A 57,671-nucleotide genomic window follows, 5' to 3' on the forward strand; every position below is an offset into this window, starting at 1 on the left:
GCAAGTAAACGCATCTTCATCTGAATGGTTTTTTGCTGGCTCGCAAGCTTTTTGAAGTCAGTGTTATTAAGGCTATCCATGGCTAAATTTCACAATAATTCATCAATCTTAATTAGATCACATTTTTACTTTAATTGGTATAATTCACTAGCTACCACCAAAAACTTAAGTACGATATGCACCTAATCCTAAATGGCGACTAATATAATGAGTAAGCGTCAGTAATTTGGGATTATTATGAGGTTCTTTTTTGCACTGGTTGTATTCTTTTGTTCATTTTCTCTATCAGCAACTTCGTGGGAAAAAGAGAGTCACCCTACTAAAAATTCACCCTCATCAATTGGAAGCTATGCCAATGGCTGCCTAGACGGCGCGCAGGCTTTGCCTATTAATGGGTTGGGGTATCAGATCATTCGCCCTCAAAGAGAGCGCTACTATGGCCATACAGAAGCTATAAAGTTTATTGAGAGGTTAGGAGTCACGACCAGCGAGAAGCTCAATACTAATTTATTGATCGGTGATATTTCTCTTCCCAGAGGAGGGCGCTTTTCTTCAGGTCATTCAAGTCATCAAACAGGGTTAGATATTGATATATGGCTAAGGTTAACCAGTAAGAGGTTGTCAGAGAACGAATTAGCTGTGCCTAAACCTGTGAGCGTTGTGGATCTTACCAACTACAAATTGCGTGAATCGAATTGGACCGATGATCATTTTCAAGTTATTCGTTATGCGGCGAAAGATGAAAAAGTGGTGCGTATTTTTGTTCATCCAGTGATCAAGCAAACCCTTTGTGAACAAGAAAACTCTGACGCTAATGATAGAGCTTGGTTAGGCAAAATAAGACCTTGGTGGGGACACCACTCCCACTTCCACGTTCGTTTAAAGTGTCCTGAAGGCAGTTCAAACTGCATAGCTCAAGCGAGCCCTCCTAAAGGTGACGGTTGTGGAGATGAACTTGCAAGTTGGGCTCCAAAGACTGTTCCAGTTCCACCTCCTAAAAAAGTAGCGAAAACTAAGAAAAAGAAAAAAGTTAAAGTGATGCCAAGTCAGTGTTTGGCCTTGATATCGAATAAGTAATCCTGTTCATCGAGGCTTTTTACAGTGGTACTGCCACTGGTTTTTTCGACTCTAAAACTGGAGAAATATCACACTTTTGTCTAGAGTTTATAAACACGAGATTAAGAACATCGTTTGATATTAATAAAAGCAATAACGGTATCAGCAAGGGCGATGGCGAATTTGACAAGGTTTGGTCAGGGATTGAGTGTTTTGGGGTGAAAGATGCGGCTTATATGCAGTATGCGAAATCAGAGTCTGATACCCGTCGATAGATAATTCAAGGATAAGACTATGACTATGATTTGTGCGAAGGAATTTTCAGAATGGTTAAGACATAGGTTCAACGCTGAAAGCTCGGGTATTTCAATTTCAAGAGATGACATCAATCAGCTAACAGGCAGACAACGTTTAGACCCTAGTTTCGTAAATGATGTTCACTATGAATTGATGCAGTATGGAATGGCATTTGTGACCGATACCAGCAGGGAAAACTTTTATCTTGTTCCTATAGCTCAATCAATAAACTGGCGAGAACGACTCGAATATCAATTTGAAAAAGAGCTCTTCTGCAATATTTATCCAATCGGAAAATCAGGATGAAAAAAAAGGTTCAACTTATGGTTAAGTTGAACCTTTCTTCTTTTAGGTCAAGCCTTGAATGATAACAAACTTCTCAAGTAGCTCGTCATCAGTTTCAATATGGTTTGGGTCAGTGATGATGCATTTTGTAATCGGACACACTGACTGGCATGTTGGCTTTTCATAGTGACCTTTACACTCTGTACATAAATCAGGATCGATCTCGAAGATGCTGTCGCCCATAGTGATTGCACCATTTGGGCATTCAGGATCACACATATCGCAGTTTATGCACTTGTCAGTAATTAACAGAGCCATTATTTTCTTCTCAAGTAAGTCGCTTAAGTAAAAATTATTTGCCTGATGCGTTACGTGTATCTTGGCCTTCGCTCAAGTTACGCATCAGCAAGCCGTACTCTAGATCTAGATCTGCTGGTACAGGAATAAATACAAAGTGACCGTTACCTTTCGCATCGTCGACCGCTTCAGATTTGCGGTTTTCCATAACTTCTAGTTTGAAAACAACGTTACCTTTCGGTGTCATCATTTCTAAGCTGTCGCCTACTAGGAACTTGTTCTTCACTTCTACTTCCGCTAGGTCACCACGGCGCTTACCTGTGAACTCACCAACAAACTGTTGAGTGTCAGAGATAGAGTAACCGTACTCGTAGTTTTGGTATGTATCGTGTGTATGGCGACGTAAGAAGCCTTCAGTGTAACCACGGTGAGCTAGGCTCTCTAGTGTACCCATTAGGCTTTCATCGAATGGTTTGCCTGCCACTGCATCGTCAATAGCTTTACGGTAAACCTGAGCAGTACGTGCACAGTAGTAGAAAGACTTAGTACGACCTTCAATCTTCAGAGAGTGAACACCCATCTTCGTTAGGCGCTCAACGTGTTGGATTGCACGAAGGTCTTTTGAGTTCATGATGTAAGTACCATGCTCATCTTCAAACGCTGCCATTTTCTCTTCTGGCTTGTGTGATTCAGAAAGCAGAACCACTTCGTCTGTTGGTTTACCAAGGCCTAGTGTGTTGTCTGGACGCTCATCTTGAACTTCAATGTCTTGCGTTTCTACTTCTTGAATAGCAACACCAGTAGGGTTTGCTTCAACGATCTGACCGTTTTCGTCTTCTTTCGCTGCTTCTGTTTTGTATTCCCAGCGGCAAGCGTTGGTGCAAGTACCTTGGTTTGGATCGCGCTTGTTCATGTAACCAGAAAGCAGACAACGGCCTGAGTAAGCCATGCAAAGAGCTCCGTGAACAAAGATCTCTAGCTCTGTTTCTGGGCAGTGTTCGCGAATCTCTTCGATCTCTTCAAGCGATAGCTCACGAGATAAGATCACACGCTCAACGCCTTGAGTTGACCAGAACTTAACGGTCGCCCAGTTTACTGCGTTTGCTTGAACAGAAAGATGGATTGGCATTTCAGGGAATGCTTCACGAACCATCATGATAAGACCAGGATCTGACATGATAAGCGCGTCAGGGCCCATGTCTACAACTGGTTTGAGGTCGCGAATGAATGTTTTTAATTTAGAGTTGTGCGGCTGAATGTTACATACAACATATAACTTTTTGCCTTGAGCATGAGCTTCATCGATACCGATTTGTAGGTTTTCGTGATTGAACTCGTTGTTACGAACACGAAGGCTGTAACGTGGCTGGCCTGCGTATACTGCATCTGCGCCGTAGGCGAATGCGTAACGCATGTTTTTGAGGCTTCCTGCCGGTGATAATAGTTCAGGTACAAATGGTTTTTGTGTAGTCATTGCTTCGTTCTCTAATCTGATCTCAAGTCAGGTTGATACCACCAAGTGATATCAAAGGGGCGCAAATTTTACGCTAAAATGAGTTTGGTTGATAGCCCTAAAGATAGCAATGACATTAACAAGAGGGTCTAGAGGCAGATATAAGTGAGAACTTAGTGAGAAATAAGCTCAGATACCGTTAGCACCTGAGCCTATAGTTTGACTGATTAAGCGTTAGGTTGAGTTAACCCGCCTAATGATTCAAATAGGTTTGGAAGGAAAACACTGAACTCACCACAAAGTAGAGAGAAGTCCGCATCAAAACGCGCAGCTTGATCTTCACGAGGAATATCGTCGTTTTCGTCTTTGAGCTCATCACTGAATTTTAGGCGTTTGATGCTGCCATCTTCTGCAAGAATGAATTCAATACGGTCTTGCCAGTTGATAAGAAGTTTCGTCACCATCTTATTGGCTTCGATGTGGTTTTTAATCTCATCAGCTTCTAGTTCTTGTTTCTTAACTCGAACAATACCGCCGTCTTCTTGAATAGATTTTAGTTCTGCTTCATCAAGCATAGTGATGCCTTGTGGCGTATCACCTGATTTCACCCATTCTGTAAGAGTCGTTTCGATCGCTTGCTCTGGGATAGCTGGCACTACTGGCAGGCTACCCATTGTCTTACGTAGCAATGCTAATACATCTTCTGCTTTTTTGTAGCTGCTCGCATCAACCACAATGAAACCTTCTTTTGGCATGATCAGCGCGTAAGTGAAGTTGCTGCGGCTGAATGCTCGAGGAAGTAGATCAATGATGATGTCTTCTTTTAGGCTGTCTTTCTCTTTCTTTTTCAGAGGGGTACCAGACTCTGCCTCAAGCGTTTCTACTTTTGCGTTCAATGATTCTTTGATCACAGAAGCGGGTAGCATTTTCTCTTCTTTCTTTGCACAGATAAGAATGCGGTTTTCTGATACGTGCGTCATCATATCGCCATGTCTACCCATTGCGTGTACCCAACCAAACTTCTGTTTGTCTTGGCTACCACAAGGAGTAAAGCGGAATTCTTCAAGTTGTTTCTCTAGCTGATCTGCGTTGAAATCAATATCACGGTTGAAGCGATAGACTAGGCAATTTTTAAACCACATAAATTTTTCTCATACCTTTTTAAAAGTGCTTCATGATATGAGATCTAATTCGATTTGTCCCTAGCTCTGTATCAAAAGTTATAAAGTGAAATGTTTGAGACAGTTATATGAAAATTTGTTTTCAAAGGTCACAAAAGTGTCATAATTAACTCAGATAATGCAATGCGTTGATTAAATACAAAGGCTATTCAATTATGTCGAGAAGGATTCTGGTCGTTGAAGATGAAGCACCTATTCGTGAGATGCTGTGCTTCGTGCTTGAACAAAAAGGCTACCAAGCAGTAGAGGCTGAAGATTACGATACAGCGGTAAACAAGCTATGTGAACCTTTCCCAGATCTAGTATTACTAGATTGGATGCTACCTGGTGGTAGCGGGATAAACTTTATCAAGCACATGAAGCGTGAAGAGTTAACTCGCAACATCCCAGTGGTGATGCTAACGGCTCGTGGAGAAGAAGAAGATAAGGTGCGTGGTTTAGAAGTGGGTGCTGATGATTACATCACCAAGCCATTTTCACCCAAAGAGCTCGTTGCTCGCCTGAAAGCGGTTATCCGCCGTGTAACGCCTACTGCACTAGAAGATGTGATTGATGTACAAGGTCTTAAGCTAGACCCAGTATCTCATCGTGTTACCGCAAGCGAAGGTCCAGTTGATATGGGACCAACAGAGTTCAAAATGCTGCATTTCTTTATGACTCACCAAGAGCGTGTGTACAGCCGAGAGCAGCTGCTTAACAACGTTTGGGGTACCAATGTTTACGTTGAAGACCGAACGGTTGATGTACATATTCGACGCCTGCGTAAAGCGCTTGAGTCTGCAGGTCACGATAAGCTAATCCAAACGGTTCGTGGCGCTGGCTACCGTTTTTCTACAAAGGCTTAATGTGGCTTCGCTGCCCAGTTTACGGAGTCCTGAATGGTTGAAAAGTTAACCTGGAAAAAGCTGGCTTGGGAGCTGGCTTTTTTTTACGCACCATGGGTTTTAGTCGGATGGATATTCGGTTACCTACCTTGGTTGCTGCTGGCTGCTACGGTATTGCAGCTCGGCTGGCATCTACACAACCAAATGCGTTTGTCCGCATGGCTGTGGGATGAGAAGCGTCTAACTCCACCTTCAGGCTCTGGGAACTGGGAATCTCTGTTTAACGGTATTTATCGTATGCAGCAGAGACAGCGTCGCAAACGCAAAGAACTGACTAACCTTATCCGCCGTTTCCGTAACGGTGCAGAATCGCTTCCCGATGCCGTTGTGGTATTTCGCGGTGAAGGCAATATCGTTTGGTGTAACAAGCTAGCTCAGTATTTGCTGGGCTTTCGTTGGCCAGATGATTCAGGTCAACCGATCTCTAATTTGATTCGTACTCCAGATTTTATTAAGTACCTTAATAAGCAAGATTTCTCTGAGCCATTAGAGATGCCTTCTCCATTGAATGTGGAGCGTATGCTCGAGCTGCGTATTGTGCCGTATACCGAGGGTGAACACCTGATGGTGGTACGTGATGTGACCCAGCTTAAGCAGTTAGAAGGCATGCGCCGTAACTTCTTCGCTAACGTTTCTCATGAATTGCGTACGCCGATGACCGTCCTTCAAGGTTACCTTGAAATGACCGAAGATCCAGACATGATCGTTGGCCCAATGTGGACCAAGGCGCATGGCGTAATGACTGAGCAGCTCAATCGAATGAACAGTTTGGTTAATCAACTACTCACGCTTTCGAAAATTGAAGCGGCGCCAATGCATGAGTTGGATGAAGTGGTGAACGTTCCGGCGATGCTTGAGGTTCTTGAGAAAGAAGCGGCAAGCCTAAGTGGTGATCGAGAGCATAAGCTTGAGTTTGATATCGATAAGAGCCTACGCGTTCTTGCTGATGAAGATCAATTGAGAAGTGCTATATCGAATCTGGTTTACAACGCAGTGAAATACACACCACCGGGCGCGACGGTTAAGGTACGTTGGTACCAGACCAGTCAAGGTGCTTGTTTGGATGTATCAGACACCGGAGACGGTATCGAGCCACAACACTTACATCGACTCACAGAGCGTTTCTATCGTGTAGATAAAGCACGCTCACGTGATACAGGTGGTAGTGGTCTTGGATTGGCGATTGTGAAACATGCGCTTAGTCATCATGACTCACATTTAGAAATTCAAAGTGAAGTAGGTGTCGGTAGTCGATTCCATTTTACATTGCCAAATCGACTGACAGTGTCATGAGTTGTGTGACACGCAGGATGCGTTTACCCGTAAGCTTATTGTTAACATTTGCTTTGGTTAACCCAGTTCATGCCGATCAGGGTGTCGACTCACTTCCTGATTACGTTAAGGTGCCGGGTATTTCAGGGAGCCTATTGTCTGTTGGTTCGGATACCTTGGCGGGTATGACGACATTATGGATGGAAGAGTTCAAGTCTTACTACCCGAATGTGAACGCTCAAGTTCAAGCTTCTGGTTCTTCTACTGCCCCTCCTGCTTTAACGGAAGGCACTGCTCACCTTGGACCAATGAGTCGTCCAATGCGCCTACGAGAAGTCGAAGCGTTTGAAAGAGAGCATGGCTATAAGCCGACAGCACTGAGAGTCGCTATCGATGCGATTGGACTTTTTGTGCATCGTGATAACCCTATTGAAGGGCTCAACTTTCACCAGATTGACAGTATATTCTCAGAGACATTGCGTTGCGGAGCGACTAAGCCGCTAAATAATTGGCAAGATTTGGGCATTGACCAACCGTGGGCAAAACATCGATTCCAACTGTTTGGTCGTAATTCTGTATCGGGGACTTATGGATACTTCAAACAGAATGCACTGTGCGGCGGTGACTTTAAAAACCGAGTCAATGAGCAACCTGGTTCGGCTTCAGTCGTTCAGTCGGTCGCTTCATCCATCAGTGGGATTGGCTACTCGGGCATTGGCTACCGCGTAGCAGGTGTTAAGCTGATTCCTATTGCAGAGCACGGCTCTAATTATGTTGAGCCTACGCGTGAGAATATCTTGAGTGGTGATTACCCTCTATCTCGTTTTCTCTATGTGTATGTGAATAAGCATCCGGATAAACCACTTTCTCCGGTTGAGAGAGAGTTCCTTACTTTTGTATTCTCAAAGCAGGGACAAGAACTTGTAGAGAAAGATGGCTATTTAGCAATACCGTCTGAGTTCGCAGAGCAAGAGTTGGCAAAAGTCGGGCTCTAATTCAGGCTGCGATAAACTTAGATAAGAAACGTATGAACAGCTTGCGCGTCGCAGGCTGTTTTAATTTTGACTGTTCGTTATTTTAGCTTTAACGACCATCCTGCATTTTGCCAACGTTGTTGCTCTTCTCTGAGCTCATAATCAAGCAGTTGGTTTTGGGCCAACCAATCGCTGTTAGTTCCTTTCAATTCCCAGTTATCCTGTTGTTCAATCGTTAGAGTCACGTCTGGGGCCAGTGCTTGATTTCGCTGACGGTTGAGTAAGATAGCGAGTCTCAATATACGAATCAGCAGGGTGACTTGTTGCTGAGTAAACAGAGAAAGTTCCGGCAAATCTTGTAGTTTGAGCGCTTTTCTTTGATAGCGAACCAATGCTGATATAAGGCGTTGTTGCTCAGTATTAAAGCCTGGCATTGTCGTATGCTTAAGCAGATAAGCCGAATGGCGGTGATAGCCTTGGAATGCAATGCTTTGTCCTACCTCATGAAGTACTGCAGCCCAACCAAGCAGATCATACAGCTCATTAGTGACCGCAGTTGTCACTTGAGGCTGTACTTGTTTCAGCAATGAAAGAGCGAGCACTTTCACTTTCTCGCCATGAGTTACGTCTACATGGTATCGAGAGACGAGCGTTTCGGCAGTTCTTGTTCGAATATCAATATCTTTAAACCTATCCTCCATGTCATAAAGAACGCCTTCTCTCAGGGCACCATCAGAAAAATGTAACTCCTTGATGTCTAGCGTATCCATTGCTGCTGAAAGAATGGTGACGCCTGCAGCAAACACAGGCTTTCTCTCATCACTTAAGCCTGAAAGATTTACGGTGTTGGATGATGAAAACTCACATAAGTGATTCTTTAAATAGGACAGGCGTTGGGGCGTAATGAGACCATCGGTGAACCCTAAGCCAATGAGTACTTCTTTTATTGATTTCGTGGTACCAGATGAGCCAAAAGCGATTTCCCAAGGGGCTTTTGTGTATTCTTCAATCAATGGCATCAATAGACGAGTAGCTGCGGTATAAGCATCTGAGAAGTGTCGTGAAGTTAGCCCTTCGTCAGCAAAGAAACGTTGAGTGAAGTTGACGCATCCCATCGGTAAACTGCGCATAATTAGAGGAGTAAAGCCTTGTCCGGCGACGAGTTCCGTACTCCCTCCACCGATATCAATAACCAACTTAGATTCAGAAGCGGTTTGAGTGTGTTCTGCTCCGTTATAGATTATTCGAGCTTCTTCTTGACCGGAAATGATCTCTATTGGAAAAGGAAACAGTGGCTTGGCTTGCTCTAAGAAGTCTTTAGCGTTTTTGGCTTTTCTTAGGGTATGAGTCGCAACAACTCTGACATCATCAAGCTCAAAATCCGCCAGTCGTTCTGCGAACACCTTGAGGCATTCTAGGCCTCGCTCGATAGCGCTTTCAGATAGGACGTTACGTTCATCCAATCCATCACCTAATCTCACTTTCTGTTTGTGTCTGCTGACTAATTGCAGGTGTTGATCGAATACTCGGGCAACCACCATGTGAAAGCTGTTCGAACCCAAGTCGATAGCGGCAATACATCGAGAATGTTTGTTATCAATTAGCGGCATGATTTCTTCTCTTGTTTGTACTTCTTGCGAGCAAGTTTCTCCATACGTTTAATATAGTGGTAAGTGGAGAGTTGTGACGTCGGGTAATCAAGTAGGTTTGCTGGTGGTTGTGTGTAAGAGTTGCTCATCGCTTGGTCTAGCACTCGAGCTTTGTTGCTGTCATCGAAATGAAACTCGGTGATATCGATAATGGTTTGCTTGATCTTTGGATCTAAAATTGGAGCTGCAACTTCGATGCGGTGATCAAAATTTCGTGTCATCCAGTCAGCGGAAGATATATAGACCTTCGGCTTTCCAGCGTTACCAAATATCATCACTCTCGGATGTTCGAGGAAACGATCGACCACACTGACTATCTCAATATGATCACTGATGTTGGGTATGCCAGGGACAAGAGAGCACATGCCGCGAATGACCATTCTCACTTTTACATTGGCTTGGCTAGCCTGATAGAGCTTTTCAATGATCTCTCGATCGACCAAGTTGTTGAGTTTTAGAGTGATGCTTGCAGGTTTACCTTCTATCGCGTTTTGTATTTCATTATCTATCAATTGGTACAGACGTTTTCTAGTATTCTTTGGTGACACAATCAGTTGCTTGAACTGGGACTTTTGATAAGGGTTTTCAATATACTTAAAGACTTGTCTCACCTCTTGAGTCAAATCTTCATTCGCAGTGAGCAGAGAGAAATCGGTATACACGCGCGCTGTAACTTCATGGAAGTTGCCAGTGCCAATATGGGCATAATGCTCGGTATGCTTGCCTTCTTTTCGTTTGATGAGCAGCAACTTGGAATGGATCTTCAAACTTGGGATGCCATGGATGACTTTTACACCCGCTTCTTGAAGTTTCTTGGTCCATTGAATGTTGGCTTGCTCATCAAAGCGTGCTTGCAGCTCGACAACCACAGTGACCTTTTTGCCATTGTGCGCCGCATCGATGATCGAGCTGAGGAGTTTTGAGCCTTCCGCAACACGGTAAACGTTTATTTTGATGGAGGTTACCTTCGGGTCAAAGGAAGCCTGCCTAACCAGTTCAGTGATGTGACTAAAGGTGTGATAAGGATAATGCAGTAAGATGTCGCGAGCTTTGATCGCTTCGAAATAGTTTGGGTAATGGCTGAAATGCGCGCACTTAATCGCGGGTAGAGGACGATTAACTAAATCACGTCGGTTAAGGCTTGGGAACTCAGAGAAATGTTTGAAGTTATGATAGCGACCACCTGCGATGACACTGTCATAGTCAGACAGTTTAAGTCTGACTTGTAAGAAGTTGAGCATTTCAGTTGGCATTTCAGATTCATAGATCAGACGTATCGGCAGTGCCGTTAAGCGCTGTTCTAAACCTAAAGACATCGATTCTAATAGGTTATTTTCATTGTCCTCTTGCAGATCATAATCGGCATCACGTGTCATTTTTATCGCAAAACAACGCAATGAGTCATACTCAAAGAATCCTTTAAGTAAGTCATCCAAACAAAATCGAACTATATTATCTAACAAGATCAAAGTTGTACGCTGCGAACCCGAAGTTTCCGGTAACTTAACAAATCGAGGGAGTGCTTCTGATGGGATTTCGAGTAAGACATATTGAGATGATGCATCACGCTCGATGTCGATGGCTAAGTAACTTTGTTCATCTTTGAGAATATTAAGTAACTGGCTATCTTCGTTCAAGAGAATCGGAGTTAAGTGTGGCAGCACTTTTTTCTTAAAGTACTTTTTTATCCAGCCACTTTGTTCTTCGCTGATTTGTTGTTCGTTGACCAGAAAAATACGATTGCGTACCAATTCCAATAGCAAGTCGTTATACAGTTCATGGAATTGAGCATCGAGCTTGCTTGCTTTGCTCTGCATTTTAGTCAGTAGGCTTTTCGGCGAGTTGGAGGTTAGCTGTGGATCTTGAAGTAAGATCTTTCGCTTCACATCAGCAAATCGGACTTTGTAAAACTCATCGAGGTTTTTCGAGTAAATACCTAAAAAACGAACTCTTTCGATTAAGGGGACTGACTTATCTGCCGCTTCTTGGAGCACTCTTTCGTTGAAGGATAACCAGCTAAGTTCTTTTGTGACATAGTCTTTTTCCATCGAGATGAGAATCCTTGAGTACTGGCTATAGAGCTGATTACTTTAAATTAGAATGGCAAAATTCACAAAATCTATGATCTTACTTTAAGAAATATGGCTAACAAACTTGTTATTAGTTTCAGTTGTTTAACGTAACTTGTAATATAATTGTCATCTAACGTACATATTATGTCAGTAGCTAAAAAAAGGTAGATAAACAGATGGCTTCAGCCCAATTTTCATTGAAAGAGCGCGACAAAAAAAGATGGTTGAAAGATCGTCTCGTCCGTTTTTCGGTGACATGTGGCGCGGTCAGTGTTCTAGCTGCCCTAGTATTGATCTTTGTTTACTTGGCAATGGTCATTTTACCGGTATTTTCAGATACTGGTTTAGAGACAGACCAAGCCGTAAAGACCGTTGCCGCAGAAGAGCCTATCGTCTTATCGGTTGATGAATATGGTCAACATGCATTTACTATCGAAAAATCCGGTTTGGTACAGTTTTGGGATTTAGAGTCTCAAAATACACACTCTTACTTTGAGCGTGATGTTGTAGCCAACCCCATCGCCTTTTCTCGAAATACCCCATCTGAAAACTGGTTTGCCTTTGCCGACAGCGCAAGCAATCTTACTTTTTTCTATCCTGAGTATAGTGCGCCTGTGCTGAAAAAGGGCAGCGAAGCCGAACCTAAAATTGAGCAAATCACTCTCCCTGAACCGTTTTTAAATGATGAACCCTCAAATGGGGCGACGATCGACAAATTCGCATTCTCTAAAAATGGACGTGGGATTACGGTTGCCGCGCAGTTAAGTGACCAACGAGTCTTGGTTAAGTGGTATCAGAGTGACCTTACTGGTCAGTATGTTTTTCAGAAGAGCCAATGGCTATCGGATAAGTTGGGCTTGCAGCAGCAACTGCTTGTCACACCTGATGGGCAAACCTTATACCTACGAGCACAATCGGATTTGGTTGTTTTGAAACTATCAGATAACGGTTTTGATGTTCGTGAAGTGATTGATCTTAGCTTAAATGATGCGAAGCATTCCGTGAAAAGCATCGATTTATTGTCTGGCGCATACTCGTTGTTGGTTACGCATGAGGACGGACAGGTTTCTCAATGGTTCGATGTACTCAAAGATGAAAAGCGTAGCCTGACCCATATTCGAGACTTCCAACTTGCTGAACAAGTGCAATTTATTCTTCCTGATACTTATAGAAAGGGTTTTTATAGCTTCTATAAGAACGGCACATTACAAAGCCACTATACGACCAGTGAAAAGCTGTCGTTGTTTGAACGCGCATTTGATAAATCACCACAACTAGCCGCTATGTCTGCCAATGAACTGCATCTGGCAACGTTGATTGATGGCATCATCAGTGTGGCTAAAGTCGACAATGAATACCCACAAATCTCATTCTCCTCGCTTTGGCAAAAGGTCTGGTATGAAAGTTACCCTGAGCCGCAATACGTTTGGCAATCAACATCGGCGAATGATGACTTTGAAGAGAAATTCAGTTTAGTACCTATCACATTCGGTACTATCAAAGCCGCTCTGTTTGCGATGATGTTTGCCGTGCCGGTTGCTGTGCTCGGAGCTATTTACACCGCTTATTTTATGTCTCCACGCATGCGAAGAGTGGTGAAGCCTTCGATAGAGCTGATGGAAGCTCTTCCAACCGTGATCATCGGATTTTTGGCTGGGCTTTGGTTTGCTCCAATCGTTGAAACACATTTAACGGCTGTCTTCTCATTAATGATGCTATTACCACTGAGCACACTGTTGACTGGACTTGTTTGGTTCTGTTTACCGAAAAGGGTAACGGGTCGCTTCTCTAACGGTTGGCATGCTCTGATATTGATTCCGGTATTGGTGATTACAGTGGTTGCGGTGTTTGCTGGTGGAAACAACATTGAAGCCTTGTTATTTGGTGGTGATATTCGTACCTTCTTGGCTAGCTATGGTATCGACTTTGACCAACGCAATGCGCTAGTGGTTGGTTTTGCTATGGGCTTTGCGGTCATCCCAACGATTTTCACTATTGCTGAAGATGCTATTTTCTCTGTACCTAAACATTTATCTGATGGCTCATTAGCGTTGGGTGCGACGGCGTGGCAGACGCTTATTTATGTGGTGTTATTGACGGCGAGTCCAGGTATCTTTTCAGCGGTTATGATGGGCCTAGGTCGAGCGGTTGGCGAAACCATGATCGTCTTGATGGCGACAGGTAACACTCCAATTCTTGACTGGAATATTTTGGAAGGGATGAGAACCTTATCGGCAACGATTGCTGTTGAGCTACCAGAATCAGAAGTAGGCGGTTCTCATTTCCGCTTGCTGTTCTTGGCTGCACTCTTGCTGTTTATCTTTACATTCGCGGTGAACTCAGTTGCTGAGTGGGTTAGACAAAGACTGAGAGATAAATATCGTGCGCTGTAGTTTTAAAGGTTTGCCTCAATGTGTATCAATGGCTTTTAGTGGCTTGACTAGCGTGTCTCTTGATCTTTGCAGCTCCTTGATTTCAGCACGCCAAGAGCAAGGTCGATCATGATGAATAAACTGAAGTCATTATTATCTTGGGTTAAATCGGGCTCTCCGTGGATCTGGCTTACGGGCGGGGCGGTGAGCATCAGTATGCTTTCTGTTCTTGGCCTAATGCTGCTGATTGGTTGGAAGGGCTTAACCTATTTTTGGCCCGCACCTTTGTATCAATGGCAAGTTGACTCCAAAGACTTATCGCTAGTGGTCGATCTTGACGAAACCGTATCAAAACAAGATGTATTGGTTGGTCAGTTATATGAACGAAAATACATCCCGATAGAGCAAGTTCCACAAGTCCATGACCTTTTGTCTCCTCAAAATTTGTCGACTGGGCTGATACAGCGCTTAAGCATCAAAGTTGCTAACAGAGAACTGTACCCTGCGGACTTTGTTTCTATTCTGGATGTTAACTTACGTGAACCCACTACCCCGCTTGATTGGGTTGTGATTGAACGAAGTCGAGGTGGTTATTTCTTTGGTAAGCCGGTGGGTTTTAAAACCGCTTCTGGCACCTTTGATTCGAACATAGACCAAAAGCTCGAACAAGGCTTGGCGTTCGCTGATGCGCTACGTAAAGAAACGTCGCGTGTCGTGAACCAAGAAATTCGTAATATCAGCTGGCAATTGGAAAACCTGCGCTTAGAAAAGCGTAAGCTTGAACTCAATGAGTCAGTGAGTGATGAATACCTTACAACCTATACTCAAACTAAACTGGAATTAAACCGCCAGTTAGGTGAAGCCGAAGTTAAGCTTGAGCACCTTAGAACGCAACTTAATGTCGAAAGCTTGCTGGTTGAGGATATGACAGGCGAGCTGGTCGAGATCTCGCTCAGCCACATTCTGGATTATTGGTACCCAAATAATATGTCTTACCTAGAAAAGGTTGGGCACTGGGGCAAACAAGTTTGGAAATTCTTATCAGAGAACCCACGAGACTCAAACTCTGAAGGCGGTGTATTCCCTGCCATTTTCGGTACAGTACTGTTGGTTATTCTCATGTCGATCGTCGTGATGCCTCTTGGCGTGGTCGCTGCGATATATCTTCATGAATACGCAAAAAACAACGCACTAACACGTTTAATTCGTATCGCCGTGATTAACTTGGCGGGTGTACCGTCGATTGTGTATGGCGTTTTTGGTTTAGGCTTTTTCGTCTATACCATTGGTGGCTCGATTGATACGTTGTTCTATGCAGAGCGATTGCCAGCACCGACATTTGGTACGCCGGGTCTACTTTGGTCAGCACTAACCTTAGCGGTCTTGACGCTTCCAGTCGTTATCGTAACCACGGAAGAGGGCTTAACGCGTATTCCTAGTGCAGTGAGGCACGGTTCATTAGCGCTTGGTGCGACTCAATTTGAGACGCTTTGGCGCATTGTTTTACCGATGGCAAGCCCAGCGATTATCACTGGTTTAATTTTGGCAATCGCGAGAGCCGCGGGGGAAGTTGCACCACTTATGCTGGTGGGTGTTGTTAAATTGGCATCTAGCTTGCCAGTCGATGGTCAGTTTCCGTATTTACACTTAGATAGAAAGTTCATGCATTTAGGCTTTCATATCTATGATGTTGGTTTTCAAACCTCTAATATCGAAGCGGCACGACCTTTAGTGTATGCGACTTCATTTTTATTGGTTACGGTGATTGTTGGGTTGAACTTAACAGCCATCAATATCCGTAATAACTTGCGTGAAAAATACCGAACCTTAGGACAAGATTAGATGTTCTCGATTAATGAAACCTTGGGTTACCAAGCACCACTTGATGTTCACAATCTGAAGGATGAGCAAATTGCTATCTCGATCGAAGGGCTAAATCTTTACTATAAAGAGAGCCAAGCACTTGATGATATCTCGATGCAGATCCCGAAGGGGCAGGTGACGGCGTTTATCGGCCCTTCTGGGTGTGGTAAGTCGACTCTGCTGCGCTGCATTAATCGCATGAACGATCTTGTTGAAGGCTGTAAGGTTTCCGGGAAAGTGAAGCTTCATGGCAAGAACGTCTATCACCCTAAGGTGGATGTTGCGACCTTACGACGCCGTGTTGGTATGGTATTCCAGCGTCCAAACCCTTTTCCTAAATCTATCTATGAGAATGTGGTTTATGGCTTGAGGCTACAAGGCGTTAGCAACAGCCGAGACCTTGATGATGCGGTTGAACGCTCTCTGCGCGCTGCTGCGTTATGGGATGAAGTGAAAGATCGGTTGCATGAGAATGCTTTTGGTTTATCTGGCGGTCAACAGCAGCGTTTGGTTATCGCTCGTGCGGTTGCGATTGAGCCTGAAGTGCTGTTGTTAGATGAGCCGACATCGGCACTCGATCCGATTTCTACTTTGACGATTGAAGAGTTGATCAACGATCTCAAAACGCAATACACAGTGGTGATTGTTACCCACAACATGCAACAAGCCGCGCGTGTAAGTGACCATACTGCCTTTATTCATATGGGAAAATTGATCGAGTACTCAGATACGGACTCAATTTTTACGTCTCCATTGAAAAACCAGACGGAAGACTACATTACTGGTAGATATGGCTAACCTCTCCAAAGGTGTCATCTAGAGCTAAGTCACTCTACAAAAATGGCTTTCTTCATTTCTTTCAAGGAGCAAGTATGCATTTCGGTCGCCACATTTCAGGGCAATTCAATGTCGAGTTAGAATCGATCCGTACTCATGTATTGACCATGGGCGGGTTAGTGGAGCAGCAACTCTCGTTTGCAATGCAGGCGCTTCATAAAGACGATGTTGAATTGGCCAAAAAAGTGATTCGTGATGACCACAAAGTGAATGCGATGGAAGTGTCGATTGATGAGGCTTGTACTCGAATCATTGCAAAGCGTCAGCCGACAGCGAAGGATCTGCGTTTGATTATGGCGATCATCAAAACGATTACCGATCTGGAACGTATTGGCGATGTTGCTTCTAAAATTGCGCAAGGTGCTATTGAGATCCCTTCAACCAAAGAGCAGAAATTCCACGTATCTTTAGAGCCCCTTTGCCGTCAGGCTATCACCATGCTTCACCAAGTATTAGATGCTTTTGCTCGTATGGATGTTGATGCGGCAGCTGAAGTTCACAAGCTTGATGATAAGTTGGATGCGGAGTACGAGGCCGTTATTCGTCAGTTAATGACCTATATGATGGAAGACCCTAAGAACATTCCTAATATTTTGCAGGTGATGTGGTCAGCGCGTGCGATTGAGCGAGTGGGAGACCGCTGCCAAAATATCTGCGAATACATTATTTACTTTGTGAAGGGTAAAGATGTACGTCACCTAGGCGATCAAAGCCTTGATGACGCACTCAAATAGAGCTTATCTTTAGAAGCTAATAATGGCACCAAGATTGAAATTGACCGTTGTGTCGTAAGGCACAAAGGTTTTGTTGTGATCAAAAATATTCATATCAACACCAGCACGTAATCCAAGCATTGGTGTCGCTTGGTAAACGTAGGCCCCGCCTAGGCTTATACCATGTGTTGTTTTCTCTTCTACTTCGCCTGAGCGCGTTTTCGTACCGTCATAACTTGCCACGCCAATTTCAGCCTGAAAGCCGTGGATTTGGTTTCTTCCAAACATGTTTTGCTTCGTAACAGGTTTAAATCAAGAGAGCTGAATAAGTCTTTAGCCATATCTATCCATGAAAATTTTCTGCGCTATTAAATCTAATATACGTCAGTCAGTTAGATTAGTCAGCGAGGTTCTCTGGATTTATGCTGGCGACTATTGCCCTAAGCGGTGAGGGCGGCTCTCACATCAGATATCTTACTCGCATCTGTCACTGGGATCTGATAATCATCAATATTATCACTGCCCATTTGAGCACTTGAGTTGTTTTCCATTAGACTCGGCCTTGTCGATTTACCTGAAAGGTGAAGAGCAGGTACTTGGGTAGCGCTTTGAATCATTTTGGCATTCGCAGCGTTAACGCCAGCCCCCGCCATGATATCAATTCGTCCATCGGCTTGTTTGACCATTGCAGCCAATACATCGATACCTTGCTCAGCATTAGCAGCAAGCCCTGATGTCAGGACTCTTTCGCATCCAAGTGTAATGATTTGTTCTAATGCTGCTTGGAAATCAGAGCTTTGATCGATGGCTCTGTGGAAGGTAATCCCAAGCTTTAACGAGTGCGCTTTGTCAGCCAGTTGTTGCATCTTTGGCATATCAATACTTCCGTTCGGCGCTAACACACCAAGTACGACCCCATCCAATCCTGCATTTGCGCAAGCTTCAATATCTTCAAGCATACAGAGCATATCGTCGTTATCGAAAATGAAGTCGCCTTGTCTTGGGCGTATCATAGCGTAGACCGGAACCGACGAAACTATTGCCGCTTGTTTCATCATTCCGAAGCTTGGAGTTAATCCGCCAAGTGCTAATGAAGAGCAAAGCTCAATTCGATTCGCGCCACCAGATAGTGCGGTATGAAGAGATTCTAAGTTATCGATACAGACTTCAATTTCGGTGTTCATCGTGTTTATCCGTTCAAAAAGATACTGATGAAATAATAGCAATCTAGGTGTGATTCTGAATAGATGGGGATAAGGGAAAATAGAGGTAAAGTTTAGGTTTATCGCTACCTCAATTATCTATTACAAGAGTCAGTCTAGGGGAGCGAGGAGGGGGAAAACAAAAAGCCCGAAGCGTTAACTTCGGGCTTTTAATAGGACTTTACTTCTTAACTGATTGGCGGTGCGCTTTGCGCTATTAGCTTATGCTTTATGTCTCTTTAAAGAGAATCTTCCAACCATTAACCCGCGTTGAGTTCGGGCTTAAGAGGTAATTACTTGCTTAGGTCGTCAGCGTGCTCAGATAGGAATGCTGCAACACCTTTTGGAGATGCGTCCATACCTGATTTGCCTTCTTCCCATTGTGCAGGACAAACTTCACCGTTCTTCTCGTGGAAGTTTAGTGCGTCTACCATGCGTAGCATTTCGTCGATGTTACGACCTAGTGGAAGATCGTTAACTACTTGGTGACGTACAAGGCCGTCAGCGTCGATTAGGAAAGAACCACGGAAAGCAACGCCTGCTTCTGGGTGCTCAACATCGTATGCTTTGCAGATCTCGTGCTTAACGTCAGCAACTAGAGGGTATTTAACTTGACCGATACCGCCATCAGCGATAGCAGTGTTACGCCATGCGTTGTGAGAGAATTGAGAATCGATAGAAACACCGATTACTTCAACGCCTTTAGCTTGGAAATCTTCAAGACGGTTGTCGAAAGCGATTAGCTCTGAAGGACAAACGAAAGTGAAGTCTAGTGGGTAGAAGAAAACTACAGCTTTCTTACCTTTAGTGAATTCTGCGAAGTTGAAGTTATCAACGATCTCACCGTTACCTAGAACAGCTGCTGCAGTAAAGTCAGGGGCTTGACGACCTACTAGTACCATTTTGGAATCTCCTAAAAAATTAGTTGGCCCAACACATCTTTGTTTGGGCTCCGTTTCTACGGGACAAACTATAGTACAATCGGTACTATAGAAAAAAGCGAATTAAATAGATTAAGTTAATCGAAAAAAGCGATAAGCTTATTCTTTGTCCTGTCCTTAGGTCGAATGACCTTTACCTAACTTATCCTACTCATATTACAAAGTAATTTCATGAATAAATGGCCAAGTCTTAAGCAACTTCACTATCTTGTTACTCTTCACGAAACTCGTCATTTCAGTGATGCCGCAGATCGCTGTTTCGTCAGTCAATCTACGCTAAGTAAAGGCATTCAAAACCTAGAAGAGCTGATTGGTTGCCCGCTTTATGAGAAGAAAGATAAAAAGAGCCCGCTAGTTTTCACGCAAGCAGGTGAGCTGGTGGTCAAGCACGGTCGAGAGCTACTAGCGAAAGGACAAGATCTCGTAGAGCTTGGAAATCTATGTAACGGGGATGCGATGCAAGGGCAGCTGCGAGTCGGGTGTATTCCTACTATAGCGCCGTTCCTTTTGTGCGATTTGGTACAGGAAGCCAACCAGCGCTTTCCACAATTAAATTTGCTGTTACGTGAAGACACAACGACCAACCTATTGGCTGCGCTGCGTCATGGAGACTTAGATGTGCTGATTCTGGCTTTGCCTGTCGATATCGACAATATGGAAAGCCAAGTTGTTGGGCAAGACCCTTTCCGGATGGTGATCAGTCGCAATCAAGCTGATGGTATTCGCGTTCCGATTAAATACGATGACCTGCCAGACGAATCTGTATTTTTGTTGGAGAACGAGCATTGCTTAACCGAGCATGCTGTGTCGGCTTGTAAGTTAACGGATAAAGAGAAGATCAACCCGTTCACTGCGACGAGCCTTCACACATTGGTGCAAATGGTGGCCAATGGTTTAGGAACCACCTTTATTCCGCAAATGGCGATCGACCACGGTTTATTGGAAAACCAGAATCTCGTTGTGATCGATCCTCCTGGTCAGCAGGCCTACCGAGATATTGGCCTTGTCTGGCGACCAAGCTCTTCGCGTCGTGAGACATTCCATCAATTAGCGGATGTGGTATCTGAGCTTCTATAATAATCCGCTGCGACAACAATCCCTCTGAGCGGCTGAATTGGCCGCTCTTCTTTATATCAATTCCGAGCGTTACTCTACTTCTGCTTCTTCTGGCTCTACTTCTTCTTGCAGCTCCAGTAAATTGATCGCTATCGTGACAAAATCGCTGTCTGTAATAATGCCTACTAGTTCGTGGTTTTCTACGACAGGTAAACAGCCCACTTTATGTTTCTGCATGTAGATAGCCGATTCTTTTAATCCTGCACGCGGCTCTACCGACATAACACTTTTGTGCATGATGTCGTTGAGGGGAGTAGCAAGAGTAAAAGATTGAGCTTGTGGGATGTTTTGTAGGCTGGATTCTTGAGCGGCGAGAACGTCTCGTTGTGTGACGACACCTAGTAGTTGCCTGTCGGAATCGACGACCGGAATATGGCGGATATCAAGTGCTTCCATCATGTGCTTAGCATCGGCCAGTGAGTGTGAGCGCAATAGGGTATGAGGGTTGCGAGTCATCATATCTTCAACCTTGATCATACGAACCTCCTTCTTTTTTATTTGTTGCTATTACTATAGTTTTTTATCCAAAAAATAACTGAGATCTGACGCATTCTTGGGTGAGTTTTATGCAACTAATTCTTTAGCTTGAGGAGGTGAATCAGTCGCATTATTTTACGCCTCTTTACAATAATCCAGTGCTGTAAACCTTGCTATTGCGGCTCGTGTGCCTATACTAGCCCACTGCGAAATTTTTAGTCGTGTTTGCGATGTGTTTCTGGTAACGATTGACTTACCGTAACGATTATCCAGCAACTACGATTTATGATTCGTCAACGGCACAAATCTCATCAACTAAGACAAGACTAGACACATGCAAGTTTCAGATTTTCACTTTGACCTACCAGATGAACTCATTGCTCGCTACCCTCAAGAGGAGCGTACAGCAAGCCGCCTGCTTAAATTAGATGGCAACAGCGGTAACCTAGCTGATGGTTCGTTTAAAGACGTTTTAGACTTGGTTGAGCCAGGCGATCTTGTTGTTTTCAATAACACTCGAGTGATTCCAGCTCGTGTATTTGGTCGCAAGGCATCAGGCGGTAAGCTTGAAGTGCTGGTTGAACGTATGCTTGATGAGAAAAGCATTCTTGCGCATGTTCGTTGTTCTAAATCACCGAAGCCGGGTACCAAGTTGTTCCTTGGTGAGAACGATGAATATGAAGCTGAAATGGTGGCGCGTCACGATGCGTTATTCGAAATCCATTTCACATCTGATCAAAGCGTTTTAGAGATTCTTAACAGTGTTGGTCACATGCCACTGCCTCCTTACATCGATCGTCCTGATGAAGATGCAGATAAAGAGCGCTACCAGACTGTCTATAATGAAAAGCCGGGTGCGGTTGCAGCGCCAACAGCAGGCCTTCACTTTGATGACAAGCTAATGGCTGACATGAAAGAAAAAGGTGTTGAGTTTGCTTACGTGACGCTTCATGTTGGTGCTGGTACGTTCCAGCCAGTAAAAGTTGATAATATTAACGATCACCACATGCATGCTGAGTACGTTGAAGTGCCGCAAGAAGTGGTTGACGCCGTAGCTGCAGCAAAAGCCCGTGGCGGCCGTATTATTGCTGTTGGTACAACATCAGTACGCTCACTAGAAAGTGCAGCTCAAGATGCATTGAAGAAAGGCACTGAGCTCGTTCCTTTCTTTGGTGATACAGAAATCTTCATCTTCCCTGGCTATGAATACCAGTTGGTGGATTGCTTGATTACCAACTTCCACTTGCCAGAATCAACACTGATTATGTTGGTGAGTGCATTTGCAGGTTACGACAACGTGATGGGCGCATACGATCACGCAGTGAAGAGCGAATATCGTTTCTTCAGCTACGGTGATGCCATGTTCATCAATAAGAAAACAAGCTAATTTAAGCTAGTTATAAACGATATACATTAGAATTTACGGGTGCTAGCAGTAAGCTAGGAGTCGGGCAGGGTGTCTGTCTAATCTCTCGCAAGGAATACGCGACCGCTCCTCATAGAACCCACTAGACTGAACTTTTGTTTGGCCTAAGGTTCTGAATTAACAGTCAGATTGTTTCTCTGGCATATTGGAGGCTTCGTGAAATTAAAATACGAACTTAAAAAAACTAATAGCGGCGCACGTCGTGGTCAACTTCAGTTTGAACGCGGTACCGTTGAAACCCCAGCATTCATGCCTGTAGGTACTTACGGTACTGTTAAAGGTATGACACCTGAAGAAGTAAAAGACACAGGTGCTGAAATCCTATTAGGTAACACATTCCACCTATGGCTACGTCCTGGTCAAGAAATCATGAAAATGCACGGTGACCTGCACGATTTCATGAACTGGCACGGTCCTATCCTGACTGATTCAGGCGGCTTTCAAGTATTCAGCCTAGGTGCAATGCGTAAAATCACTGAAGAGGGTGTTCATTTCCGTAACCCTGTAAACGGTGACAAGATCTTCATGGACGCTGAGAAGTCTATGGAAATCCAAAAAGATTTAGGTTCAGACATCGTAATGATCTTCGATGAGTGTACGCCTTACCCTGCGACACACAAAGAAGCTAAAGACTCAATGGAGATGTCTCTTCGTTGGGCTGAGCGTTCACGTAACCACTTCGACAAACTTGAAAACCCGAACTCACTGTTCGGTATCGTTCAAGGTGGCGTATACGAAGACCTTCGTGACGTATCCGTTAAAGGCTTAACAGAAATTGGTTTTGACGGTTACGCTGTTGGCGGCCTAGCAGTAGGCGAACCAAAAGAAGACATGCACCGTATTCTTGAGCACACATGTCCTCAACTACCTGAAGATAAGCCACGTTACCTAATGGGTGTAGGCAAACCGGAAGACTTAGTTGAAGGTGTTCGTCGTGGTATCGACATGTTTGACTGTGTTATGCCAACGCGAAATGCACGTAACGGCCACTTGTTTGTGACTGAAGGTGTGATCAAGATCCGTAATGCGAAGCATAAAACGGATACAACACCACTAGATTCAGATTGTGACTGTTACACTTGTAAGAACTACAGCAAGTCGTACTTGCACCATTTGGATCGTTGTAACGAAATCCTAGGTGCTCGACTGAACACGATTCATAACCTGCGTTTCTACCAACGAGTAATGTCAGACATTCGTCAGTCTATCGATGAAGACCGCTTTGAAGAGTTCGTTGCAGAGTTCTACGCAAGAATGGGGCGTGAAGTGCCACCACTAGGTAAAGAATCTTAGTATTTCTTTTTTGCGAGCCCTATCTCTCTTCCGAGTGATGGGGCTTGAAAATAAAGGGATGCGACCCAATTAGACAAACAATTACGAAAATATAAATAGAGGATGTTTTAAATGTTTATTTCTCAAGCTCACGCAGCAGCAGAAGGTGCACCAGCAGGCGGCGGTTTCGAAATGCTTATCATGCTAGGTATGTTCGCTGTGATCTTCTACTTCATGATCTACCGTCCACAAGCTAAGCGTGTTAAAGAGCACAAGAACCTTATGTCTTCTATGGGCAAAGGTGATGAAGTTCTTACAAGCGGCGGCCTAATTGGCAAGATCACTAAGATTGCAGAAGACAGCGACTACGTTGCTATCGAACTGAATGCAAACAACGAAGTAGTTATCAAGAAAGACTTCGTTACAGCAGTGCTACCAAAAGGTACTCTGAAATCTCTATAAACAGCTAGAGGATCCTCGCTGTGCTAAACCGTTACCCGTTATGGAAGTACCTGATGGTGGTGTTTACTATCGCCATCGCTGCGTTGTACGCACTTCCGAATATATACGGTGAAGATCCGGCAGTTCAAGTTACAGGGGCGCGCGGCGCCTCTGTAGATATGTCTACGCTGGATGCTGTCACCAATGCTCTTGAAGCTGAAAACCTTTCTACTAAATCCGTTGCTCTAGAAAACGGTTCCATTCTTGTTCGCTTTAACGATACAGACTCTCAAATTAGTGCTCGTGATGTCATCACTGAAGCATTAGATGAAGACGTAATCGTTGCTTTAAACTTAGCTGCTTCAACTCCTGATTGGCTTGAATCTATTGGTGCTGCACCAATGAAGCTTGGTCTTGACCTACGTGGTGGTGTTCACTTCTTGATGGAAGTGGATATGGACGCTGCGATGCAAAAGCTGGTTGGCCAACAAGAAGAAGCGTTCCGTAGCGAACTTCGTGAAGAAAAAATCCGTTACCGTGCAATTCGCCCATCTGGTAAAGATGCGGTTGAAGTGATTCTACGTAACGCCGAGCAGCTTGCTGAAGCGAAATCGCTACTGCAATCTAAGCACCAAGACATGACGTTTGTAGATTCTGAATCTAATGGTCGTTTTTCTTTGGTTGCTAGCTTCACAGAGGCTCGTCTTCAAGAAATCCGCAACTATGCGGTAGAGCAAAACATTACCATTCTACGTAACCGTGTTAACGAACTTGGTGTTGCTGAACCTTTGGTTCAACGTCAAGGCTCTAGCCGTATCGTAGTGGAATTGCCTGGTGTTCAAGACACGGCTCGCGCTAAAGAAATTCTTGGTGCTACCGCGACGCTTGAGTTCCGTGAAGTGGATAGCAGTGCTGACTTAGCCGCTGCCGCTTCTGGTCGTGCCCCTGCGGGTAGCGAAATCAAGCAAGATCGTGATGGTCGTCCTGTGGTACTTAAGAAGCGCGTTATTCTAGGCGGCTCAAGTATTACTGATGCAAGCTCAAGTGTTGATGAATATGGTCGTCCTCAAGTTAACATCTCGCTAGACAGCGAAGGTGGTAGCAAGATGTCTGCATTCTCTCGTCAGAATATCGGTAAGCTAATGGCAACGGTATTTGCAGAGTACAAAGACAGCGGTCGTAAAACACCGGAAGGTCGAGTTATCTTGAGTAAGCACGAAGAAGTGATTAACCAAGCGACGATTCAATCTGCACTTGGTCGTAACTTCCGTATTACTGGTATTGATTCAACAGCTGAAGCTCATAACTTGGCACTTCTACTTCGTGCTGGTGCATTGATTGCGCCTATCTCGATTGTAGAAGAACGTACCATTGGTCCATCTATGGGGCAGCAAAACATCGATATGGGTATCATGGCGATGGTTTGGGGTATGGCTGCGGTTATGTTATTCACGCTGCTTTACTACCGTAGCTTTGGTCTGATTGCGAACGTTGCGCTAATGGCTAACTTGGTGTTGATTATCGGTGTGATGTCGATGATCCCGGGGGCTACCATGACCCTGCCAGGTATTGCCGGTATCGTATTAACGGTCGGTATGGCGGTCGATGCGAACGTTCTGATCTTTGAGCGTATACGTGAAGAGCTTCGAGATGGACGCAGTCCACAACAAGCGATTCACCAAGGTTACGCGAACGCATTCAGCACAATCGCCGATGCCAACATCACCACACTACTAACAGCAATCATTCTATTTGCTGTGGGTACGGGTGCTATCAAAGGCTTCGCGGTAACGCTGTCTATCGGTATCTTGACTTCAATGTTTACAGCTATTATCGGAACACGTTGTATCGTGAACCTGATGTATGGCGGCAAACGCGTTAAAAAACTGTCGATCTAAGGCTAGGAATTAATATGTTTCAGATTCTAAAAGCAGACAAAATGATCGACTTTATGCGTTGGTCAAAGGTTGCCTTTGTTTTTTCTATCTTGATGATTGGTACTGCTATCTTCACCCTAACAACGAAATCGTTGAACTGGGGTCTAGATTTTACTGGCGGTACTCTGATTGAAGTTGGTTTTGAACAACCGGCACACCTTCCTGATATTCGTAGTGCACTAGAAGCCGAAGGCTTTGGTGATGCAACGGTACAGAACTTCGGTTCAGCTCGTGATGTGATGGTTCGTTTACGTCCACGTGATGGCGTAGCGGGCGAAACGCTTGGTAACCAAATCCTTTCTGCAATTGAGAATGGTACTGGTGAGCAAGTTGAAATGCGTCGTATCGAGTTCGTTGGTCCTAACGTGGGTGACGAATTAACAGAAGCAGGTGGCCTTGCTATCCTTGTTTCTCTTATCTGTATCTTGATCTACGTATCAGTGCGATTCGAATGGCGTTTGGCTGCGGGTGCGGTATTAGCACTGGCGCACGACGTTATCATCACACTTGGTGTGTTCTCTCTAATGCAAATTGAGGTCGACCTTACCATCGTAGCAGCCTTGCTAACGGTCGTCGGTTACTCCCTCAACGATACCATCGTTGTATTCGACCGTATTCGTGAGAACTTCCGTAAGATGCGTAAGGGTGAAGCACCTGAAGTACTGAACAGCTCAATCACACAAACATTGAGCCGTACATTGATCACTTCTGGTACCACGTTGTTCGTAGTTATCGCACTGTTCGTTCAGGGCGGCGCTATGATTCACGGCTTCGCGACTGCACTTCTACTGGGTATTACGGTTGGTACTTACTCTTCTATCTACGTTGCATCTGCACTAGCTATGAAGTTGGGTATTACGCGTGAACACCTAATGCCACCACAAGTGGACAAAGAAGGTGAAGAGTTTGACGAGATGCCTTAGGCTTTGGCTTAATAAGTTTCGCTAAACCAAAAAAACCGCTAGGCAACTAGCGGTTTTTTTACGTCTAAATTTAATGGGGAAGCTCAACGCAATTTATTGGCGAATTGAGTTGGACGTACTGTCACTAAGAACCACCATTCTCGTATCTCGTATCGCAGATACAAAAAAGCCTCGCTATATAGCGAGGCTTTGGAATTTCTATGCGCCCTTAAAACAGGGAGCGTTAACGTAAGTTCTGAATTACTTCAGCATACCTTCGTTAGCGTTCTCACGAACGTGCTTAAGAATAGACTTAACACCACGTGCGCTTGAAGCAACAACATTACCAGAAGTCATGTAATCAGTACCGCCAGCAAAGTCAGTCATGATAGCACCAGCTTCACGAGCGATTAGATCGCCAGCTGCTAGATCCCATGGCTTAAGGCCAAGTTCTAGGTAACCATCAACACGGCCAGCTGCTAGGTAACATAGGTCAAGAGCAGGAGAACCTGTACGACGGAAATCAGCACAGTCGATGAATAGACCAGAGATGATCTTCATGAAAGATTCAGAGTGTTGTTTTTGCTTGAATGGGAAACCAGTCGCTAGAACAGTACCTTGAAGGTCTTTTAGTTGAGTAACACGCATACGAGCGTTGTTAAGTTGAGCGCCAGCGCCACGTTGAGCTGTGAATAGCTCGTTTAGCATTGGGTCATAAACACAAGCAACTTCTGTACGACCGTTCATGCGAACAGCGATAGATACAGAGAAGTGAGGGAAACCTTTTACAAAGTTGTTGGTGCCATCCAGTGGGTCAACGATCCATTGTACATCAGAGTCTTTACCTTCAGTCAGGCCTTTCTCTTCAGAAATAATGCTGTGCTCTGGGTAAGATGCTTTGATTGTCTCAATGATCATGTACTCAGCTTCTTGAGCAATGTTAGTAACGTAATCGTTGTTACCTTTTAGAGACGATTCGATCTTATCAGTTGTTTCTAGAGATTTAGCAATATGGTTGCCAGCTTTACGCGCAGCGCGTATCGCAATGTTTAGCATTGGATGCATATGGTTTTTCCCACAAGATGTTAAAGAACAATTTAAAGCGGCGGCGAGTATACCAAAGTTTTACCAAAAGGGAAGTGGTTATTTTTTGAACTCTTGGTTTCACATTACGCGAAGGGTCTGACCATTTTACTTTGCTATGTGTTAATATCTCGCGATTATTTTTAAAGTGGTGTCATATAGCATGTTAGACAATGTAAAAGTCGTTCTGGTTGGTACGTCTCATTCGGGAAATATCGGATCAGCAGCTCGCGCAATGAAAGTGATGGGTTTGAGTCAATTAGTTCTTGTAGACCCTCAATGTGAAGTTGACGAGCAGACCTTAGCACTGGCTGCGGGTGCAGGTGACATCGCAGAAAACGCGACCATCGTTTCTACATTAGACGAAGCCGTAAAAGACTGTGGTTTGGTGGTTGGTTCGAGTGCACGTTCACGTACGCTTGAATGGCCAATGCTTGAGCCTCGTGAGTGTGGACAAAAGTTTGCGATTGAAGGTCAAAAGCACCCAGTCGCATTAGTGTTCGGCCGTGAACGTACTGGCTTGACTAACGATGAGCTTCAGAAGTGCCACTTCCATGTATGTATCCCAGCTAACCCTGAATACAGCTCGCTAAACCTAGCAATGGCAGTGCAGACTCTGAGCTACGAAGTGCGTGTAGCTCACCTTGATATGGTCGCTAGCCAATATCAGCCACAGCAACAAGATGAGTACCCTCGTCACGAAGAACTAGAAATGTTCTATGAGCACCTTGAAAAAGTGATCATTGATACCCAATTTATCTCTAAGGATAAGCCAGGTCAGGTGATGAATAAACTACGTCGTCTGTTCAGTCGAGCTCGTCCAGAGTTGCAAGAGATCAACACTCTACGCGGCATTTTGACTTCAATTGAGAAGAGCAAAAACGACAAATAAAAACCACACAAACTCTAAGGGTGAATACTTGACTAAAATAGTCAACTAAATACTTGACCAATTTAGTCAGGTATGGGAAGATTCCAACCACATAAACAATGTGGATTCGGTGTGATATGAAACTTACATCTAAAGGAAGATATGCGGTAACAGCTATGCTAGATGTAGCACTGCATTCGCAAAAAAGCCCAGTTCCTCTGGCTGATATTTCAGAGCGACAGGGCATCTCATTATCTTACTTAGAACAGCTATTTTCTAAGTTACGTAAAGCTGGCTTAGTTGCTAGTGTTCGTGGTCCTGGCGGTGGTTACCGTTTAGGTGCTGAAGCGAGCGACATCGCTGTCGGAACTGTAATTGCTGCAGTAGACGAATCAGTTGATGCAACTAAGTGTCACGGTCGAGCAGATTGCCAAGGTGGTAGTCGTTGTTTAACTCACACTCTTTGGCGTGATTTAAGCTCCCGAATCAGCAGCTTCTTAAATGACATTACGCTCGGTGAGCTAATGAAAGATAACGAAGTTTTAGAGATTTCTGATCGTCAAGATATCGATCTTGCGGTTAATAATGGTTTTGCACATAAAAATACGAGCACTACAACGATTAGTGCAGCACCTCACGGTGTTAATGCCCGCTCTTAGCGGTCAGTTTTTACATTGGAGTAGAAAATGAAACTGCCTATTTACTTTGACTATTCAGCTACATGCCCAGTCGATCCACGTGTTGCTGAAAAAATGGTTCAGTGCATGACGATGGACGGTAACTTCGGTAACCCTGCATCTCGTTCACACCGTTACGGCTGGCAGGCAGAAGAATCAGTAGATAATGCTCGTGAGCAAATTGCCGATCTACTAAATGCAGACCCACGTGAGATTGTTTTCACGTCAGGTGCTACAGAGTCAGACAACCTTGCTATCAAAGGTGCAGCGCACTTTTACGAGAAGAAAGGTAAGCACGTAATCACGTGTAAAACAGAACATAAAGCGGTTCTTGATCCATGTCGCCAACTAGAGCGTGAAGGTTTTGAGGTGACTTACCTTGAGCCTGAAGCAAACGGCATCATTGATTTAGACAAGCTACAAGCAGCAATGCGTGAAGATACGGTTCTTGTTTCTATCATGCACGTAAACAACGAGATTGGTGTAATCCAAGATATCTCTGCAATCGGCGAATTATGTCGTTCACGCAAGATCATCTTCCACGTTGATGCGGCTCAGTCTGCGGGTAAAATCCCACTAGATGTAAAAGAGATGAAAGTTGACCTTATCTCTCTTTCTGCACACAAAGCATACGGCCCTAAAGGCATTGGTGCTTTGTACGTTCGTCGTAAGCCACGTATTCGTCTTGAAGCACAGATGCACGGTGGAGGTCACGAACGTGGTTTCCGTTCTGGTACGCTTGCTACTCACCAAATCGTGGGTATGGGTGAAGCTTTTGCTGTCGCTAAACAAGACATGCAGAAAGATTATGACCACGCACTAGCACTTCGCGAGCGTCTATTGAAAGGGGTTCAAGATCTAGAAGCAGTAACGGTAAATGGCGACTTAGATCAACGTGTACCACATAACCTAAACGTGAGCTTTGCTTTCGTTGAAGGTGAATCTCTGCTTATGTCTTTAAAAGACTTAGCGGTATCATCAGGTTCTGCATGTACATCAGCGAGTCTTGAGCCTTCATACGTTTTACGCGCTCTTGGCTTAAACGATGAACTGGCACACAGCTCAGTACGTTTTTCATTCGGCCGTTTCACTACGGAAGAAGAAATCGACTACGCGATTGCACAAATCCGTGTAGCAGTAAATAAATTACGCGACATGTCTCCTCTATGGGATATGTATAAAGAAGGGATTGATTTGAACACTGTTGAGTGGGCTCATCACTAATCTCACGGAAATAGAGGATTCGAGGTAACTATCATGGCATATAGCGAAAAAGTAATTGATCACTACGAAAACCCACGTAACGTAGGTTCGTTTGATAAAGAAGATCCAAGTGTAGGTAGCGGCATGGTTGGCGCACCAGCTTGTGGTGACGTAATGAAACTGCAAATCAAAGTATCTGCAGAAGGTATTATTGAAGACGCAAAATTCAAGACTTACGGTTGCGGTAGCGCAATCGCTTCTAGCTCACTAGTCACTGAGTGGGTTAAAGGTAAAAGTATTGATGAAGCAGCTGCTATTAAAAACTCTGAAATCGCAGAAGAGCTAGAGTTGCCACCAGTGAAAGTTCACTGTTCAATTCTTGCTGAAGATGCAATCAAAGCAGCGGTTGCGGATTACAAAAAGAAGCACTAATCGTTTCTACAACGTAATCACTTCAAAAAAGTAATATTTGGGAGCACCCTTTGTGCTCCCCCTGAGTTCTCAATTTATATAAAACACAAGGTTGTAGTATGGCCATCACCATGACAGATACGGCAGCAAGCCGAGTTCAAGCTTTCCTAGATAACCGAGGTAAAGGTATCGGGTTGCGCTTAGCGGTAAAAACTACTGGCTGTTCGGGTATGGCGTATGTACTGGAATTCGTTGACGAGCTTAACGAAGAAGACGAAGTGTTTGAGCATTCAGGTGTTAAGGTCATCATTGATCCAAAGAGCCTAGTTTACCTAGACGGTACTGAGCTTGATTACGTAAAAGAAGGCCTAAACGAAGGTTTTGAATTCAACAACCCTAACGCGAAAGGCGAATGTGGTTGTGGTGAGAGCTTCAATGTATAAACGCCTCAATCGTTGAGCGTTTATAATGAGCGAAGAATAAAATTAGGCTCTAAGTAAAGAGCCTAAACTTAGGACCACCGTTACATGAATCATTTCGAATTATTTGGGCTACCACTTCAGTTTCAACTGGATGGTAGCCTTCTTTCTTCTCAGTTTAGAGATCTGCAACTCCAATTCCACCCTGATAAATTTGCCACGGCTTCTGAGCGAGATCGCTTGCTGGCTGTGCAAAAAGCTGCGCAAATCAATGATGCGTACCAGGTGTTGAAAAATCCAGTCAGCCGCGCTGAATACCTGTTAGTTCAACATGGTGAGGATATTCGTGGTGAGCAGCAGACTATGCAAGATCCTATGTTCCTGATGGAGCAAATGGAATTGCGTGAAGAGCTGGAAGATATCGCCGACAGTTCTGATCCTGAAGATGCTTTGTTTGCATTTGAAGGAAAGGTTAGCAAAATGTATAAACAACAATTAAGCGCTATCCAACAAGAACTCGACAGCGAAGCTTGGTTAGAAGCTGCAGACCGAGTAAGAAAGCTTAAGTTTATTGCAAAATTAAAGAATGAAATCGAGTTAGTTGAAGATCGTTTGATCGGCTAGTTCGTATAACAAGGACACATCCATGGCACTACTTCAGATTGCAGAACCAGGGCAAAGCGCCGCTCCTCACCAGCACAAGCTTGCAGTGGGTATTGATTTAGGTACAACAAACTCATTGGTTGCGTCAGTGCGCAGTGGTGAGGCAAGCACGCTTGTTGATCAACAAGGTCGCAGTATTCTCCCTTCCGTTGTTCACTATCAGTCAGAGTCGTACACCACTGGTGATGAAGCGCGTGTAAATGCACAAACTGATCCTAAAAATACCATTATCTCAGTTAAGCGATTAATCGGTCGTTCACTGTCAGATATTCAACAGCGATACCCATCTCTGCCATATCAGTTTGAAGAAAGTGATAATGGCCTGCCTGTGATTAACACAGCGCAAGGAAATAAGAACCCAATTCAAGTATCTGCAGATATTCTTCGTGCACTCGGTCAACGTGCTGAGTCGACGTTAGGTGGTGAATTGGCTGGTGCCGTGATTACCGTCCCTGCGTACTTTGATGATGCACAACGTGCAGGTACCAAAGACGCAGCGCAACTTGCTGGTCTTCATGTGTTACGTCTTCTTAATGAACCCACTGCAGCCGCGATTGCTTATGGCTTGGATTCAGGTAAAGAAGGGGTAATCGCTGTTTATGACTTAGGCGGTGGTACGTTTGATATCTCTATCCTACGCCTGTCTAAAGGTGTCTTCGAAGTTTTAGCAACCGGTGGTGACTCTGCATTAGGCGGCGATGACTTTGACCATTTAATTGCGGATCATTTCCAAGAGCAAATGGGCTTGTTAGAGCTGACAGCAGAACAGAACCGTATTCTTCTAGACGCAGCAACAGAAGCGAAGATTGGCTTATCTGAAGCTGAAAGCGTTAATGTTGAAGCACTAGGTTGGTCTGGCTCTTTAACTCGTGAAGAGTTCGAAGAGATCATCAAGCCACTAGTTAAGAAAACGCTGCTTTCGTGCCGCCGAGCACTGAAAGATGCGGAAGTTGACGCGGATGAAGTACTAGAAGTCGTGATGGTAGGTGGTTCAACTCGTACCTTACTTGTTCGTGAAATGGTCGGTGGCTTCTTTGGTCGTACTCCATTAACCAGTATTAACCCTGATGAAGTGGTTGCGATTGGCGCATCGATTCAAGCGGATATCTTAGTTGGCAACAAGCCTGACTCTGAGATGCTGCTATTGGATGTTATCCCTCTGTCACTGGGTATCGAAACCATGGGTGGCTTAGTCGAAAAGATCATCCCTCGTAATACCACGATCCCAGTTGCTCGTGCACAAGAGTTTACCACGTTCAAAGACGGTCAAACTGCAATGACAGTACACACCGTGCAAGGCGAGCGTGAGATGGTTGATGACTGTCGTTCACTGGCTCGATTTGCTCTGAAAGGCATCCCGCCGATGACTGCAGGTGCTGCTCATATTCGTGTTACTTACCAAGTGGATGCTGATGGCCTGCTATCAGTTACCGCAATGGAGAAGAGCACTGGCGTTCAAGCTGAAATCCAAGTTAAGCCTTCTTACGGTCTAAGCGACAACGAAGTGGCTAGCATGCTGAAAGATTCGATGACGTTTGCAAAAGAAGACATGCAAGCGCGTGCTCTTGCTGAGCAACGCGTAGAAGCGGATCGCGTTATCGAAGGCCTTATCGCTGCAATGCAAGCCGACGGTGACGAGCTACTTGATGAGCAAGGCAAACAACAACTTGTTCAAGCGATTGAAGCACTGATTGAAGTGCGTAATGGCGACAACGCTGATGCTATTGAACTAGAAATTAAGAATACCGACAAAGCGAGCCAAGACTTTGCTTCTCGTCGTATGGATAAATCAATTCGTGCTGCACTGTCAGGTCAGTCAGTCGATAATATTTAATAGTTAGAGAATAGATAAACATGCCAAAGATTATTGTTTTACCTCACGAAGATCTATGTCCAGAAGGCGCTGTTTTAGAAGCAAAAACTGGTGAGACGGTTCTTGATGTTGCATTGAAGGCCGGTATTGGTATTGAACACGCATGTGAAAAATCGTGTGCATGTACAACATGTCACGTTGTGATTCGTGAAGGTTTTGATTCTTTAGAAGAGAGTGATGATCTAGAAGACGACATGCTAGATAAAGCATGGGGCTTAGAGATGGAATCTCGCTTGGGTTGCCAAGCTAAAGTGGCTGATACGGATCTTGTTGTAGAGATTCCAAAGTACACGTTGAACCTGGCTTCTGAAGACCATTAAGAACCTGTTCTCAGTCATGGCTAATACAGCGATGACTGAGAGAGTTATTGCTTAGACAAACATACTAAGAAAACTGGCTTAGAATATAGATCATAAAGGTGACAGAGCGTCGCTGATAAATATAAGGAAGTGTTATGAGCTTGAAGTGGATTGATTCGCGAGATATCGCAATTGAGCTATGTGATTTGTACCCTGATACTGATCCTAAAACGGTACGTTTTACCGATCTGCATCAATGGGTGCTAGACCTTGAAGAGTTCGACGACGAGCCTAACCACTCGAATGAAAAAATCTTAGAGGCTATTATTTTGTGCTGGATGGATGAGATGGATTAATCCTCTTATCTGATGATTTGGTCGCGGGTTGGCATCAGTCCAATATAAAACGCAGCCAAGTTAACAATTCTTACTAAAAAAAGCGGACCTTATGGTCCGTTTTTTTATCAAAATGACATTTTCCTCCTACATAATGCTAACATCAGTGAGCTAATAAAAAATAATCAGAATCACACTCTCGAAGTGGTTCATGACAAGGAGAAATCATGTCTACACAGATGCCAGTATTTTTAAGTCAAGAAGCTGCCCAGCCTCAGTGGGGAGCAAGAGCTATTTTATCGTTCTCAGAAGCGGGAGCGACAATTCACATTGGTGAAGGCCACGATCTAGGCGCAGTTCAACGTGCGGGTCGTACGCTTGACGGACAAGGTATCGCATTCGTTTCACTTCGTGGTGAAGGTTGGGATCTAGAAAGCGTTTGGGCTTTCTACCAAGGCTACCGTGGACCAAAGAAAAAGAATGCATTGGAATGGGATGCACTTTCAGAAGCCGATCAAACTGAGCTTGAAGCTCGTATTCGCGCAACTGACTGGACGCGTGACATTATCAATAAAACCGCTGAAGAAGTGGCACCTCGTCAACTTGCGACAATGGCTGCAGAATACATCAAGTCAGTGGCACCAGCGGGCACTGTTAAAGCGAAGATTGTTAAAGACAAGGATCTACTAACCGAAGGTTGGGAAGGCATCTACGCGGTCGGCCGTGGCTCTGAGCGTACATCAGCAATGCTGCAACTGGACTTCAACCCAACAGGCGATGAAAACGCACCTGTATTTGCTTGTTTAGTCGGTAAAGGTATTACGTTCGATTCGGGCGGTTACAGTATCAAGCCAGGCCAATTCATGACAGCGATGAAAGCTGACATGGGTGGCGCAGCAACGATTACTGGTGGTTTAGGTCTTGCGATTGAACGCGGTCTTAACAAGCGCATCAAGCTTATTCTATGTTGCGCAGAGAACATGATCTCTGGTCGCGCATTGAAGCTTGGCGATATCATTACCTACAAAAACGGTAAAACAGTTGAGATCATGAACACTGATGCGGAAGGTCGCTTAGTGCTAGCTGATGGCCTGATGTACGCAAGTGCACAAAGCCCTGAGCTGATCATCGACTGTGCAACGCTAACAGGCGCGGCTAAAAACGCATTAGGTAACGACTACCACGCACTATTAAGCTTCGATGATGAGTTGTCTCACCAAGCGCTAACAGCGGCAAACCAAGAGAAAGAAGGCTTATGGCCACTGCCTCTTGCTGATTTCCACCGTGGTATGTTGCCTTCAAACTTTGCTGATCTTTCAAACATCAGCACAGGCGATTACACACCGGGTGCAAGTACAGCAGCGGCATTCCTTTCTTACTTTGTAGATGATTACAAAAAAGGTTGGATTCATATGGATTGCGCGGGTACTTACCGTAAGTCAGCAAGTGACAAGTGGGCGGCAGGCGCAACGGGTATGGGCGTTCGCACACTGGCTCGTCTTCTTATCGACCAAGCAAAATAATAATAAGGGTGAGCGGTATTTTGTGCCGCTCATTCATAAAGCTCAGATCGAAAGATCTCAGTAATTTCAGTATTTAATAACAAAAAAATGAAGTGAAGGAATCCCTATGGCTCTAGAAAGAACGTTCTCAATTGTTAAGCCGGATGCAGTTAAGCGTAACCTTGTTGGTGAAATCTACCACCGTATCGAAAAAGCAGGCCTAGAAATTATTGCTGCTAAAATGGTTCGTCTTACTGAAGAGCAAGCGAGTGGCTTCTACGCTGAACATGAAGGCAAAGAGTTCTTCCCAGCTCTTAAAGAGTTTATGACTTCTGGTCCTATCATGGTTCAAGTGCTTGAAGGCGAAAACGCTATCGCTCGTTACCGTGAACTTATGGGTAAAACAAACCCAGAAGAAGCGGCATGCGGTACTATCCGTGCTGACTACGCAATCAGCATGCGTTACAACTCAGTTCACGGCAGCGACAGCCCTGAGTCTGCAGCTCGCGAAATCGAATTCTTCTTCCCAGAATCTGAAATTTGCCCACGCCCAGCTCAATAATCGGCACTGCAAATTATTCTAAAGGCTTCACCTCGGTGAGGCCTTTTTTGTAAGTGGATTTTACGCTCTCGATAATCAATTTAGTCGTCATTCTCGAAAGCGACGAAGGAGCGTAATCGGGAATCTGTTTTTGTTATTGGAGATTCCAGATACTTCGTTCCTCAGTTCTGGAATGACGGGGAACTTTGGAGCAACCATCTCGTGGTAAATATTATCGAGCAATTGGTGATTATTTACGTCATTCCCGAAAGCGACGAAGGAGTGTAATCGGGAATCTTTGTTTAAATTGGGTAATCTCAGGCCGATAAATACAATTGTTCAAATTTTAATCGCTTAAGTTTGAATGTCTTAATAAACACAGGGTTTTACAATGCTTGTTGAAGTTGCGTAAAGCCTGTACAATTCGCGCCCTTAATTATTGTTCCGTCATTGAGAGGCATCATGACCACAGCTAAAGTCAATCTACTCGATTTTGATCGTAAAGGTCTTCGTAAATTTTTCACAGAAGAACTGAATGAGAAAGCGTTTCGAGCAGAGCAAGTGATGAAGTGGATTTATCACTTCGGTGTCGATGACTTCGAACAAATGAATAACATCAACAAAAAGTTACGTGAGAAACTTCAACGTCGCTGTGAGATTGTTGCACCTGTTGTTTCTGAAGCTCAACACTCTTCAGATGGCACAATTAAATGGGCGATGAGCGTTGGCGACCAAGACGTTGAAACGGTATACATCCCAGATGGTGACCGTGCGACGCTATGTGTATCTTCACAGGTTGGTTGTGCACTTGAATGTAAGTTCTGTTCTACAGCTCAACAAGGCTTCAACCGTAACCTAAAAGTTTCAGAGATTGTTGGCCAAATCTGGCGCGCATCTCGCGAAATCGGCCTAGAAAAAGAAACCGGTCGTCGTCCAATTACTAACGTTGTAATGATGGGTATGGGTGAGCCTCTATTGAACATGAAGAACCTAATGCCATCATTAGAAATCATGCTTGATGATCTAGGTTTCGCACTGTCTAAGCGTCGTGTAACCGTATCAACTTCTGGTGTTGTTTCTGGCCTTGACCAAATGACAGACAACATCGATGTCGCATTGGCTATTTCTCTACATGCGCCAAACGATGCACTACGTAGCCAAATCATGCCGATCAACGACCGTTGGGATATCCAAGACTTCCTAGCATCTGTTCGTCGTTACATTGCATCTTCAAATGCTAACCGCGGTAAAGTAACGGTTGAGTACGTGTTATTGGATCATGTGAATGATGATATGGACCACGCACGTGAACTTGCTGAGCTAATGAAAGAGACGCCTTGTAAGATCAACTTGATTCCATTCAACCCTTACCCGGGGTCGCCTTATAAGAAGCCAAGCAACTCTCGTATTGATCGCTTCCAAAAAACGCTGATGGAATACAACTACACAGTAACCGTTCGTAAGACTCGTGGTGATGATATTGATGCCGCGTGTGGTCAGTTAGTCGGTGATGTGATTGATAGAACCAAGCGTACTAAAATGCTTAAAGCAGCCTCTGAAGCGAACTTGATTGCCGGTGGTGTGATTGAAGTAAAAGCGGTATAAAACGCGATTAGAACCTAAACAAGCCAGAAGTCCTACTTCTGGCTTGTTGCTTTTCTGGGGTACAGTTTTTGATTTTTTGGACTTCTTGCCCACGCTTTCTTACATTTTTCGTCAAATTTTGGACAAAACCATGAGCTGACGGTAAATTTTGTTTAAAGTGTTTTTGCCTTGTAATGGCATTAGCTTATGATTAACTAATCTTAAATTAATTTAAGTGCTCGCTTGCTACTGATCATCAATATGTCTATTTAGGTTGGCTACTTGATAAACTAGCTTCCTGAGAAGGTCATCCATAATAAATGAATGATGTTCGCCTTTAAGGGTTGATGATTTAGATAGCAGGAAAAATTCCACATAACGTGGGTTGTTAGATTGAGCTTAAACGACAATAAGAAAACGCTCTCCTCAACCTGCGATAATACTTTAGAAGTTCACTCTCTATGAACACAGAACAAGATACACAAGCGCAAGAAAACGTAGCTCCAGCTTTGGAAGCGGGAACGCTGCTTAAGAACAAACGAGAATCTCTTGGTTTAACGCAAAAGCAGATTTCTGATCGCTTGAAACTTCGCGTTACTCTGATCCAACAAATTGAAGAAAACCAATTCGAGTCAGATCAAGTGGCGACGTTTATGCGTGGCTATATTCGTTCATACGCGAAATACGTCAATCTTGATGAAAAAGTCGTATTGAGTGCGCTGCATCATGCCGGTGATGCTCAGCATCAAGAGCAAGAAATGCTGAGTTTTTCTCGTAAGACCAAAACCGAGAAGCACAACAGCCGTATTATGATCCTGACTTGGAGCATTTTTGCGGTCATTGCGGGTATCTCCTCACTTTGGTGGTGGCAGAACCAACAGCAAGACACCCTATCTCAATCTTTAGCGAATACTGAAAGCTCAGAAGAGCTAGCGGTAGAAGAATCACTTGCCCCTGAATTCACCTCTTTGGAAGTGATTGAAGCTGAACAAAACGAAGCGGGTGCTTCTGTTGTTGAAGATACTGAAGGCCTTGCTGCGATAAGCGATGCGGAAGATACTTCAGATGCTGTTACTCCAGCTGACGAAACTCCTGCACAACAAGCAACAGAGACAGAGCCAACTGCTGAAGTTGCTGCGAATGCAGAAGCGGTTGAAGCAAGCACTGCTCCTGAAGCTGTGGCTAACGAGCTAGTCATGCAGTTCTCTGCTGATTGCTGGATCCAAGTAAAAGATGCAACGGGTAAAACCTTGTCGACTGGCATTAAAAAAGCAGGCCAGACATTAAATCTTTCTGGAACTGCACCATATAAAGTGATTCTGGGTGCGCCTGAAGGCGTATCGATGACATTTGCAAGTGAACCTGTCGACCTTTCTGGGTATACTTCAGGCAAAGTAGCTAGAATAACCTTACCTTAGAGTTAATATGCAACACGAATCTCCTATTATTCGTCGCAAATCAACCCGTATTTATGTGGGTGATGTGCCGATCGGTGATGGTGCACCAATTGCTGTGCAATCCATGACCAACACAAGAACAACAGATGTAGCCGCGACCGTTGCTCAAATTAGAGCTCTGGAAAAAGTTGGCGCTGATATCGTTCGCGTATCTGTACCGACTATGGATGCAGCTGAAGCCTTTAAGCAAATCAAGCAGCAGGTCTCTGTTCCTTTGGTTGCTGATATTCACTTCGACTACCGTATCGCACTTAAAGTGGCGGAATACGGCGTTGACTGTCTGCGTATCAACCCAGGTAACATCGGTAACGAAAGCCGTATCCGCTCAGTTGTTGATTGTGCGCGTGATATGAATATTCCGATTCGTATTGGTGTTAACGGCGGTTCTCTTGAGAAAGAGATCCAAGAGAAATACACAGAACCTACAGCAGAAGCGCTTGTTGAATCAGCAATGCGTCATGTAGATATCCTAGACCGTCTGAACTTTGATCAATTCAAAGTCAGCGTGAAGGCTTCTGATGTATTCCTTGCTGTCGGTTCTTACCGTTTGCTGGCTAAGCAGATTGATCAACCTCTCCACCTTGGTATTACCGAAGCGGGTGGTGCGCGTGCAGGCTCTGTGAAGTCAGCGGTAGGTTTAGGAATGCTTCTTTCTGAAGGTATCGGCGATACGCTGCGTATATCGCTAGCGGCTGATCCGGTTGAAGAGATCAAAGTTGGCTTTGATATTCTTAAATCTTTGCGCATTCGTTCGCGTGGCATCAACTTCATTGCGTGTCCGAGCTGTTCTCGTCAAGAGTTCGATGTTATTAACACCGTTAATGCCCTTGAAGAGCGCCTAGAAGACGTGATCACTCCAATGGACGTATCTATCATCGGTTGTGTGGTTAACGGCCCTGGTGAAGCTGAAGTGTCTCACTTAGGTTTAGCTGGTAGTGCACGTAAGAGTGCCTTCTACGAAGATGGTAAGCGTCAGAAAGAGCGCTTCGACAACGATGACCTTGTCGACAAACTTGAAGCTAAGATTCGTGCAAAAGCGTCAGTGCTTGATAAAGCAAATCGCATTGATGTAGAAAACTTAGAAGATTAATACAACGCGATGGGGTGTGATTGTCTATTCGCACTAACACCTGGTCGTGAGAAATTACGGAATAAATACTGTGGCTAAAAATATTCAAGCAATTCGAGGCATGAACGACTGCCTTCCAACTCAATCACCACTGTGGCAGAAAGTAGAAAGCGCAGTTAAAAACGTGGTGAGTGCATACGGTTACAACGAAGTACGTATGCCTATCGTTGAAGAAACAAACCTATTTAGCCGTGCAGTTGGTGAAGAGACAGACGTTGTTTCTAAAGAGATGTACACCTTTGACGACCGCAATGGCGATAGCCTAACGCTGCGTCCAGAAGGCACAGCAGGTTGTGTTCGTTCATGTATTCAAAACAGCCTTATCAACCGTGATGAACAGCGCCTATGGTACATGGGCCCTATGTTCCGTCACGAGCGTCCTCAAAAAGGTCGTTACCGTCAATTCCACCAATGTGGTGTTGAAGTGTTTGGCCTAGACGGTCCAGACGTTGACGCAGAACTTATCATGATGACAGCACGTCTATGGCGTGAGCTAGGCATCGACAAGCACGTTCGCCTAGAGCTGAACTCAATCGGTTCTCAAGAAGATCGCGTTAGCTACCGCACTGCGTTAGTGGCTTTCCTTGAGCAACACATTGATGTGCTTGACGAAGACTGCAAACGTCGCATGCACACTAACCCTCTACGTGTACTTGATACTAAGAACCCTGATGTTCAAGCTATCTTAGGTGACGCACCTCGACTATCTGAATATCTAGGTGAAGAATCGAAGCAACATTTTGCTGGTTTGTGTGAACTTCTTGACGCTGTTGGTATCGAATACCAAGTTAATGAGCGTCTAGTACGTGGCCTAGATTACTACAACCGCACTGTATTTGAGTGGATCACAGACAGCCTTGGTGCTCAAGGTACAGTATGTGGCGGCGGTCGTTACGATGGTCTTGTTGAGCAACTAGGCGGCAAAGCAACCAATGCAGTTGGCTTCGCAATGGGTCTAGAGCGTCTGGTTCTGATGATGGAAACGCTAGAGCTAACAGAAGTTCGTCGTAGCGTTGATGTATACGTAGTTGCTGCTGGCGAAGGTACTATGATCGCGGGCATGCAGTTAGCGAATCAATTACGCGACACCGTTGAAGGCGTGCGTGTAATGAACCACTTCGGTGGTGGTAACTTCAAGAAGCAATTCAAACGTGCTGACAAAGTAGGTGCTGTTGTGGCGCTGGTACTTGGTGAGAACGAAGTTGCTGACAATACAGTTGTGCTAAAAGATCTGGTTGGCGGCGAGCAAGAAACCGTGTCTCAAACGGAAGTTGCAGAGAAAGTTGCTGCGCTAATCTAATTAGCCATTGAGCAAACGCTCATAATGAATACTAACGTCAGCACTATGCTGGCGTTTAAAGAATTAAAGAGGACAGGAAGTGGAACTTTACGATAGCGAAGAGCAACAAGTTGAAGCCATTAAAGATTGGTGGAAAGAGAACGGTAAAGCCGTAATCTTTGGTGCGGTTATTGGTTTAGGTGGTCTATTTGGCTGGCGCTATTACCAAGATTCAGTAGTTGAAGCGCGTGAAGCAGCTTCAGAAAGCTACACCTCTGTAATTTCAGCTCTTGATGTTAAGGGTGTTGATGCTCAATCTGATATTCAAGCTTTCATCGACGCAAACAAAGATGCTGAGTACTCAGTACTTGCTGCTATGCAACTAGCAAAAGTACAAGTACAAGCAGGCGATCTAGCGGCGGCACTTGAACAGCTCGAGTGGGCAAAATCGGCAACTAAGGACGCGGCACTTGCGCCACTACTTACTTACCGTGTTGCACGTATTAAAGCTGAGCAAGGTGAATTTGACGCAGCACTGACTGATCTTGCTGCTATGACAGACGAATCTTGGAAAGGCCGTGTTGCTGAACTGCGTGGTGATATCTCACTTCGTAAAGGCGACACAGACGCAGCATACAGTGCTTACACAGAAGCACAGCAAGCTGTTGACGCTAGCCAAACGCTTCAAATCAAACTTGACGACCTAGCTAAATAAGGCGCTTTGAATGAAGAAGATGTTTCCAAAAGCGGCGTTGTGTGCGATTGCTCTTGGCCTACTAGCTGGCTGTGCGGGTGAAGAAGACACCGTAATCATGGCTCCAGTACCAACGGTAAACAGCGAGTTCACTCCTAGTCAGGAATGGTCTACGTCGGTTGGTGATGGTGTTGGTCACTACTTTTCAAAACTAACGCCAGAATTGGCTTACGACAAAGTGTTTGTTGCAAGCCGTGAAGGTATGGTTAAAGCGCTTGATCCTGATACAGGTAAAGCGCTGTGGAAAGTCGATCTTGAGAAAGACGTATTGGCTCGTTTATCGGGTGGCTTAACGGCGGCTTACGGTAAAGTTTTTGTTGGTTCTGAAAATGGCGAAGTGATCGCACTGGAAGAATCGACCGGTGAAGAGCTGTGGCGTGTATCAGTCAATGGCGAGGTGCTTGCATCCCCAGCAACTGATAGCAACATGGTCATTGTTCATACCAGTCGCGGTATGTTGATCGCGTTAGATCAAGCAAGCGGTGAACAAAAATGGACCATCAGTACGGAAGTACCAAGCCTAACACTGCGTGGCGATAGCTCGCCTGTTGCAGTTTCTGGTGGTGTATTCTGGGGTACAGCAAATGGTCGTCTAGCTGCGGCTATCGTTGATCGTGGTCAGCTTATTTGGCAACAGCCAGTAGGCACACCAAAAGGTGCAACGGAAATTGATCGTTTGGTTGATGTTGATGCATCTCCAATTGTTCTTGGTGGCACCCTGTATACCGTAGGTATCAATGGTCAGCTGATTGCTATCGACCTTCGTTCTGGTAAGCCAATTTGGAAACGTAACTACTCATCAGCGATTGATTTAGCAAGTGATGGTAGCCGTTTGTTCGTTGTTACCGACAAAGACCATGTGGTTGCGGTTGATGCGCGTAGTGGTACTGAACTGTGGAGCACTCCATTGTTAGAAAACCGCTTACTGACAGCACCTGCTATTATTAATGGTTATGTAGTCGTGGGTGATACTGAAGGTTATCTGCACTGGTTGGATCGTTCATCGGGTGAGTTTGTTGCTCAACAGCTTGTCGATGATAGCGGCTTTGCGGTTGCACCAATTGAACTGCCTGAAGGCTACTTAGTGACGACTCGCAATGGCGATGTAAAGAAACTAACGATTAGCCAATAAAAGCGTGATATAATTCACAGTCGGCTCCTGGTTGGTAACAGCCAGGAGCCGTTTTGTTGTTAAAAATTAATAAACCGTGTGGTTATAGGTAAGAGTTTAAACTTGCGAACAAGTGCTTACCTATAACTACATTTAGAGAAGAAATTGTAGAGGTTGTTATGGTACCTGTTGTTGCTCTAGTAGGGCGTCCGAACGTAGGTAAATCTACGTTATTTAACCGATTGACTCGAACTCGTGATGCATTGGTTGCGGATTTCCCTGGCTTAACGCGTGACCGTAAATACGGTCATGCTCATTTTAGCGAGCATGACTTTATTGTTATTGACACTGGCGGTATCGACGGTACTGAAGAAGGTGTTGAAACTAAAATGGCTGAACAGTCGCTAGCGGCGATTGATGAAGCTGATGTCGTTCTATTTATGGTAGATGGCCGTGCGGGTCTAACACCTTCAGACGTGGCGATTGCTAAGCACCTACGTCAACTAGAAAAGCCTTCAATGCTAGTAGTAAACAAGGTTGATGGTATCGACCCTGATGCTGCAAGTGCTGACTTCTGGCAACTAGGTGTAGAAGACATGTACCAAATCGCTGCGGCGCATGGTCGTGGTGTTACTGCACTTATTGACCTTGCTCTTAACCCATTCGCAGAAGCGCTAAAAGCTGAGAATGGCGAAGTAAGCGACTTAACTGAGTTTGAAGACGAAGAAGAAGAGCAGGTTGAATTTACAGAAGAAGAAGCTGAAGCAGAATTCAAGCGTCTTCAAGATCAACCGATCAAACTAGCGATCATTGGCCGTCCTAACGTAGGTAAATCAACGCTAACGAACCGTATTCTTGGTGAAGAGCGTGTGGTTGTTTACGATATGCCAGGTACGACTCGTGACTCTATCTACATCCCAATGCAGCGTGACGAGCGTGAATACGTTCTAATCGATACTGCGGGTGTTCGTCGTCGTAAAAACATCAACGAAACGGTAGAGAAGTTCTCAGTGGTTAAAACACTGAAAGCGATTGAAGATGCTAACGTTGTATTGCTGCTTATCGATGCTCGCGAAAACATCTCTGATCAAGATCTAAGCTTGCTAGGCTTTGCGTTGAACGCTGGTCGTTCAATTGTTATTGCCGTAAACAAGTGGGATGGCCTAGATAACGACGTTAAAGAACGCGTTAAGAAAGAGCTAGACCGTCGCTTAGGCTTCGTTGATTTCGCACGTATTCACTTTATCTCTGCACTTCACGGTACAGGTGTTGGTCACTTGTTTGAGTCTGTACAAGAAGCTTACAAGTCAGCGACTACTCGTGTTGGTACTTCTGTGCTAACTCGTATCATGAAGATGGCGACTGATGATCACCAACCGCCTATGGTTCGTGGCCGTCGTGTGAAACTGAAATACGCGCACGCTGGTGGCTACAACCCACCGATTATCGTTATCCACGGCAACCAAGTTCGTAACTTGCCAGATTCATACAAACGATTCTTGATGAACTACTACCGTCGTTCACTAGAAATCATGGGTACACCTATTCGCATTCAATTCCAGAACAGCGAGAACCCATTTGAAGCTAAGACTAACAAGCTGACAATTTCTCAAGAACGTAAACGTAAACGTATGATGAGCATGGTTAAAGGTCGTAAGTAAACCTTTCCAATAGATTTGATACCCGAGCCTGTCTCGGGTATTTTTTTAAGCAAAATTCACGTTAAGCCATAACAATACGTTTTTATCATCATGGCTCAACGAATCAGACTAGATTCCAGAAGAAGAACGATATGACTACTAGCGATTTGATTACACCTGTGTCAGCAATCACACCAACCATCACTCAATTTTGTCATCAGGCTTGGCAGCTCAATGCTAAAGCGCAGTACGTTGAAAGCGATGACAGCAAAACTTACCTGATCACCGACGTGACACCTTTTCATCCTGTGAGTCATATTTGGCCCGATCACCCAGCAGACCAAGGCTTCGTCAATGTTGGTGACGAGCAATATCCTGTGGAAGACTGCCTTGTTGGTGCAATAGAACAATCTACTGGAAAACTTCACATCGCAGCCGATATTCCTGTTAAGCGTGATACGGAAGGCTGGGCGTTTGTGGTTGTCCACCAGCTACCTGTATTAGTTTCTATGATTAATGTTAACGATGAAGTGCTGTTGTCGGTTGATAAAGAGTACCAAGCCAGTTTGAGCCGAGGTCACAGTGCTGGCCACATTGCTTTCTTAGCGTTGAATAAAGTATTGGCTGAGAGCTACTGGCGGAAAGATGCCGACAGAAAAGATCCGCTCGGCAGTTACGACTTTAATAGCTACGCACAAGTGACTAGCTTTGTGACTCCTGAGTTGTGTACTGATAAGTATCGTTTGGGCAAAACCCTGAAGAAGCGTGGTTTGAACGTAGCAGATATGCTAACCAATCTTGATGGTATCGAAGCTGACATCAATCAGATGATTAAAGGTTGGCTCGCAGATTCGACGCCAGTGGCAATGAGATTGGAAGGCGAGGCATTAACAGACTCTCGCTATTGGGAATGGCAATTGGATAGCGATACTTTAGTGTCGATTCCGTGTGGTGGTACTCACATAGATAATACCTCAGAGCTTGGGGCGTTATCGGTTAAGTTAACTCAGCTAGATGAGCAACATATTGAAATGCTAACGCATGTAATTCGATGATTTCGGTTACAGAACGAAATTACTTATTCTGTTTAACCTGTTTTTACATGTAATTATCAAAATAAATGACCATTTAAAATTGAAATGCAGCACATGTAACTTATGCTTTCGGTGTGTGGTGATATAAATATTCTTTTTGGGGTAGATCGCTGATCAAAATAGATAAAGCAAAAGATCAACCTATGATCTTCGATTGTGTGTTGTGGTTATTTAGTGTGTTATTATTAACCAACAGCAAGCTTGCATAAGAACAGGCTGCACCCGACTACACAATTGAAAGCTTTAGTGAATGGAACAACAATTTTTATTAGAAGGCCACCGAGCAGTGAATCGTTTGCTTCGAAAGCTTGCACTTGGAATGGATCGTAAGGATTTAAACCATAAGATCATTCAGCTTACAGAGCAGCTTTTTGGGCAACGTATGGCCTCAATATTACTGCTTAACTCAAAGTCGAACACTTTACACATCGAATGCGCGCCTAACTTGCCCGATTTTTATAATCAGCAGATAGAAGGTATTGGAATTGGCGTTGGTATTGGTTCTTGTGGAGAGGCTGCTGCGCTTAAGAAAGCTGTTATGGTCTCCAACATAAATGCACACCCAAACTGGGCACCTTTTTTAGCCCTCACTAATCAAGCGAATCTGCATGCCTGTTGGTCGGTACCCATTATCTCGTCGCGCGGTAATGTGTTGGGTACCTTCGCTATTTATAGTCAGTACATCTCTGAACCGCATGAATTTGAGCTCGAGATCTTGGAGCTGCTTGCTTCTTTGTATTCAGTAGCGCTAGAGAAATACGAGCTAGAGAATCAACTCAACTTTTTTGCCAGTCATGATTCGCTGACGCATTGCTTGAACCGCCGAGCATTGTTAAGTGAAGCTAAGAAGGTTTTAGTTAAACGATGTTTTGCGGACAAAGTGATGGCCTGCCTGTTTGTTGATGTTGATAAATTCAAGTCAATCAACGATACGTATGGCCATAGCTTTGGCGATGATGTTCTGTTAGCCGTTGCAAAAGTTCTCGATGAAGCGACTACGGCATGTGCCAAGGTAGGTCGTTACGGTGGTGACGAGTTTGTAGTGTTTTCTTGCTTTGATACCGAACAAAAAGTGTCAGACTTTTATCACAGCTTAGAAAAAGCGTTGGATAAAGCTCTCTATATTAATGGCGTTCAGTTTTCAGTCAGTGTTGGGATTGCTTGTGAAAAGTCGCCTAAAGGGCTCGATCAGTTGATTGCGTCAGCTGACAAAAGCATGTATCAAATCAAGCAAGCCAAGGCGAAGAAAGAGTAGATTGCTTATTAGTACTGAAAGTAAAAAGTTAGGATTTCCTATGAGTGAAAATATCTGCCCTAAATGCCAGTCAGAACTTAGCTGGGATGGTAAATACCACTGTGAAAGCTGCCAAGGTCACTTTACAAAAGTGGGCTTTTGTCCTGAGTGCAGCAGCCAATTAGAGAAGCTTCAAGCTTGTGGGGCTGCGAGCTATTTCTGCAATGGCGATTGTAACGAGCTTAAATCTAAGTCGAGAGTGAAATTCGAGTTTCAACAAGCCGAATAGTCTTACCTCTCAATGGCAAGACGATAATCTGAGATGTTTTTTGGAGGTCTAGTATGAAAATATTGGGCTTTTTTTGTATTTAGCGAATATGCGTGTGTCATCTTGGTTCAATCTTATCGTCACTGCACCAGCATGAAACATAGTAACCTTGTCGCTATGCACTGCATTGGTGTTAACTTAGTTAAAGTACTATTAAATACAAAGGCTTAAAACTTTGTTGGTTATGTTTTAAGTTTGGCACTCTTCTTGTAACTCTGTAATTGAATAACAAAAATACAATTATGGAGTAACAATCATGAACAAGGTGTTCAATTTATCGCTAGCTGCACTGTGTACAACACTTTCATTTTCTTCTGCAACAGTGCTTGCGGCTGACGATACCATTAAAGTCGGCGTTCTACATTCATTGTCAGGCACTATGGCGATCAGTGAAACAACGCTAAAAGATACCGTTCTTATGCTCATCGACGAGCAAAACAAAAAAGGTGGCTTACTTGGTAAGAAGCTTGAGCCTGTAGTTGTTGACCCTGCGTCAAACTGGCCGCTGTTTGCTGAGAAAGCACGTGAGCTTATCGAGAAAGAAAAAGTGGATGTGGTATTTGGTGGTTGGACATCGGTATCACGTAAATCCATGCTGCCAGTTTTTGAAGAGCTAAACAGCATCCTTTTCTACCCAGTACAGTATGAAGGCGAAGAGTCCTCTAAAAACGTTTTCTACACCGGTGCTGCGCCAAACCAACAAGCGATTCCTGCCGTTGATTACTTAATGGATGAACTTGAAGTGGAACGTTGGGTGCTTGCAGGTACCGATTACGTTTATCCGCGTACCACCAATAAGATCTTAGAGGCCTACCTAAAAAGTAAAGGTGTCGCAGAAGAAGACATCATGATCAACTACACACCGTTTGGTCATTCTGATTGGCAATCTATTGTTTCAGATATCAAGAAGTTTGGTGAAGCTGGTAAGAAAACCGCCGTTGTATCTACTGTGAATGGCGATGCAAACGTACCTTTCTATAAAGAGCTTGGTGCTCAAGGTGTTTCATCTGAAGACATTCCAGTGATTGCATTCTCGGTTGGCGAAGAAGAGCTATCGGGCATGGATACTGAACCTCTAGTGGGTCACTTAGCGGCATGGAACTATTTCATGAGCGTCGATACCGAAGTCAATGAAGAGTTCGTTGAAACATGGCAGTCATTCATTAAGAGTGACAAACGTGTAACGAATGACCCGATGGAAGCACACTATATTGGTTTCAATATGTGGGCTCAAGCTGTGACTAATGCGGGCACAACCGATGCTGAAGCGGTGCAAGATGCATTGATTGGTGTGTCTGTTCCAAACCTATCTGGTGGCTACTCAACCATGCTACCAAACCACCACATAACTAAACCTGTATTGATTGGTGAGATTCAAGATGATGGCCAGTTTGACATCGTTTGGGAAACCACAGGCCTTGTTGCAGGTGATGCTTGGTCTAACTACTTACCTGAATCAGCAAAACTATTCTCTAGTTGGTCTAAGCCATTCTCATGTGGTGCGTTCAACGTTGAAACTAAAAAGTGTTCTGGTGGTAACTAGAGTTATTCGCTCTTAGCTGATAACTAGTTACTGGTTATCAGCTTTCGTTACTGGGTGTTAGCTATTACCGGTAACTACTAGCTATGAATATTGAGCCTTCTCTTTAGGGAAGAGTGCTTCTGCATGGAGGCGCAACGAAAGAGAAGGCTCAAATTAGTTTCAAGTCACAACAACTATCCAAACATCCACCAAGTAAAAAATAACAATATCTAACTTGTTGGTTAAGGAAGCAGGGATGAAGAACGTATTAAACGTATTTAAGGCGCTGTTGCTCATGGCTATCAGTGCTCAGTTGGCTTTTGCTGGAATAACGGATGAAGCTAGCTTTACCAAGGCGCTAGTTGGTAAAAAAACATCGGATAAAGAGCTAGCCATCGATTGGATCATTGAGACACAAACGGAAGACGTGTCGAAGGCTATTTTATATGGATGGTTAAACGGCAATCTCTATTACTTCAATGATAAAAAAAACGAACATTATAAACAGCTCTATCTCATTCAAAACACCAAAACAGCCACTTCAGCTCAGTCTGTATGGGATGAATCAACTCTCAATATCGACAATGCTAAGCTGTTTAAAAAGGTGCGCGTAAACAACAAACTTCGCGGGATCTTACGGGGCGAAATTGCCTCTATTGGATTAAATAGCAGTAACCCAGATGTGCGTTATCAAGCGGTTCTCGATCTACTGGGAACTAAGGATGCCACTATCATCGATCGTTTATCCGAACTTAGAGAAAATGAGACCGATGGTAAAGTCGCTGAACTAATGGATTTGTCATTAGCTATTTTTACCTCGCTTGATAACAGTGCAACAACTGAAGCTCGAGTAACATCGATTGAACGAGTGGGCGACTTTAAGCATTCAGTCGTTCTAAAAACACTGAACCAACTACTGAACAGTGAGCAAGATCCAAGCATTACCGCTGCAGCAGAACGTGCGATGGATAGCTATCAACAAAGCCAAGCACTCTATTCGGGTGTAGAAACAGTATTCTTCGGTTTGAGTTTAGGCTCGGTATTGGTACTGGCAGGCATTGGCTTAGCGATTACCTTTGGTGTGATGGGCGTTATCAACATGGCTCATGGCGAGCTGATCATGATTGGCGCTTACACCACCTACGTATTGCAGTTGTTGATGCCGAATCATATTGGCCTAGCGCTGATACTTTCCATTCCAGCGGCATTCATTGTTTCTGGCTTAGTGGGCATTGCGATTGAGCGAAGTGTGATTCGTCATCTTTATGGTCGCCCATTGGAAACCTTACTCGCGACCTTTGGTATTAGCTTAATCTTGCAGCAGGCTGTTCGTTCTATTTTCTCTCCTTTGAACCGCTCAGTGAGCACGCCTGAATGGATGTCTGGAGCACTTCAATTAAACCCAATGTTGTCCCTGACCTACAACCGCCTTTACATCATTCTCTTCTGTGGTTTGGTGTTTATGGGCTTATTAATGGTTCTGAAAAAGACACCACTAGGTTTGCAGGTTCGTGCGGTTTCTCAAAACCGTGGCATGGCTCGTGCGATGGGTATTCGTTCAGAGCGAGTTGATGCGATGACCTTCGGTTTAGGCTCTGGCGTTGCGGGTGTTGCAGGCGTGGCACTGTCTCAACTGACCAACGTTGGCCCTAATATGGGACAGGCGTACATCATCGACTCATTCATGGTGGTGGTATTCGGCGGTGTTGGCAACCTATGGGGCACGCTAGTCGCAGGCTTAAGCCTTGGTCTGTTCAATAAAATTTTAGAACCATGGGCTGGTGCGGTTCTCGCCAAGATTCTGGTACTGGTTTTCATCATTCTATTTATTCAAAAACGCCCACGCGGACTCTTCCCGCAACGTGGTCGTGCGGCTGAAGGTTAAGGACAACATCATGCAGTCAAAATCATTTGTACTTTCGGCAATGCGTGGTGACAAAGGTGGCCAACTGACCATCCTTGCCATTCTAGCGGCCGTTATTCTTATCCCACTGGCTAACACCATGTTACCAAGTGGGCACCCGCTTCATGTTGAGACTTTTACAATCTCATTAATGGGCAAATACCTGAGTTACGCAATGTTGGCGTTGGCGCTCGATCTGGTGTGGGGCTATCTCGGAATCTTGAGCCTTGGCCACGGTGCTTTCTTTGCGCTTGGTGGTTATGCGATGGGCATGTACTTGATGCGTCAGATTGGTGACCGTGGGGTTTATGGTGATCCAGTCTTACCAGATTTCATGGTGTTCCTTGATTGGTCTGCGTTGCCGTGGTTCTGGCAGGGCTTTGACCAGTTCTGGTTTGCTTGCCTGATGGTGGTGCTAGTGCCGGGCGCATTGGCTTACTTGTTCGGTTATTTAGCTTTCCGCTCTCGTGTGTCCGGGGTGTATCTTTCTATCATGACTCAGGCATTAACTTACGCATTGATGCTGGCATTTTTCCGCAACGAAATGGGCTTTGGTGGCAACAACGGACTGACGGATTTCAAAGACATCATCGGTCTGAGTTTGCAGAGTGATGCGGTCAAGATAGGTCTGTTTGTCGCGACTGGTATTGCGCTTATTCTCAGCTACATAGCTTGTCGCATGGTGGTGACCAGTCGATTAGGTCGTGTGGCATTAGCGATTCGTGATACGGAATCACGCACTCGCTTTATGGGCTATGACGTCGATGGCATCAAGCTGTGGGTCTTCGTTCTTTCTGCGGTTATCGCCGGTATTGCCGGGGCTTTATATGTCCCTCAAGTGGGTATTATCAATCCGGGAGAATTTGCTCCTCTTAACTCGATTGAGATTGTGGTTTGGGTAGCCTTAGGCGGTCGTGCCACTCTGTTTGGTGCCATTGTCGGTGCATTGATCATCAACTACGCCAAGAGTTGGTTTACGGTTGAGTTCCCGGAGGTGTGGCTGTTTGCTCTGGGTGGACTATTCGTACTCTCAACCATGTACTTCCCACAAGGTGTGATTGGCTTTGTCAGTGAAAAGTGGCAGCAGCTGCGCAAGGCATCAAATAGGAAAAACCAAGATAAAGATAAGGATGATCAGCACAAGGCCAAGGAGGTGATCGCATGACCACATTTAATAGCGTAAAGGAATCGGTTCAGGCGTTCACTCGTCGAGACGAAGTCTTTGATTACCTCAAACCCGATATTCATCCTGCCATCGATACTCGACATAACGTGCTGTTGTATGTCGAAGGCGTCAACAAAAGTTTCGATGGTTTCCAAGCGATAAACGACCTCAACCTCTACATCAAAGAGGGAGAGCTACGCTGTATCATAGGTCCTAATGGCGCAGGTAAAACCACCATGATGGACATTATCACAGGTAAAACTAAGCCAGACACCGGCGAGGTGTGGTTGGGTTCGAACATCAACTTATTGAAGATGAACGAAGCCGAAATCGCCAATGCAGGCGTTGGGCGTAAATTCCAAAAACCGACCGTGATTGAGTGTTTAACTGTGTGGCAGAACCTTGAATTAGCCATGGCCGGTGACCGCTCAGTGTGGGCGACGTTCACCGCTGTGATGTCTGGTGAACAGAAAGACAAATTGACCTCGGTACTTGAGCTGATTCATTTAAAAGACGAAGCGGCGAATTTGGCTGGTAACCTGTCTCACGGACAAAAGCAGTGGTTAGAGATCGGCATGCTATTGATGCAAAACCCTAAGCTGTTGCTGGTGGATGAACCCGTGGCAGGTATGACTCACCAAGAAATGGATCGCACCTCTGAGTTACTTAACTCACTGGCAGGTAAGCACTCGGTTGTGGTCGTTGAACACGATATGGATTTCGTTCGTTCTATCGCCAGCCATGTCACCGTGCTTCATCAAGGTCATGTGTTGGCTGAAGGCACCATGGATCAAGTGCAGGCTCACCCTGAAGTTAAACAAGTTTATCTCGGAGAATAGGATGCTAGAGGTTAAATCAGTTAATCAATATTACGGTGAGAGCCACACGCTGTGGGATTTGGATATGCAGATCCCAGAAGGTAAATGCACGGTGCTAATGGGGCGAAATGGTGTCGGTAAAACCACCTTACTGCAATGCATTATGGGGTTGGTGAAGGTTGAAAGCGGTGACATCTCCTTATCGGGTGAGTCACTTTTGAAAACCGATGCCGAGGACCGTCCACGCCAAGGGATCGGCTATGTACCGCAAGGTCGACAGATCTTCCCAATGCTCACTGTTCAAGAAAATCTAGAGGTCGGTTTACCGATTCGTAAAAAGGGTGACCGCAAGATCCCTGAATTCATCTTCGATATTTTCCCAGTGTTAAAAGAGATGCTACATCGTCGCGGTGGTGATTTATCGGGTGGCCAGCAGCAACAGCTAGCGATTGGGCGTGCGCTGGTGGTTAATCCAAAGCTATTGATCTTGGATGAGCCGACGGAGGGTATTCAACCCAATATTGTGCAAGAGATTGGCGACATCATTCGCATGCTCAACGAGAAAATGGGGCTCACGGTTCTGTTGGTTGAACAGAAGCTGCCGTTTGCAAGAAAGGTCGGTGACCGTTTTTGCATTATCGACCGTGGACGCCAAGTGGCAGAAGGTGAAATGACAGGGCTCGATGAGTCCTTGATAAAGGAGTACCTAACCGTATGAATTCTCTCTTTTCTCCGAATGAAGTAAGCAAGGCTTCTTTAGTAGAAGCTTTATCTTTGAATGAGACCATCGAACAAGATATTCGTGATGGTTGGCAAGCGAGTTTAAACCTCACTTTTGTCGACCGCAGTGATAAAACCGTATTAAAGAATCGTCAGCAGTCTGGTCCGCTTGCGGTGCAACGCCCCCTGTATCCTGATGGGGAAACGTGTCACACCTATTTACTCCATCCCCCCGGCGGAGTGGTAGGTGGTGACACTCTCAATATTGAAGCGACCATCGAAAGCGGTGCGCATGCGTTGATCACCACACCCGGTGCGACCAAGTTTTATCGCTCAAACAACAAGTACGCCAAGCAGAAGCAGACCCTACGAGTGAAGAAAGATGCACGCTTGGAATGGATGCCGCAAGAGAACATCTTTTTCCCGAATGCACACGTTCGTTTAGATACTGAAATTCGCCTAGAAAAGGGTGCACAGTTTTGGGGTTGGGAGATGCACTGTTTTGGACGCCCTGCACAGAATGAGGGATTCGAGCATGGTCATCTCGTTGGGAAAACAGAAATCTATCTTGATAATCAAAGGCTTCTGACTGAAGGCTTTAATTTTCATGGTGGCGATAAGTTAATGATAAATATGGGGTTACTTGATTATTCAATGATGGGAACCTTTTATATCACTTCAAATGAGAAGCAAGATTTAGAGTTGGTACAGAGCTTGCTCTTATCTATTACACAGCAAGCTTCACAGCAATCAGTTACATCAAAAATGTCGAGTGAACCCACATTAATATTGGGCGCGACTCAGATAGAAGGATTGATTGTGGTGCGAGCCTTGGGTAATTGGAGTGAAGATATCCTCCAAGCCTTTGGTCAGATTTGGCAAGCAACTCGCTCTCATTTATGTGGTACGACTCCTGATTTACCAAGGATTTGGGCGACTTAGCGATTAGCCCTTTTTGTACCTAGGGTGACTTCCGACCCTAGGTACATTTTTTCAAGCTTGCTGTGATTGAATCCCACTTACTGCTCATGCGTTTTTGAGCAATAAGAAAACAACACTAACAGCGGGCGGCTAAATGGAATTAACACCAAGAGAAAAAGATAAGCTACTTATCTTCTGCGCAGGAATGCTGGCACAGCAGCGCAAACAAAAAGGCTTAAAGCTCAACTACCCAGAATCTATCGCACTGATCAGCAGTGCCATTCTCGAAGGTGCCCGCGAGGGTAAAACCGTTTCAGAATTAATGGATTTTGGACGCACACTTCTTACTGTCGATGACGTTATGGAGGGGATCCCTTCCATGATCCCTGATGTACAAGTCGAAGCCACTTTTCCTGATGGCACCAAGCTGGTGACCGTTCATGAACCTATCGTGTAGGGAGAAGTAATATGGCTGGTTCCACAAAACAATACTCAGGATTCGTTCCCGGAAAAGTAGAAACCGCACCGGGTGACATCACTCTCAATGAAGGCCGAGACACAACGTCCGTTAAGGTGCAAAACATTGGCGATCGTCCTGTCCAAATTGGCTCTCATTACCACTTCTATGAAGCAAACCCTTCGCTGATCTTTAACCGAGAAGTCACTAAAGGCTTTCGACTCAATATTCCTGCGGGTACTGCAACCCGCTTTGAGCCGGGTCAGTCGCGCAGCGTCGAGTTAGTGCGTTACGCCGGTAAGTTAGAGATCTATGGCTTCCAAGGAAAGGTGATGGGCAAGCTCTAAGCGCTCCCACGGAATAATGAAAATAACAAAGGATTGAACATGGCGACGATATCCAGACAGGCTTATGCCGAAATGTTTGGGCCAACAGTCGGTGACCGAGTGCGTCTTGCTGACACTGATTTATGGCTAGAAGTTGAAAAAGATTACACCGTATACGGCGACGAAGTGAAATTCGGCGGCGGCAAAGTTATCCGTGATGGACAAGGGCAAAGCCAACGTCCAAGTGCCGAAACTCCAGATTTGGTGATCACTAACGCGATTGTGTTGGATTACTGGGGCATCGTAAAAGCCGATGTCGCAGTCAAAGATGGTCGAGTTCAGGCATTGGGCAAAGCGGGCAACCCAGATGTTCAACCGGGCGTTGATATTGTGATTGGCCCGGGCACGGAAATTTTAGCAGGCGAAGGTTCAATCTTGACTGCTGGTGGTATTGATTCACACATCCACTTTATCTGCCCGCAACAGATTGAAGAAGCATTGGCGTCGGGTGTGACAACCATGATTGGCGGTGGCACTGGGCCAAACACAGGAACTAACGCGACCACATGTACACCGGGGCCTTGGAACATGCACCGCATGCTGGAGTCACTCGATCAATTTCCAATGAACTTTGGTTTGCTCGGTAAAGGTAATGCGAGCCAACCTGAAGCACTGCGTGAGCAAGTAGCGGCAGGCGCGGTGGGTTTGAAGTTGCACGAAGACTGGGGAACCACTCCCGCTTCAATCGATACCTGTTTGAGTGTGGCTGACGAGATGGACGTACAAGTTGCGATTCATACCGACACTCTGAATGAATCTGGTTTTGTTGAATCGACACTTGGCGCAATCGGCGACCGCGTGATTCATACCTATCACACCGAAGGTGCGGGCGGTGGTCATGCTCCCGATATTATTCGTGCTGCAGGTGAGCCGAACGTTTTGCCTTCCTCAACCAATCCAACACGCCCTTACACCATCAATACCGTCGATGAGCACTTAGACATGTTGATGGTCTGTCATCACTTGTCACCATCGATTGCTGAAGATGTCGCGTTCGCAGAGTCACGTATCCGCCGTGAAACCATTGCCGCAGAAGACATTCTTCATGACTTAGGTGCCTTTTCGATGATCGCTTCGGACTCACAAGCAATGGGACGTGTAGGCGAGGTGATCACTCGAACTTGGCAAACTGCGCACAAGATGAAAGTTCAGCGCGGCAGCCTAAAAGAAGATTCAGACTACAGCGATAACTTCCGATTAAGACGCTATGTCGCTAAATACACCATTAACCCTGCGATTACGCACGGTATGGCACATGAGATCGGCTCTATCGAAGCTGGAAAGCTGGCGGATCTAGTACTGTGGAAGCCTGCCTTCTTTGGCGTGAAACCAAGCGTGATTTTGAAAGGCGGCATGATCGCCATGGCGCCGAT

At 44.9% G+C, this 57,671-nt stretch carries 54 protein-coding genes and 1 pseudogene (1 of these 55 running past the window's edge); 45 read left to right on the plus strand and 10 right to left on the minus strand.

From position 1 onward, the window contains the following. The first annotated feature begins 237 nt into the window (after positions 1–237). Positions 238–1,077 carry a penicillin-insensitive murein endopeptidase gene (gene mepA, locus AB4486_RS03720; RefSeq protein WP_029235577.1) on the plus strand — a complete coding sequence of 280 codons (840 nt, stop codon included), beginning with the start codon at positions 238–240 and terminating at the stop codon, positions 1,075–1,077. A 273-nt stretch (positions 1,078–1,350) separates the two neighbouring features. After that, positions 1,351–1,659: a hypothetical protein gene (locus AB4486_RS03725; RefSeq protein WP_017062536.1), complete on the plus strand. Its 309-nt coding sequence runs from the start codon at positions 1,351–1,353 to the stop codon at positions 1,657–1,659. A 42-nt stretch (positions 1,660–1,701) separates the two neighbouring features. On the opposite strand, the gene AB4486_RS03730 is transcribed toward AB4486_RS03725, so the two are convergent. The 3 genes from AB4486_RS03730 to rdgC all read right to left on the minus strand — a co-directional run bounded on the left by AB4486_RS03730 (position 1,702) and on the right by rdgC (position 4,530). Then, positions 1,702–1,956 carry a YfhL family 4Fe-4S dicluster ferredoxin gene (locus tag AB4486_RS03730; protein ID WP_004735061.1) on the minus strand — a complete coding sequence of 85 codons (255 nt, stop codon included), beginning with the start codon at positions 1,954–1,956 and terminating at the stop codon, positions 1,702–1,704. Between the two features lie 34 nt (positions 1,957–1,990). Further along, complete coding sequence (yegQ, locus tag AB4486_RS03735) at positions 1,991–3,409, minus strand: tRNA 5-hydroxyuridine modification protein YegQ (protein ID WP_017062848.1); 1,419 nt, start codon at positions 3,407–3,409, stop codon at positions 1,991–1,993. A 206-nt stretch (positions 3,410–3,615) separates the two neighbouring features. Further along, complete coding sequence (rdgC, locus tag AB4486_RS03740; RefSeq protein WP_017062534.1) at positions 3,616–4,530, minus strand: recombination-associated protein RdgC; 915 nt, start codon at positions 4,528–4,530, stop codon at positions 3,616–3,618. A gap of 194 nt (positions 4,531–4,724) precedes the next feature. On the opposite strand from rdgC, the gene phoB reads away from it, so the two are divergent. The 3 genes from phoB to AB4486_RS03755 are packed head-to-tail and all read left to right on the plus strand — an operon-like array spanning position 4,725 to position 7,720. Beyond that, positions 4,725–5,414 (plus strand): phosphate regulon transcriptional regulator PhoB, encoded by a 690-nt coding sequence (gene phoB, locus AB4486_RS03745; RefSeq protein ID WP_004735064.1) that lies wholly within the window; start codon positions 4,725–4,727, stop codon positions 5,412–5,414. A gap of 33 nt (positions 5,415–5,447) precedes the next feature. Beyond that, entirely contained in the window at positions 5,448–6,746 is a 1,299-nt protein-coding gene (gene phoR, locus AB4486_RS03750; RefSeq protein ID WP_017062847.1) for a phosphate regulon sensor histidine kinase PhoR, read from the plus strand. Continuing rightward, positions 6,743–7,720 carry a PstS family phosphate ABC transporter substrate-binding protein gene (locus AB4486_RS03755; protein ID WP_102333710.1) on the plus strand — a complete coding sequence of 326 codons (978 nt, stop codon included), beginning with the start codon at positions 6,743–6,745 and terminating at the stop codon, positions 7,718–7,720. The genes phoR and AB4486_RS03755 overlap by 4 nt, the downstream gene beginning before the upstream one ends. Positions 7,721–7,797: 77 nt before the next feature. On the opposite strand, the gene ppx is transcribed toward AB4486_RS03755, so the two are convergent. Beyond that, positions 7,798–9,309 carry an exopolyphosphatase gene (ppx, locus tag AB4486_RS03760; protein WP_017068609.1) on the minus strand — a complete coding sequence of 504 codons (1,512 nt, stop codon included), beginning with the start codon at positions 9,307–9,309 and terminating at the stop codon, positions 7,798–7,800. Continuing rightward, the gene (gene ppk1 / locus AB4486_RS03765; protein ID WP_017066137.1) at positions 9,300–11,396 is read right to left on the minus strand and encodes a polyphosphate kinase 1; all 2,097 of its coding nucleotides are present in this window, start codon (positions 11,394–11,396) and stop codon (positions 9,300–9,302) included. Before ppk1 ends, ppx begins: the two co-directional genes overlap by 10 nt. Before the next feature lie 200 nt (positions 11,397–11,596). Here ppk1 and AB4486_RS03770 point away from each other — a divergent pair, with 200 nt between their 5' ends. The 4 genes from AB4486_RS03770 to phoU all read left to right on the plus strand — a co-directional run bounded on the left by AB4486_RS03770 (position 11,597) and on the right by phoU (position 17,226). Further along, positions 11,597–13,813 (plus strand): ABC transporter permease subunit, encoded by a 2,217-nt coding sequence (locus AB4486_RS03770; protein WP_372116524.1) that lies wholly within the window; start codon positions 11,597–11,599, stop codon positions 13,811–13,813. 111 nt (positions 13,814–13,924) lie between these two features. Then, positions 13,925–15,634: a phosphate ABC transporter permease PstA gene (gene pstA, locus AB4486_RS03775; RefSeq protein ID WP_017066135.1), complete on the plus strand. Its 1,710-nt coding sequence runs from the start codon at positions 13,925–13,927 to the stop codon at positions 15,632–15,634. Beyond that, positions 15,635–16,453 carry a phosphate ABC transporter ATP-binding protein PstB gene (gene pstB, locus AB4486_RS03780; RefSeq protein ID WP_009848269.1) on the plus strand — a complete coding sequence of 273 codons (819 nt, stop codon included), beginning with the start codon at positions 15,635–15,637 and terminating at the stop codon, positions 16,451–16,453. Positions 16,454–16,527: 74 nt separating this feature from the next. After that, positions 16,528–17,226, plus strand: coding sequence for a phosphate signaling complex protein PhoU (gene phoU, locus AB4486_RS03785; RefSeq protein WP_009848270.1), 699 nt, complete (start codon positions 16,528–16,530; stop codon positions 17,224–17,226). 9 nt (positions 17,227–17,235) lie between these two features. On the opposite strand, the pseudogene AB4486_RS03790 reads toward phoU, so the two are convergent. The 3 genes and pseudogenes from AB4486_RS03790 to AB4486_RS03800 all read right to left on the minus strand — a co-directional run. Next, positions 17,236–17,499, minus strand: a pseudogene (locus AB4486_RS03790) (hypothetical protein); the annotation flags it as partial. A gap of 146 nt (positions 17,500–17,645) precedes the next feature. After that, the gene (locus tag AB4486_RS03795) at positions 17,646–18,389 is read right to left on the minus strand and encodes a copper homeostasis protein CutC (protein WP_017062527.1); all 744 of its coding nucleotides are present in this window, start codon (positions 18,387–18,389) and stop codon (positions 17,646–17,648) included. Positions 18,390–18,700: 311 nt separating this feature from the next. Further along, complete coding sequence (locus tag AB4486_RS03800) at positions 18,701–19,309, minus strand: peroxiredoxin C (RefSeq protein ID WP_004740353.1); 609 nt, start codon at positions 19,307–19,309, stop codon at positions 18,701–18,703. Positions 19,310–19,519: 210 nt separating this feature from the next. Between AB4486_RS03800 and AB4486_RS03805 the strand changes: the two genes are divergently transcribed. After that, the gene (locus tag AB4486_RS03805) at positions 19,520–20,425 is read left to right on the plus strand and encodes a hydrogen peroxide-inducible genes activator (RefSeq protein ID WP_017062525.1); all 906 of its coding nucleotides are present in this window, start codon (positions 19,520–19,522) and stop codon (positions 20,423–20,425) included. Between the two features lie 69 nt (positions 20,426–20,494). On the opposite strand, the gene AB4486_RS03810 is transcribed toward AB4486_RS03805, so the two are convergent. Beyond that, the gene (locus AB4486_RS03810; protein WP_017062524.1) at positions 20,495–20,941 is read right to left on the minus strand and encodes a CBS domain-containing protein; all 447 of its coding nucleotides are present in this window, start codon (positions 20,939–20,941) and stop codon (positions 20,495–20,497) included. 334 nt (positions 20,942–21,275) lie between these two features. Between AB4486_RS03810 and queA the strand changes: the two genes are divergently transcribed. The 5 genes from queA to secF all read left to right on the plus strand — a co-directional run bounded on the left by queA (position 21,276) and on the right by secF (position 26,940). Next, the gene (gene queA / locus AB4486_RS03815) at positions 21,276–22,328 is read left to right on the plus strand and encodes a tRNA preQ1(34) S-adenosylmethionine ribosyltransferase-isomerase QueA (RefSeq protein WP_017062523.1); all 1,053 of its coding nucleotides are present in this window, start codon (positions 21,276–21,278) and stop codon (positions 22,326–22,328) included. Between the two features lie 195 nt (positions 22,329–22,523). Continuing rightward, positions 22,524–23,660, plus strand: a complete 1,137-nt coding sequence (tgt, locus tag AB4486_RS03820) for a tRNA guanosine(34) transglycosylase Tgt (protein ID WP_372116526.1) — start codon at positions 22,524–22,526, stop codon at positions 23,658–23,660. Positions 23,661–23,771: 111 nt separating this feature from the next. Next, entirely contained in the window at positions 23,772–24,101 is a 330-nt protein-coding gene (gene yajC, locus AB4486_RS03825; RefSeq protein ID WP_010440492.1) for a preprotein translocase subunit YajC, read from the plus strand. Between the two features lie 20 nt (positions 24,102–24,121). Further along, on the plus strand, positions 24,122–25,978 hold the full coding sequence (gene secD / locus AB4486_RS03830) for a protein translocase subunit SecD (RefSeq protein WP_102320714.1): 1,857 nt from the start codon (positions 24,122–24,124) through the stop codon (positions 25,976–25,978). 14 nt (positions 25,979–25,992) lie between these two features. Beyond that, positions 25,993–26,940 carry a protein translocase subunit SecF gene (secF, locus tag AB4486_RS03835; RefSeq protein ID WP_017062837.1) on the plus strand — a complete coding sequence of 316 codons (948 nt, stop codon included), beginning with the start codon at positions 25,993–25,995 and terminating at the stop codon, positions 26,938–26,940. Positions 26,941–27,180: 240 nt separating this feature from the next. Here secF and suhB read toward each other — a convergent pair whose 3' ends face one another. Next, on the minus strand, positions 27,181–27,984 hold the full coding sequence (gene suhB, locus AB4486_RS03840) for an inositol-1-monophosphatase (protein ID WP_017062836.1): 804 nt from the start codon (positions 27,982–27,984) through the stop codon (positions 27,181–27,183). A 181-nt stretch (positions 27,985–28,165) separates the two neighbouring features. On the opposite strand from suhB, the gene trmJ reads away from it, so the two are divergent. The 30 genes from trmJ to ureC form a co-directional block, all read left to right on the plus strand. Beyond that, a complete protein-coding gene (trmJ, locus tag AB4486_RS03845) occupies positions 28,166–28,894 on the plus strand; it encodes a tRNA (cytosine(32)/uridine(32)-2'-O)-methyltransferase TrmJ (protein WP_017062835.1) in 729 nt (242 codons plus the stop codon). A 116-nt stretch (positions 28,895–29,010) separates the two neighbouring features. Further along, positions 29,011–29,532: a Fe-S cluster assembly transcriptional regulator IscR gene (gene iscR / locus AB4486_RS03850; protein ID WP_010440512.1), complete on the plus strand. Its 522-nt coding sequence runs from the start codon at positions 29,011–29,013 to the stop codon at positions 29,530–29,532. Between the two features lie 27 nt (positions 29,533–29,559). Next, positions 29,560–30,774 (plus strand): IscS subfamily cysteine desulfurase, encoded by a 1,215-nt coding sequence (locus tag AB4486_RS03855; RefSeq protein ID WP_010440514.1) that lies wholly within the window; start codon positions 29,560–29,562, stop codon positions 30,772–30,774. A 33-nt stretch (positions 30,775–30,807) separates the two neighbouring features. Beyond that, positions 30,808–31,185 carry a Fe-S cluster assembly scaffold IscU gene (gene iscU, locus AB4486_RS03860; RefSeq protein ID WP_004735094.1) on the plus strand — a complete coding sequence of 126 codons (378 nt, stop codon included), beginning with the start codon at positions 30,808–30,810 and terminating at the stop codon, positions 31,183–31,185. Between the two features lie 98 nt (positions 31,186–31,283). Next, positions 31,284–31,607, plus strand: coding sequence for an iron-sulfur cluster assembly protein IscA (gene iscA / locus AB4486_RS03865; protein ID WP_010440519.1), 324 nt, complete (start codon positions 31,284–31,286; stop codon positions 31,605–31,607). An 84-nt stretch (positions 31,608–31,691) separates the two neighbouring features. Then, a complete protein-coding gene (gene hscB / locus AB4486_RS03870; protein ID WP_372116527.1) occupies positions 31,692–32,207 on the plus strand; it encodes a co-chaperone HscB in 516 nt (171 codons plus the stop codon). A 22-nt stretch (positions 32,208–32,229) separates the two neighbouring features. Continuing rightward, the gene (hscA, locus tag AB4486_RS03875) at positions 32,230–34,080 is read left to right on the plus strand and encodes a Fe-S protein assembly chaperone HscA (protein ID WP_017062518.1); all 1,851 of its coding nucleotides are present in this window, start codon (positions 32,230–32,232) and stop codon (positions 34,078–34,080) included. A 20-nt stretch (positions 34,081–34,100) separates the two neighbouring features. Then, complete coding sequence (gene fdx, locus AB4486_RS03880; protein WP_010440525.1) at positions 34,101–34,439, plus strand: ISC system 2Fe-2S type ferredoxin; 339 nt, start codon at positions 34,101–34,103, stop codon at positions 34,437–34,439. Between the two features lie 134 nt (positions 34,440–34,573). Further along, positions 34,574–34,774, plus strand: coding sequence for a Fe-S cluster assembly protein IscX (gene iscX / locus AB4486_RS03885; protein WP_004740335.1), 201 nt, complete (start codon positions 34,574–34,576; stop codon positions 34,772–34,774). Positions 34,775–34,980: 206 nt separating this feature from the next. Beyond that, complete coding sequence (pepB, locus tag AB4486_RS03890) at positions 34,981–36,276, plus strand: aminopeptidase PepB (RefSeq protein ID WP_065584659.1); 1,296 nt, start codon at positions 34,981–34,983, stop codon at positions 36,274–36,276. A gap of 106 nt (positions 36,277–36,382) precedes the next feature. Then, a complete protein-coding gene (gene ndk, locus AB4486_RS03895; RefSeq protein ID WP_016797173.1) occupies positions 36,383–36,817 on the plus strand; it encodes a nucleoside-diphosphate kinase in 435 nt (144 codons plus the stop codon). A 441-nt stretch (positions 36,818–37,258) separates the two neighbouring features. Beyond that, a complete protein-coding gene (locus AB4486_RS03900) occupies positions 37,259–38,401 on the plus strand; it encodes a bifunctional tRNA (adenosine(37)-C2)-methyltransferase TrmG/ribosomal RNA large subunit methyltransferase RlmN (RefSeq protein WP_017062516.1) in 1,143 nt (380 codons plus the stop codon). Between the two features lie 440 nt (positions 38,402–38,841). Beyond that, the gene (rodZ, locus tag AB4486_RS03905; RefSeq protein ID WP_372100246.1) at positions 38,842–39,798 is read left to right on the plus strand and encodes a cytoskeleton protein RodZ; all 957 of its coding nucleotides are present in this window, start codon (positions 38,842–38,844) and stop codon (positions 39,796–39,798) included. 7 nt (positions 39,799–39,805) lie between these two features. Continuing rightward, positions 39,806–40,927 carry a flavodoxin-dependent (E)-4-hydroxy-3-methylbut-2-enyl-diphosphate synthase gene (gene ispG / locus AB4486_RS03910; RefSeq protein ID WP_017065612.1) on the plus strand — a complete coding sequence of 374 codons (1,122 nt, stop codon included), beginning with the start codon at positions 39,806–39,808 and terminating at the stop codon, positions 40,925–40,927. Positions 40,928–40,997: 70 nt separating this feature from the next. After that, entirely contained in the window at positions 40,998–42,266 is a 1,269-nt protein-coding gene (gene hisS / locus AB4486_RS03915) for a histidine--tRNA ligase (protein WP_017062514.1), read from the plus strand. A gap of 79 nt (positions 42,267–42,345) precedes the next feature. Continuing rightward, a complete protein-coding gene (locus tag AB4486_RS03920) occupies positions 42,346–42,960 on the plus strand; it encodes a YfgM family protein (RefSeq protein ID WP_017062513.1) in 615 nt (204 codons plus the stop codon). Between the two features lie 10 nt (positions 42,961–42,970). Further along, the gene (gene bamB, locus AB4486_RS03925; protein WP_017062512.1) at positions 42,971–44,131 is read left to right on the plus strand and encodes an outer membrane protein assembly factor BamB; all 1,161 of its coding nucleotides are present in this window, start codon (positions 42,971–42,973) and stop codon (positions 44,129–44,131) included. A gap of 158 nt (positions 44,132–44,289) precedes the next feature. Then, a complete protein-coding gene (gene der / locus AB4486_RS03930) occupies positions 44,290–45,771 on the plus strand; it encodes a ribosome biogenesis GTPase Der (RefSeq protein WP_017062511.1) in 1,482 nt (493 codons plus the stop codon). Positions 45,772–45,902: 131 nt separating this feature from the next. Then, the gene (locus tag AB4486_RS03935) at positions 45,903–46,805 is read left to right on the plus strand and encodes an alanyl-tRNA editing protein (RefSeq protein WP_372100241.1); all 903 of its coding nucleotides are present in this window, start codon (positions 45,903–45,905) and stop codon (positions 46,803–46,805) included. Between the two features lie 289 nt (positions 46,806–47,094). Next, entirely contained in the window at positions 47,095–48,099 is a 1,005-nt protein-coding gene (locus AB4486_RS03940; RefSeq protein WP_372116530.1) for a diguanylate cyclase, read from the plus strand. 40 nt (positions 48,100–48,139) lie between these two features. After that, positions 48,140–48,367, plus strand: a complete 228-nt coding sequence (locus AB4486_RS03945; protein WP_102387459.1) for a zinc ribbon domain-containing protein — start codon at positions 48,140–48,142, stop codon at positions 48,365–48,367. A 295-nt stretch (positions 48,368–48,662) separates the two neighbouring features. Then, a complete protein-coding gene (urtA, locus tag AB4486_RS03950; protein WP_010440568.1) occupies positions 48,663–49,949 on the plus strand; it encodes an urea ABC transporter substrate-binding protein in 1,287 nt (428 codons plus the stop codon). Between the two features lie 235 nt (positions 49,950–50,184). After that, positions 50,185–51,813, plus strand: a complete 1,629-nt coding sequence (gene urtB, locus AB4486_RS03955; protein WP_372116532.1) for an urea ABC transporter permease subunit UrtB — start codon at positions 50,185–50,187, stop codon at positions 51,811–51,813. A gap of 10 nt (positions 51,814–51,823) precedes the next feature. Then, positions 51,824–52,996: an urea ABC transporter permease subunit UrtC gene (gene urtC, locus AB4486_RS03960; RefSeq protein WP_372116534.1), complete on the plus strand. Its 1,173-nt coding sequence runs from the start codon at positions 51,824–51,826 to the stop codon at positions 52,994–52,996. Continuing rightward, positions 52,993–53,835 (plus strand): urea ABC transporter ATP-binding protein UrtD, encoded by an 843-nt coding sequence (gene urtD / locus AB4486_RS03965; protein ID WP_017062506.1) that lies wholly within the window; start codon positions 52,993–52,995, stop codon positions 53,833–53,835. Before urtC ends, urtD begins: the two co-directional genes overlap by 4 nt. Position 53,836: 1 nt before the next feature. Further along, positions 53,837–54,532 carry an urea ABC transporter ATP-binding subunit UrtE gene (gene urtE, locus AB4486_RS03970; RefSeq protein WP_017062505.1) on the plus strand — a complete coding sequence of 232 codons (696 nt, stop codon included), beginning with the start codon at positions 53,837–53,839 and terminating at the stop codon, positions 54,530–54,532. After that, positions 54,529–55,476 (plus strand): urease accessory protein UreD, encoded by a 948-nt coding sequence (locus AB4486_RS03975; RefSeq protein WP_102394412.1) that lies wholly within the window; start codon positions 54,529–54,531, stop codon positions 55,474–55,476. The genes urtE and AB4486_RS03975 overlap by 4 nt, the downstream gene beginning before the upstream one ends. 133 nt (positions 55,477–55,609) lie before the next feature. After that, positions 55,610–55,912, plus strand: coding sequence for an urease subunit gamma (gene ureA, locus AB4486_RS03980; protein WP_004735119.1), 303 nt, complete (start codon positions 55,610–55,612; stop codon positions 55,910–55,912). A gap of 11 nt (positions 55,913–55,923) precedes the next feature. Then, positions 55,924–56,259 (plus strand): urease subunit beta, encoded by a 336-nt coding sequence (locus tag AB4486_RS03985; protein WP_017062503.1) that lies wholly within the window; start codon positions 55,924–55,926, stop codon positions 56,257–56,259. A 39-nt stretch (positions 56,260–56,298) separates the two neighbouring features. Then, a protein-coding gene (gene ureC / locus AB4486_RS03990) for an urease subunit alpha (protein ID WP_372116536.1) crosses the window boundary here: on the plus strand, positions 56,299–57,671 show its 5' portion. 331 nt of this gene lie beyond the right edge of the window; 1,373 of the gene's 1,704 nt are visible here — the first part of the coding sequence; it begins with the start codon at positions 56,299–56,301; its stop codon lies beyond the right edge, outside the window.

It is taken from the genome of Vibrio sp. 10N.222.55.C6 (genome assembly GCF_041473395.1).
GTDB lineage: Bacteria > Pseudomonadota > Gammaproteobacteria > Enterobacterales > Vibrionaceae > Vibrio > Vibrio crassostreae_C.

Bases quoted from the DNA above. Each gene is read 5' to 3' on its own strand.
- mepA (WP_029235577.1), top strand. From the start codon at position 238: ATGAGGTTCTTTTTTGCACTGGTTGTATTCTTTTGTTCATTTTCTCTA.
- AB4486_RS03725 (WP_017062536.1), top strand. From the start codon at position 1,351: ATGACTATGATTTGTGCGAAGGAATTTTCAGAATGGTTAAGACATAGG.
- AB4486_RS03730 (WP_004735061.1), bottom strand. From the start codon at position 1,956: ATGGCTCTGTTAATTACTGACAAGTGCATAAACTGCGATATGTGTGAT.
- yegQ (WP_017062848.1), bottom strand. From the start codon at position 3,409: ATGACTACACAAAAACCATTTGTACCTGAACTATTATCACCGGCAGGA.
- rdgC (WP_017062534.1), bottom strand. From the start codon at position 4,530: ATGTGGTTTAAAAATTGCCTAGTCTATCGCTTCAACCGTGATATTGAT.
- phoB (WP_004735064.1), top strand. From the start codon at position 4,725: ATGTCGAGAAGGATTCTGGTCGTTGAAGATGAAGCACCTATTCGTGAG.
- phoR (WP_017062847.1), top strand. From the start codon at position 5,448: ATGGTTGAAAAGTTAACCTGGAAAAAGCTGGCTTGGGAGCTGGCTTTT.
- AB4486_RS03755 (WP_102333710.1), top strand. From the start codon at position 6,743: ATGAGTTGTGTGACACGCAGGATGCGTTTACCCGTAAGCTTATTGTTA.
- ppx (WP_017068609.1), bottom strand. From the start codon at position 9,309: ATGCCGCTAATTGATAACAAACATTCTCGATGTATTGCCGCTATCGAC.
- ppk1 (WP_017066137.1), bottom strand. From the start codon at position 11,396: ATGGAAAAAGACTATGTCACAAAAGAACTTAGCTGGTTATCCTTCAAC.
- AB4486_RS03770 (WP_372116524.1), top strand. From the start codon at position 11,597: ATGGCTTCAGCCCAATTTTCATTGAAAGAGCGCGACAAAAAAAGATGG.
- pstA (WP_017066135.1), top strand. From the start codon at position 13,925: ATGAATAAACTGAAGTCATTATTATCTTGGGTTAAATCGGGCTCTCCG.
- pstB (WP_009848269.1), top strand. From the start codon at position 15,635: ATGTTCTCGATTAATGAAACCTTGGGTTACCAAGCACCACTTGATGTT.
- phoU (WP_009848270.1), top strand. From the start codon at position 16,528: ATGCATTTCGGTCGCCACATTTCAGGGCAATTCAATGTCGAGTTAGAA.
- AB4486_RS03795 (WP_017062527.1), bottom strand. From the start codon at position 18,389: ATGAACACCGAAATTGAAGTCTGTATCGATAACTTAGAATCTCTTCAT.
- AB4486_RS03800 (WP_004740353.1), bottom strand. From the start codon at position 19,309: ATGGTACTAGTAGGTCGTCAAGCCCCTGACTTTACTGCAGCAGCTGTT.
- AB4486_RS03805 (WP_017062525.1), top strand. From the start codon at position 19,520: ATGAATAAATGGCCAAGTCTTAAGCAACTTCACTATCTTGTTACTCTT.
- AB4486_RS03810 (WP_017062524.1), bottom strand. From the start codon at position 20,941: ATGATCAAGGTTGAAGATATGATGACTCGCAACCCTCATACCCTATTG.
- queA (WP_017062523.1), top strand. From the start codon at position 21,276: ATGCAAGTTTCAGATTTTCACTTTGACCTACCAGATGAACTCATTGCT.
- yajC (WP_010440492.1), top strand. From the start codon at position 23,772: ATGTTTATTTCTCAAGCTCACGCAGCAGCAGAAGGTGCACCAGCAGGC.
- secF (WP_017062837.1), top strand. From the start codon at position 25,993: ATGTTTCAGATTCTAAAAGCAGACAAAATGATCGACTTTATGCGTTGG.
- suhB (WP_017062836.1), bottom strand. From the start codon at position 27,984: ATGCATCCAATGCTAAACATTGCGATACGCGCTGCGCGTAAAGCTGGC.
- trmJ (WP_017062835.1), top strand. From the start codon at position 28,166: ATGTTAGACAATGTAAAAGTCGTTCTGGTTGGTACGTCTCATTCGGGA.
- iscR (WP_010440512.1), top strand. From the start codon at position 29,011: ATGAAACTTACATCTAAAGGAAGATATGCGGTAACAGCTATGCTAGAT.
- AB4486_RS03855 (WP_010440514.1), top strand. From the start codon at position 29,560: ATGAAACTGCCTATTTACTTTGACTATTCAGCTACATGCCCAGTCGAT.
- iscU (WP_004735094.1), top strand. From the start codon at position 30,808: ATGGCATATAGCGAAAAAGTAATTGATCACTACGAAAACCCACGTAAC.
- iscA (WP_010440519.1), top strand. From the start codon at position 31,284: ATGGCCATCACCATGACAGATACGGCAGCAAGCCGAGTTCAAGCTTTC.
- hscB (WP_372116527.1), top strand. From the start codon at position 31,692: ATGAATCATTTCGAATTATTTGGGCTACCACTTCAGTTTCAACTGGAT.
- hscA (WP_017062518.1), top strand. From the start codon at position 32,230: ATGGCACTACTTCAGATTGCAGAACCAGGGCAAAGCGCCGCTCCTCAC.
- fdx (WP_010440525.1), top strand. From the start codon at position 34,101: ATGCCAAAGATTATTGTTTTACCTCACGAAGATCTATGTCCAGAAGGC.
- iscX (WP_004740335.1), top strand. From the start codon at position 34,574: ATGAGCTTGAAGTGGATTGATTCGCGAGATATCGCAATTGAGCTATGT.
- pepB (WP_065584659.1), top strand. From the start codon at position 34,981: ATGTCTACACAGATGCCAGTATTTTTAAGTCAAGAAGCTGCCCAGCCT.
- ndk (WP_016797173.1), top strand. From the start codon at position 36,383: ATGGCTCTAGAAAGAACGTTCTCAATTGTTAAGCCGGATGCAGTTAAG.
- AB4486_RS03900 (WP_017062516.1), top strand. From the start codon at position 37,259: ATGACCACAGCTAAAGTCAATCTACTCGATTTTGATCGTAAAGGTCTT.
- rodZ (WP_372100246.1), top strand. From the start codon at position 38,842: ATGAACACAGAACAAGATACACAAGCGCAAGAAAACGTAGCTCCAGCT.
- ispG (WP_017065612.1), top strand. From the start codon at position 39,806: ATGCAACACGAATCTCCTATTATTCGTCGCAAATCAACCCGTATTTAT.
- bamB (WP_017062512.1), top strand. From the start codon at position 42,971: ATGAAGAAGATGTTTCCAAAAGCGGCGTTGTGTGCGATTGCTCTTGGC.
- der (WP_017062511.1), top strand. From the start codon at position 44,290: ATGGTACCTGTTGTTGCTCTAGTAGGGCGTCCGAACGTAGGTAAATCT.
- AB4486_RS03935 (WP_372100241.1), top strand. From the start codon at position 45,903: ATGACTACTAGCGATTTGATTACACCTGTGTCAGCAATCACACCAACC.
- AB4486_RS03940 (WP_372116530.1), top strand. From the start codon at position 47,095: ATGGAACAACAATTTTTATTAGAAGGCCACCGAGCAGTGAATCGTTTG.
- AB4486_RS03945 (WP_102387459.1), top strand. From the start codon at position 48,140: ATGAGTGAAAATATCTGCCCTAAATGCCAGTCAGAACTTAGCTGGGAT.
- urtA (WP_010440568.1), top strand. From the start codon at position 48,663: ATGAACAAGGTGTTCAATTTATCGCTAGCTGCACTGTGTACAACACTT.
- urtB (WP_372116532.1), top strand. From the start codon at position 50,185: ATGAAGAACGTATTAAACGTATTTAAGGCGCTGTTGCTCATGGCTATC.
- urtC (WP_372116534.1), top strand. From the start codon at position 51,824: ATGCAGTCAAAATCATTTGTACTTTCGGCAATGCGTGGTGACAAAGGT.
- urtD (WP_017062506.1), top strand. From the start codon at position 52,993: ATGACCACATTTAATAGCGTAAAGGAATCGGTTCAGGCGTTCACTCGT.
- urtE (WP_017062505.1), top strand. From the start codon at position 53,837: ATGCTAGAGGTTAAATCAGTTAATCAATATTACGGTGAGAGCCACACG.
- AB4486_RS03975 (WP_102394412.1), top strand. From the start codon at position 54,529: ATGAATTCTCTCTTTTCTCCGAATGAAGTAAGCAAGGCTTCTTTAGTA.
- ureA (WP_004735119.1), top strand. From the start codon at position 55,610: ATGGAATTAACACCAAGAGAAAAAGATAAGCTACTTATCTTCTGCGCA.
- AB4486_RS03985 (WP_017062503.1), top strand. From the start codon at position 55,924: ATGGCTGGTTCCACAAAACAATACTCAGGATTCGTTCCCGGAAAAGTA.